We start from the raw sequence: 57,671 nt of genomic DNA, 5'->3' as shown, positions 1-57,671 counted from the left end.
ATATATTGTGAAGTTTGCATTTATTACGGCGCTTTGAAATTGAATTTCGTGTCTATACAGAATACTCTCCTCTCTGCATTAGGTACATATTTACATTTAAACGAGTGGTTATAGGTTTTTTATGTATCATAAGATAATGTGTATATTATCTATTTTAATGTAACGCTTTTTAGCGAACATGCGAGAGACACCTTTCCAGTATCACATGACAAAGGAGTAAGATTGTGCTCATTACTAATTGGCTAAACACACTTGTATCGCGTATTCAACCTCGTATCTGCAGTCACTCACGTTACCGACGATCTACTACAAAACGCTGGCAGGCCGTTCAACAAAGTTCTTTTTCAACTATCGAACAACTCGAAGTTCGGCAGATGCTGACAAGTACCTTGTTCCTCGATTTTGGTGCGGGTTTTACGAGTGGGGAACTCAATACAACAGTCTATGACTATGCAACAATTGATGGAGGTGGTTATTTCGATGGCTCCTATTACCAGGGGACGGGGCCTAATTTTAATGGATTCACATATAATTCGACTACACTTGGTACCTCAGATACTTTAACACTCAAATCATTGAATTATGACTATGATGGAAACAGTGTTGTCAATTCATCAGATTTGACTGCGTTAGCCAATGCGGTTGTTCCTCTGATTGAACGCGTTCTCGAACCATTCGATATTGATGTAGAGATTGCTTCTGCAAATGACTTCGATGATGTTCGAGATTACTTAAGCGATAATGATCCCGCTACGGATGGCAAATTTGATGCTTATGTTTTTGTGACAGACCTATTAGCCCCCGCTTATGGAAGTGGAGCAAGTGGCTCGATTGGGGAAATCTTTAGTTTGTATGGAATCGCAGCGAGTAGTGACTTTAGTGTCATCTCGTCAAGTGAATACCATCAGGGTAACCAATACGATGAAGCAGCCCACGTATTTGCTGAGACAATACTAGAGGGCATCTCAAAACCTTTTTAATAGTGTAAATAAACACCCAAGAATTACAAAGCTTTCGTAGAGGTAATCGTGATATTCCCAGCGCGTGACAATGCGACGATAGTTGTGGAGCCAGGCAATACTGCGTTCCACAATCCAACGTCGTTTGAAGCGTGGAAGCTTTCGACCATCTTGCGTCGGCGGTTTGACTCTCGATTTTCGATGCGGGCAGATCAGATCGATATTCTTTTCCATCAGCCGTTTGCGCAACGAGTCCGAATCGGCGGCTTTGTCATAAACAAGTCGCTCGGGTTGTCGATTTTGCAATGTGATTTTTTCAAGCAGCGGTTCGATCAGCTTGACTTCGCTACGACGGGCCGATTCTGTGTCGATCGCCACAGGTGTCCCGTGACGATCGACAAAAATCATGACCTTTGTGCCTTTGCCACGACGAGTCGGGCCAACTCTTCTACCCCTTTTTTTGCCGAGGCAAAAGTGCCATCAGCAAAGGTTTCCGAGAAATCAATCTGGCCAGCATCATCCATTCGTTCCAAGATGATTTGCCAGGCAGATAAGAGCCGCCCTTCGATCGTCCATTGCTGGAAACGTCGATGGCACGTCGCTTTTGAGGGATACTCTCTTGGTAAATCTTTCCATCGTGCTCCTGTCACCAAAATCCAGAGAATGCCTTCCAGGCAATCTCGTGGATGGGCTTTTGGACGTCCTCCCTTTTTGGAAGGGGGAGTCCAGGGAAACAGTTTTGCGACTAAAGACCATTGTTTATCGGTCAAAACGACCGGGCGTTCCGTCCTGGACGCTGTTTTTGTGGAAACCCGTTTTCGTTTGGGCCACCAGACCAGCGTCATATACATAAGAAATTCTCCTTTCAGGAGAACACTTCATGCAAAAGACGCGCCAAACCGTTCACTTTTTTTGACGTTATGAGACAACCTCTAGGAGATATCAGTGGAACTCCAGGGACTTCTTCATTCAATACTTACCTTGCGCAACGATTAGCCTATACGGCGACACACGAAGCATTTCATACATATAGTCTTCGTCATACGACCGGACAATTAGCGTATGGAGACGTCATTCTCAGGGGCCCTGAAAACTCTGTTCGAGATGAACCATTTATGGTGACCCGCTTTGATCTGGATCGTTATGGTAATCCTTCAGTATCTGAATACAATAATTATGAATTACTCGCCAATGATTCCGATCTCGGCCTGCGTGACGACAGTAATAACGGCATACCGGATCTGGCCTACGTTACGGGAACTGGGGCTCATGATCAAATCGCGCTGACAAATACCGGTACAGATACCGTTACGGTAACGATCAAAGCTTACAGTGACGAAGCTAGAACAACGCAGATTGGTTCTACTTTTTCTTATACCATCGATCTGACCTCAGACACTGATGGAGAAATCCTGATTGATGCGGGAATCGGTGTCGATGAAATCGTAATTGATGCAACCATTGACGCCTCATTCCGAATTCGAGGTGGTGGAGGTGCTGACACGTTTCGATTATCGGGTAGTCCAGACGTTTTAACCGGTGTCTTCAGTGACTCTGGCATCTTTTCGTACGAATTTACAAACAGTGCTTCTCAGAGAACCATTGAATTTGTAGAAATAGAAAACCTTTATGACGAAACAGTACTTGCAGACAAATCTTTCGACTCAGGCACTCTCAATGATTCCTGGCTCTTAACAAATTCGGCTGTTTCCGGCAGCAGTGCCCTCCAATTTTCTCTCTACCAGACAGTTCATTTTGTGAATCCCACCGGGACGCTTGATCTCGACTTGGGTACAGGAAATGATAGTTTGGAAATTTCAGGTCTCGACGCGGGTTTTGGTGGTGCGCTAATCGTATCAGGAAATACCGGCAGTGATCAGGTGACTGTTTCGAATTCATTTTCTGCTGGAGCGATCACCTTAACAGCAGAGTTGATCGAGTTAGATGCAGTGACCATTACAACGACTTCAGACCAGACTTATAACGGTGCAGTGACACTGACCGGAAATACAACAATTAGTGCAGAAGATGTCTATTTTCAGGACTCAATTGATAGTACTAGTTCCAGTAATCTGGTCGTTTATGCAAGTGGAGGCAGTGCGACTGCAGTCAGCAGTACTGGTAGTCTTGTTAAAGATGGTACGGGAACTCTGTCAATACAAGGCTCAACCAATTTTAATTCGACGAGCTTTAATAACGGAATTTTAATTCAGGGAGATGATTATAAACGAATCATTGACGACGATGATCCTGGGTTCTCGAAAAGCGTCGGCCATTGGACCTATCTATCTCAAAATATTTATCACGGTGATGACACCTATTATCTGTCTTCCGGAACCTATAGTGGAGTGATGGCCAGCTGGTCGTTCAGCGCGCTGCCTGCAGGCACTTATCGCATCTCGGGGCAGTGGTATGCCGAGACTGACCGTGCCACAAATACCAGTGTGACAGTATCGGGAATCGTGGGCGGTGATGACACTCAGACCATCGATCAACGTTATCTGTCTGCGGATGTGACAGACGGCGGCTTCGATTGGCAGGACCTGGGTTATTACATTGTCGACGGAAGTGGCACCATCACCGTGACGATGACTAATGATATGCCCGACGGTTATGTCATTGCGGACGCCATGCGAATTGAAAGAGTGAACAGCGCCGTTTCGGTCAGCGATGTGAGTGTAGATGAAGGTGCGGGAACAGTCACAGTCACGGTGACTTCCAGCCTGCCGGCGGGGGGCGCGTTTTCCGTGGACTACGCGACAGCGAATGGAACCGCCACTGCGGGTTCGGATTATACCAGTACCAGCGGGACATTAAATTTCGCAGGAACAACGGCCGGTGAAACGCAGACCTTTACCGTGAATATCACGGATGACGGGACACAGGAATCGTTAGAGACGTTTCTGGTAAACCTGAGCAACCTGGTAGCGAGCGGCAGTGTGACGCTGTCTGATGATCAGGCGACAGTATCGATCACCGATAACGATACTCCCAGCCTCTCGGTCAGCGACATCAGTGTGAATGAAAGCGCAGGGACGGTCACAGTGACAGTGACTGCCAGCCTGGCCGCTGGGGGCGCGTATTCGATCGATTATGCGACAGCGAATGGAACCGCCACTGCCGGTTCGGATTATACCAGCACGAGCGGCACATTGAATTTCACAGGGACAACGGCCAATGAAACGCAGACCTTCACTGTGACGATCAGCGATGATTCGACCGAAGAATCGAATGAAACGTTTCTGGTGAATCTGAGTAATCTGCAGGCCAGTGGTCTGACAGTCGTCGTGGGAGATGACCAGGGCGTGGTCACGATCTTGAACGATGATTACAAACGAATCATCGATGATGGTGATACTGGGTTTACCAAAAGTGCAAGTGGCTGGACTCAGGCTACTGACAGTGCTTTCTACGGTGGTGATATCGAGTATATGAATTCTGGTTCGAATCCGGGCGTATATGCCGCTTGGGCTTTCAGCGGACTTGTTGCAGGCACGTATCGGATTTCTGGTCACTGGTATGTAGATGCTTATCGCGCGACAGACAGTACGTTTACCGTTTCTGGTGTCGTGGGAGGTCCTGATACAGTCCCACTGGATCAGACAACGGCGTTAAGTGCCGACGTAACAGATGGTGGTTTTGACTGGCAGGATCTGGGTTATTATGTGGTAGACGGGAGCGGGACCATCACGGTAACGTTGACGAATGCAGATGCTGACGGTTACGTCGAAGCCGATGCCATGCGGCTTGAATTAGTTACTCTTGCCCCCCTGGTGGCTGTAGGTGGTCAGAGTAGTTCAACTGCATTAAGCATTACGCAGGATGATCTAGACTCGGTGCGTCATGCAGCATTGAGTTATTGGGAGTCTTCTGGATTGACCGAAGCTCAAATCGACCTTCTGCAATCGGTCAATTTTGTACTTTCAGATCTGCCTGACGCCATGTTAGGAGGAGCAACTGGTGCAACAGTCATCATCGACATCAACGCCGCAGGTTATGGCTGGTTTGTTGATGAGACCCCTTTCGATAATAGTGAATTCTCACTTGATACTAATGGGAATCTGGTTGCCGGTGAAGGTAGTGCTGCATTCGGGCGGATGGATTTGTTGACCGTAGTAATGCACGAGTTAGGCCACATACTAGGTCATGATCATGAAGAAGAGAGTAGCCTGATGGATGAGGCGTTAAATAATTCCCAACGGCGTCTTCCCGAGATAGATGAGTTCTTTTCATCAGTGGTAAACGGAGAGAATCCACTACTCGATTAATAGTTTCACTTCTTGATCGGAATAGAAAGCCCTATGGAACTCTCGTTTCAGAGGGCTTTCTGTATTAACTGGTTTCTGTTTCTGACAAACCAATCGAGACATCGTCGAGATGATAAGGACACCTGAATAATCATATTGAACTTAACTTTCGTGAATTTCGTAGTAGAAAAAATAAATCAGAATCCGCTTTCCATTCCCAGAAGATGATCCGGGTCACTTTTTAGCAGAGCATGCAAGGCGGAGGCTTCTGTTGCCTACAGAATCTCATACTTTGACTGAGATGTGGTTCCGGTTTTCTGGTGATTTCCCGTTTCTGTTCAGACTGAGGTTGACGACAGGTGTCGTTTGTGTATACTGACGACACCTGTCGTTTAACTGGTTTTGTAATGTGAGGTAGTTCGATGTCAAATGTTGAAGGGAAGCTGACGCCGGCGCAATATCAGATTCTGGAAGTGATCTGGAACGGGCCGGACGCTGGTGCGACCGTCACACAAATCTGGCAGGAGATCTGCGAACAGAGCGCGGTGACGCGGACGACGGTTTTGAATCAAGTCGACCGTTTGGAGAAACGAGGCTGGTTGCAGCGAAAGAAACACGACGATGGTTTTCGTTATGTCGCGACACAGAGTCGTGAACAGGCAGCGCGCGGAATCACGAAAGAGTTTGTCGACTCTTACTTCGCTGGGTCCGCCAGCGATCTTCTGATGAGCTTACTGGGAGCTAAGAAGATCAAGCCTGCTGAGATTACACGCTTACGTGAATTGCTCAATTCGAAGTCATCAAATTCAAAGTCTAAAAAGTAGGAGTAACCGAATGTCCTTTTTCGCGTTTTCCCCCCAGGTCGGTTTGTTGACTTTGAATATCGCTCTGGCTTCGATCTCGTTAGGACTCGTCGCCGTTTTGGTGGGGCGATTATCGAGTCGCTGTGCGCTGCCCACACGGCACGGGTTGTTCTGTGTGGCGCTCGTGTTGATGCTGGTCAGTCCGCTTCTGATCTGGGGCGCCTCCCATCAAGGGCTGGGCATTGTACCGATTTTGATGGGCGCATTGGACCGTGAGGATTCTCGCGGCTTAGATGGTTCGCTGCCAGCAGATCAGGGCGATGATGCACTGACGATGCCGATTCGGACACCGAAATTACTCACGACGCCTGTAGAGGAACCAGCCGTCGTTCAAAGTAGCACAGAAGCCGAACAGAACGGGCGAAAAAATGAAATCGTCGCTGATTCAGAAGCAGGCGATCTGCCAGTCGCCGCATCACCCGGAGTGGAACCGTCGGACAAGAAACGAACGCGTACGGGAATGGTTCAAAGTATCGGTGTCATGCTGGCTTTGGTTTGGGCAGTCGTTGCGGTCTGGTTTCTGATCAAGCTTGTGCGTGGATTGTTGGTCGTTCAACGACTGCGACGCTCATTACGGCCAGCAACCGATCCACGAATCACGAATGCAATGCTGCAGGTGAACCCGGATATGGGACAGAGTAAAATGGCACCTGTGTATGAATCAGAAATTGTGCCTGCTCCGTTGACTTTAGGACTCTGGCGATCGGTGATTGTCATACCTGAAGGATTAGCCGAGTCACTCAATGAGTCAGAACTTGCCTGCGTTTTGGCTCATGAGGTGGCACACGTCACTCGTCACGATACGCTGATCGCGATTCTGCAACAGTTGGCTGGGATCGGGTTCTGGTGGAATCCGCTATTGCGCATGATCAATCGTCAGATCAGCCAGTTGCGGGAACGCATCTGCGACGATTACGTCGTTCAGCGATTAGGCGAAGGGCTGCCCCTGGCGGAAGCGATTGTCAAAGTGGCCGAATGGTCTGTCACTCGCGGCGTTCCTGTTCCATTGACGACGACCCTGCTCGACGAAGCGGGCGACATGGAACAACGTATCACGCGGCTGATGAAACCGGATCGAAGGCTTTCGGTCAAATTGAATCTCAAGTCGGCAGCGTTCATTGGACTTGTGGGCATCATGCTTGCCGCTATCCCACTGGTGCCAGCCGTTCGTGCTCAAGTCGTCTCTCCGAATACGGTCACTCCTGAAAAAGTAACTGACAAAACGGTCGCCGCCGAATCAGCGAACGAAGAGTGGCGTGTTCAGATTCGTGTGATCGATGCGGACGGGAATCCCATCCCCAACCCAGAGATTGGTGTTCAGCCAGGTGGTGAAGAGAAACGTGTCTGGCAAACGGGCGATCAGGAGGGAAAACTCACGGTGTCTTTACCGACGCGGACGCCTCGGTACTGTTATTTATTAGCGCGGGCCAGCGGTTATGCTCCCATGCGGGCGTTTTGGGGTAGGAATCAGGACTACGCTGAAGATCCTCTGCCGGCGGAATTCACTTTTCAAATGACAAAAGCGATCACAGTCGGTGGAACTGTCGTCGATGAAGACAACCAGCCGATCGCCAATGCCAGTGTTCTGTTTTCTGCCAGCAGTGAAGACACGAACCCCGTGTATCGGGCGAAAAATGGTTTCTATGAAAAGACCTATCTGACGGATCAACAAGGTCAGTGGCGCTGTGACCTGGCACCAGCAACAATCAGTGATGCTTCAATGAAAGTGTCTCATCCTGATTACGTCAGCCCTGCTAATAGTTATGATCAAACGAAGCAAATTCCCGAGTTACGACAATTGAAGCATTCCTGGACTCTGAAGAAAGGGTTCGAGATCACAGGACGCGTGGTCGATACAGAGGGGACTCCTGTTCAAGGAGCAGTACTGGCATTGGGCGAATTGAATCTCTCTTCACGAAAAGGGCCCATTGCGCGGACGGATGCAGAGGGCATGTATCGTTTTGAAAAAGTTTCGCCACTATTCGAGCTTCGTAATAATAGCGATCGGATTCGGTTTACGATCACGATTATGAAACACGGCTTTATGCCGGTGTTCGAGTCGGTTCCCGGTTTTGGCGGACGTCCGCTTAATGATTCCACAGAACAGAAACGGATTGTGAACTTTACCCTCAAGCCAGGGGTGAAGTTAAAGCTGCATGTGGTCGATTCCCAGGATCAACCGATCGAGGGAGCATGGGTGATGCTGAAAAGCTGGCACGCTACCACAGCGATCAGTGTGCTCCAGGAGTACGCGATTCCGACTGAAACGGATGCGCAAGGGAACTGGCAATGGGAGAATGCACCACCGGGTGAGCCGATCTACTATGATATTGTAAAACCTGGTTTCGCCGACATCCGTGATCTCAAAATAACGGTAGAAGGGACTGAAACGGAGAAAACGATCACCCTGAAACAACCACAGTTGATTACAGGTAAAGTGTTTGATGCGAAGACCAGACAACCCATCGAGAAATTTATTGTAGAACGTGCGTTTGAAAATGTGGGCGTGCTCCCTGGCCATTTATCTTGGGCCAATGATCCGACCAGAGGCAAGAACGGAACATACAAAAAACGCGTGACCATGCCTCCCCATAACGGTAGTTACACTTATCGTGCTCGCGCTGAAGGCTATGAGACGGCGGTCAGCAAATCAACGCCGTTCAAGGAAGGCGAAACGGTGGTGAACTTTGAGCTGCAACCCAAGCCCAAAGCAAAACAGCCGGTTCCGGTCAAATCGACTGCCGTGCCAGACGCGAAAGAGATACTTGAGCAGTCGAATCGTAAAATGGAAAAAGCAAAATCAGCGGTTAAGATACCACAAAAAAATACGATTGCTGGGCGGATTGTGGATCAGAATCAACTGGGAATCGGCGGTGCCGAGGTGATTCTGATAGCTTACTCAGACATCAACAACATGCAAGAGCTCCGAGGCCGTGTCATCGCGTCAGCGATTGCCGATTCGGAGGGGTATTATGAGATCAAATTGCCCGCTGAGGGAGGGGAGACACGCAATTTTGGTGCTGTCTGGGCGAAGGCCAAAGGGTACGTGGCAGCGCGAAGCAACTGGTCAACTGTGATTGCTGCTTTGCGCAGAAGAAAACAATCGACGTTGTCTTTGGCTGCGACGACAGGCACCTGGGTTGATGTGAAGGACTCCGCAGGCGCACCAGTTTCAGGCGTACGTGTGATTCCTCGTAATATTGGGGTTCCGCGAGGAATTGGGTATCCGATGCCGAAAAAATGGGAAGATCAGTCGACGGGAGTCACGGGAGCAGACGGCAGGGCTCATTTGCCACATGTTGCTCCCCAGGCGATCAAGGGGATGGTATTGATTCCGCCCGGTAACACAGGCAGTATGCATTATAACCAGAATTTCTTTTTGAATGTGCGCCCCACGGAAACGGCGCCGCACTTCACGCTGCAACTTCCAGAAATGGGATCGGTGAAAGGGCAGTTGGTGGTTGCCGAAGGATCTACGTTACCGAAGAATTTACAGTTCTCGTTACAATCTGTGACGCGAAGACCAATCGGATTTAAAAATATTGTCAATGTACCCATCGGCGCGGACGGAACATTCTCGGTTGCGAAATTGGCAGTCGGTTCGATTTTTGTTCCGGCGTTTTTGCCTGAGAACCAACGTCTGCGGGCCGATGTGCCTGCCAGGATCGATGTAAAAGCAAATCAGGAAACGCAACTCAAAATCCGAGTCGATCCCGGTGTCAAAGTGTATGGACGAATTCAAAAGTCAGATACTAAGGAGAAAGTAAAAAACTACGAGATGAAGTTGATCTATGGACAGACGGTGAGTAACCGGGCCGGGAATTTTGAGTGGTTAAATTTTGATCTGGTGACCGACTCTGAGGGACGGTTCGAATGCTATGTTCCACCGGGGCCCATCAATCTGCGAATCTCTCGGTATGCGGATGGATACACGGCTGTGAACTCCTGGCTGCCCCGAAAGCAGCGTGGAGTTTTAGGCAGGAGATATGACATCCCGGATCAAGAGTCTTTCGATTTAGGCACAATCGATCTCGTGAAAAATATTCCCATCACTGGTCAGGTGGTCGACCTCAAAAATCAATCACTGATCGGTTGGAGTGTCTACGGCTTTCCAAAGATTCCGGGCTTTACGCAGTCGGAAACGATGAATTCGATGGCAGGAGTCCGTACCGATAAAAAGGGGACGTTCAAAGGCAGTTATCCCGAGACTTACCCGCCTGCCTACTGGAAAGTCTCGCATCGGGTCTGGAAAACGAAATATCGATTCCAGGATCTGCGATACGTGGCCAAAGTCATTTCTCACAAGCCGTTCATTCTGCAAGTGGATACTTCAAAAGAATGGCAATATGGAGAACCGATTCCATATGATCCCACGCCGCTTTCGGCCAGTATTTCCTCATCGGGAGAGTGAGAATCCTACTGGGAAACGCACGAAAGTTCAAAAGTCAATAAACATCATCCAAGTTGCCTGTTAGAGACTTGGATTACGGTTCTCGGAGCAGCAGCCAGAAGATCAGGCCGAAGAAGCCAATCGCAGCCAGAGTGATGTGCAGAGCGGGCACGCTGATGATTCCCGCGAGGACATTTCCCTCAGCCAGCGGCCAGAACGGCTGCATCTCTGCGTGCATCAAACTGTCAAGCAGAATGTGCGATGCGCCACCAATCACGCCGGCTAAGATTGATTGCCGGAGCATCTGACGTCGTGGTGTCTGCGCTAAGCGTTTTTCCCAGCGTGAATCGGCGGGTAACAGGCGACGAAGAACCTGAATGACGCCGAACATCAACAGCCCCGCCACCATCCCCGCAGCGAGTCCCCCTGCATACGTATGCAGGTAACGGTGAAGCGGCGGTTCATTTCTGCTGAGATAGTACAGCACTTCCAGGTCAATCAGTACATTGGCAGCCACGTACGAAGTGAACCAGAAAGATCGTGAGCCGAAGGCTTTCGCAAACAACCCGGGACAGAAATGAAATGGCGGAAGTGGAATGAGGTGTCCTCCCTGACTGGTTTCAACAAACCGTTCCCTTATTCAGCAGACAAACGCGGAGAAAGCAGTTACAATAAATGATCTTGTATTCTAACTCTGATCACTTTCAATGATAGCGCAAACGGAGATTCTTGTGAACAGGCAACTTTCTATCAGTCAATGGCAGCTTATTCGGTTCAGGACTGACGTCGTGCAAACTGTGTTACTTCTGATTTGCAGCTTGAGTACCGGTTTCATCTGGTTCTCAGAAACAGTATCGGCGGCTGAACCCACTGAGTGGAAGTATGCACCAGAACTGCTCAGACCATTCTGGCAGGGAGAGACTATTGAAGGAGAGTCGGTGCTGTTTATTCGAGATCCAGAGACCGGAATTGCGAAAGCATCGGTCCTGATTCCGATCGAGAAAGTACTCAGCGTTCGAAACTCCGCGGGTAACATCACTTACGAAGAGGGCCGGGACTACCTCTGGAAACCGGGAACCCGTGAGATAACGCTTCCCAAAGATTCGCGAATCGTTTCGAAGACATCTGCAGATCTGCGTCGTCCTGATAATTCACAACGGCACAAACTGACGCACCGTGATGGTAACGGTGAAATTTTCTTTGGTGGTCAGCTGGAATATCACAATATGCAGACCTGCATTACCTACCAACACAAACCGGTCGACTGGAAAGAAATTGTGCCGGTCTTTGATGAGAAAGCCCTGCCGCGCACGGTTCAAAAACTGCGCAAACACGATACCGTTTCGATCGTGCTGCTGGGCGACAGTATTTCCACCGGCTGTAATGCTTCAGGCTGGGCCGGTGGAGCACCGTTTCAACCCGCATTTTCCGATTTGTTAAAAGAACATCTGCAGAACCACTATCAGAACAGAGTTGAAATGGCAAACCCTTCCGTCGGCGGCAAAGATACACGCTGGGCGCTGACGCAAGTCGACAAAGTCGTGGAGTCCAAGCCCGATCTGGTGATCATCGCGTTTGGCATGAACGATTCCGCAGGCCGCTCTGTAAAAGAATATCAGGCCAATACGAATGCCCTGATGGAACAGATTCGCAAAAAACGGCCTCAGACCGAATTCATTCTTTTAGCGCCCATGCTCGGTAACAAAGACTGGATCCGCCTCAAACACGAGCTGTTTCCTCAATACCGCGATGCACTGGCGGAACTTTGTCGGCCGGGAGTCGCGTTGGCAGACATGACTTCCATCTGGACCGAGTTTCTCAAACAGAAACAAGACTGGGATCTGACCGGTAACGGCGTCAACCATCCGAACGATTTCGGGCATCGCGTTTACGCACAGGTGTTGTCGACGCTGCTCGTACCGCCGCAGAAGAAATCAGACACTGGTAATCAGACGAGCCTGCCGCCGAAAGTGGTCTCACTCTGGAACGGTAAAGCGCCGACGGGCGACGATCAGTTCGAGAAAGCAGACGTGAAAATCACCGTGCATGAAGCAATCAAAGGCAACGGTGCCGCGATCGTCATCTGCCCGGGCGGCGGCTACCGGGGACTGGTGACCGGCGGAGAAGGGCACCGCATTGCCCAATGGCTGAATCAACACGGCATTGCCGGGGTCGTATTGGAGTATCGGATGCCAGACGGACGTTCGTTTGTGCCGCTGATGGACGCGCAACAGGCCATTCGGACTGTCCGCGCAAATGCGAAGCAGTGGAACATTGATCCTCATAAAGTCGGCATCATGGGTTTCTCTGCAGGGGGGCATCTGGCATCAACGGCGGCAACACATTTTGACGCCGGCGATCCCCAATCAGACGATCCCGTCCGACGCCAGAGCAGTCGTCCCGACTTTGCAATCCTGGTTTACCCCGTGGTCACGATGGGAAATACAACGCACGGCGGTTCGAAAAAGAATCTGCTGGGGGCAGAACCCTCGCCGGAACTGATCGAACTCTTCTCCAACGAAAAACAGATCACCTCCGAGACGCCGCCCATTTTTCTGGCACACGCCATTGATGATAAGCCTGTACCTGTGGAAAACAGTCGCGCTCTCTATCAAGCGCTGCAGGCGAAACAGATTCCCTCAAAACTTCTAGAACTCCCTTCCGGAGGACACGGCTTAAATGGCTACAAAGGCCCGATGTGGGATGCCTGGCAGAAGCAGTCGATGGAGTGGCTGGCGAAACTGAAATTCATTCCGGAACAGGATATCAACGACTGATCCAGCTGCGCTGAAGAAGTGAGTGCAATCGAATTCGCTTAGAAAGAAACAGCATGACGACCCTTGTCGTGGGCGCCAGCGGTGCAACCGGACGGCTGCTTGTAGAACAATTATTACAGCGTGGCGAGCAGGTCAAAGCCATTGTCCGCACGCCTGGTACGTTTAATGAGTTCATCACGAACAACGAAGACTTTTCCGAAATCCAGGCCAGTGTGCATGATCTGACTCACAAAGAAATGCAGCAGTATATCACCGGCTGTGATGCGGTCGCTTCCTGTTTAGGACACCAGATGTCCTTTCGGGGTGTGTTTGGAAAGCCGCGCCTGCTGGTGACCGATACCGTGCGTCGTCTGTGTGCAGCAATTCAAGCCACGCATTCAGAGAAACCCGTCAAGTTCGTGCTCATGAATACCGCGGGGAACAGCAACCGCGATCTGGACGAGCCGATTTCGTTTGCACAGAAGTGTGTCATCGGATTACTACGACTGCTCGTGCCACCGCTTTCTGATAATGAGAAGGCCGCCGACTATTTACGTACTCAAATCGGCCAGAACAATCAGACAATGGAGTGGACCGCCGTACGACCGGATTCGTTACAGAACGAGAGTGAAGTGACCGAATACACGTTGCATCCCTCTCCAACAAGAAGCGCCATTTTCAACGCAGGCCAGACCAGTCGCATCAACGTCGCCCACTTCATGGCGGAACTGGTGACGAATGGAGAACTCTGGAACCAGTGGAAAGGGCAAATGCCTGTGATTTACAATAACAAGGAAGAATGAAAAACCATTTGGCAAAAGCGCTGTTCCACTTAGTTTATTAGGATAGTGGGTGGCACTTTTGGCTTGCCAACTGTGATTGAGAAAACGCCTTGCCATTAAGTGAATTCACCTGTTTTCTATTTTTACTACCACGAAATTCACGAAAGACACGAAAAAATCCCTGTTCGTGGTGTTATCATGAAGGTAGCATCAATGGAACCGACCATGAGGGAGTCGTGCTGCGCTTTCTTAAAATACACAATTTGTCTGCCATGTGCCCCTACAGAACTGGAGGGTGAAGATGCTGATCCAGAAATTGAAGATGATTCGACTCACAACTTCGATTTGTGTTGTCTCAATCCCGCTGGTAGTTGTGTTCATGCTGCTCTCAGCGCGAGGTGAACCTCAAAAAACAGTGCTGAGTGAAGAACTGCAGGATCTGATCCGGGAAATTGAGCAAAACGAAGCACTCTATAACACTCTCAAGCTCAATCTGACGACCAGCAACAGTGAGGAAGGGATTCTGTTCCACAAAGACGAGCCCGAGCCGAAACCCGTTCAAAGTGAGTCGGAGATTTCACTCGTCGCTCAGGGTTTGAAATTCCGACAGGAAATTCAGTCGAAAGGACGTTTTATTGTGCTGGTGTCTGGTTTCGGCTCGGGAGAAGCGAGGCGGAATATTGGCAATGCCAATTATACGGAGGTGGGAACAAAAGAGTTTATTTTTGTTTTTGATGGAACGACCAGTCGTCATTTTGGGGCGGGAGATGTCGTCGCTGAAAGGCAGGGTAACCAGCCACAGAAGTCAAGCATCGGCGGGATTTCGAACGCTCCATTGCGTCTTCCGAATTTTGCCCGTCCGCACATGTTTGTGCTTCGCTACGGAGGGGCGCATGTCCCGCTCTCGACTTATCTCAAAGGCATCAAGGCGATCGGCGAGTTTCGGGGGGCACCGCTACCCAATCTGCGTGAAGGCGCGGTATTGAAAGCACAGATTCTGGGCACGGAAGAGTGCCAGGGACTCAAGTGCACAAAGCTGATGATTGAGATCGTCAATCCCGGTGGAACTCCCCGAAGTCGCAGGGAACTCTGGTTGGCCCATGATCGAAACCTGATTCCAGTAAAGGATTTGTTCTATATCTACAGTTACTCGAAAGAGATCCCCGTCGCGGAGGCGATTATCGATGAATGGCAGGAAGTACGTCCCGGCGTCTGGTTTCCGCTCCAGGCTCACTCGAACAGGTTTAACTCATTCTTAGCCAAACACGAAGGCCGACAGAAACGGACACAGCACGTCAAATACGACTTCCACAGTATTCAACTCGACCCCAAAATTCCCCCGAATGAATTTTCCTCTCTGAAGTTCCCGCCGGGTACCAAAGTGAAGATTCGGGAAGACGGAAAGATCATCAAAACTATCGATGCAGAGGCGAACGAGTTATAATTGAGCGCTTGCCCATTGTTTCAACAGAGACTTGGTAGTGTTTATTTAATAGATCTGAGCCTGATTTTGAGGTCTACAGCGTTAACGATGTAAGAATTTACCGTGGCTGATGGTGTGCTGTTGCCCCTGTTTACTGGACTAAGACCGCAGAAAAGGCCCATTAGCCGCAGGGCGTTAGCCCCGGTTGTGTGTCATTGGTAAAGACCGTTCGAATTAAGAAACGCTACCTTGGCTCATTGATCTCGTTTCAGGTTATGCCAGCATGATTTACTTAAGCCTCATCATTGTCTTGATTCTTGTCGTAGCCGTGGTTCTCAGGTTGAATCGTCACGGCCTGTTGCCCCATGCGACCAACGACATCCTCGCACCCCAACCACTTGAGACACTCTTCGAAAAAATCGATACCACACCCGATTCCCCGATTGGCTTTGGTTATAAGATGTCCTGGCTGGCCATCAAATCCACCAATGCAAATGCAGTCCTGGAAGCGATCGACATCGAGAATCTCCAGCCTGCCAACTGGGAGACAGGGAACGTTGCAGCCTACCACGGCCACGCCTTCGTGTCGCCTCCCGTCAATGGCTGGGTGCTTGTCGCGTCGAATCACCTGCCAGGACTTGGCAGCGAGACTGAACCGGATCACCTGACGCAGCTGCTGTCCAGTCTTTCCCTCAAGTTCGGCGAGGTGCAGTATTTCAGCACGCACCGTGTCGTGGGGTATCACGCCTGGGGACGGTTTGCTAACGGAACTGAAACCCGCGCATTCGCGTATCTTGGCGAACGGGGTGAGATCCTGGCGGACCGGGGAGAATCGGACAGTGAAGCCGAACTGGGATACAAATACTTCGATCCCGACTCACCCGACGCCGATTCCGATTCGTATTGGGAACGAGAGGATTTATGTTACCCCGATGAAGAACACGTGATGGAAGTCGCCGGTCAGTGGAGCGTCAATCCCACGACCCTTGAAGATTTAGATCTCCCCCCCAGTGTGGGCTGGATCGGGAATCTGGTTGATAAGTCTGACGAAATGACATCACTCAAGACAGTCAGTTAACTCGTGAGTGATTCGTTTTATCTCGTGGAGATTCAAAAGAGCTGATTTTTTTCTAAGTGAATCTGACAAAGAATCTACTTCCCCGGTAAACATTTTTTAGATTTCATCGTTTCTATTCATTCCTGGCGCTACTATACTCCATCGAGTGTACGTCCGACCAAATTACCCGGTCGTTGAATAGAGTCTTGGGAGATCCTGATGTTAACTGTACTACCCCCCTTTAGAAACTGTTTCCTCTTGTCTACCAGACGTTCTCTGCTCACAGTGGCTGCCATGTTAAGCTGCCTGTTTGCACTCGGGATTCATGAGGTGCCAGCGCAAGAGAAACCATCTCGTGTGACGAAGCCGAAAACAGCGACGGTTAAACTGAAACCGTTTCGCATGGATTTCGCTCCTGAAGATGCGTTAGGGGTCCTGGCGGTCCGCCCTGCACAATTGCTGGGGGAAAAAGCAATGTCGCCTGTCCTACAACTGACATTACGGGAACAACAGAAAAATTCTGATTCTAATTTTCTGGGAGTAGATCCGACCAAACTCGAGACCGTCACTATCATATATCTTCTGTCAGAACTCGGGAAGGTCGAGCAGAAGCCGGTCGACTTTGTTTCCGTGTTGCAATCAACACAAAACTTAGATCAAGCACTGGTACAGAAAAAATTCAGTAAAACCAATCTCATTGAGTCCAATTACAAGGGGAAAACATTCCTGACAAACACGTCCCCCGATGGAGACTCGTTGTTGTTTCTGGATGATAAGTCCTTCATCATCTCAGATAAAGCCAGCGCCCTGAAAAAGGTGATTGACAGTATGCAGGATCAAAACAACCATACCTGGGAAGAGCGATTACAGCCGGTCGAAACGGCTTCTATTGCGGGCGCGATCAATATGCAAACAGCGCGAATACTTTTGGGGGGCATGGTTCAGTCACAGTCTGTGAAAATCCCGGTCTGGCCGCTGATCTCACCGGTCTGGGAACATTCCGAAATTGCCGCACTAGGTATCACATTACAGCAGAAACTCTCTCTGGAGCTGGCCTTTACCCAAGAGAAAAACAGTCCCGAAATCAGACAGGCACTGCAAAGTCTGCTGGGACTGGGACAAAACATGCTACGTCAGATGAACGCCAACAATAAACAGACAAAACGCCCCCTTCGGCCGGACCAGGAAGCACAAATCAAGCTTGTAGAACAGATACTGGGTTCCACCCGAGTCACCCAAAACGAGGATCTGGTAAAATTATCGACATCGTTAAACAGTGAAACCTGTACCAATATGGTTGCGGCCATTCTGCCTGGCATCTTACAGGCACGCGAAGCGGCACGCCGTTCGGCATCGAAGAATAATATCAGACGAATCATGCTGGCATTTCATAATTATCATTTGGATCATAAGCATTTTCCCCCGGCGGTCGTGGTGGGCCCTGATGGAAAAACGCCTCATAGCTGGCGGGTGGAACTGCTACCTTATCTCGACCAGCAGGCGTTGTACGATCAGTATCGTATGAACGAGCCGTGGGATAGCCCGCATAATCGCAAGATTGCAAAGACCGTCGTTCCTGTGTTCAACAATCCAAATTCTGAAAAGTCCACAAATGCGTCATACTTTGTGGTGACAGGTCCGGGAACTGTGTTTGGTAACAAAACGGGCATCAAACTCAGCGAAATTCTGGGTGGCACATCGAACACGATTGCCGTTTTCGAAGCAAAACGCGATATTCCCTGGACGAAGCCAGCAGACATTCCATTTGACGGAAAAAAAGTCCCCGAGTTTGGCGGTTTTCATCAAGGAGGCGCTCATGTTGGTTTGTGCGATGGTTCCGTTAGATTCCTTTCCGAATTAACCAACAAGGACTTTTTAAAGACGCTGCTTACCATCAGCGCGGATCAGAAAGAGCCGGCTCCCTAGTTGACTCTCTCTGAAGACGTTCAGAATCCCGATTCGCATAGGAGAGAAACGCATGTTAGCCCATGGAACAAGAGCGCTACTGAGTATCGCCGTTGTGTCTATACTGTGCATCACAACGGCGAGTGAAAGCTATGCCATGATGGGAATCAAACCCGTCTCACAGAAACTGGCGAAAGCACTAGGGATCGAAGTCCGGACAAAGGCGAACGGGCCTGGGCAAATCTGGGTGACACTGGAATTCAAACCCGAAGGCGAGTTTAAACAATTTGACTATGTCAGTCTGGAAATTGGAGAGGGCAAAGAGTTGCTGTTGGGGTATGCTCCCCTGCAAGCCCAGCGCACAAAATCGGGAAAGGTCGTCTGCACTTTTCTCGCGAATCGGACCTACCTCGAAAAAGTCACTTTGAGAATTGTCGCCGGTCCTCCTCTGAACAAAACCGGCTACGATCTGCAGCTGAACAAGTTTCTGGATCTCAAGAAAACCCCCTGACACACCTTGAAATTACCGTCAGTTTATTGCGATTCACACAGACTCTGCCAATCGTTCTGAGTCACTTTACTGCTTGTCCGGTTTCCGGTCGCGGCCTTTGATTTTGTTTAACTGCCGTGACAGTTTTCGGCTCTGGTCAGACCGCTCTTTGACCACATTCGTATTTTCGAGCGGATCGGAACGGTGGTCGTAGAGCATGCGCGAGGTGCGTTTGCCTTTGTTGTTTGAGTATTCGGTATAGCGAAGCGAATCAGTGCGGATCGTGTCGCCGTTACGGTAGCGGCTGACGGCAGCCTGTTTCCAATTCGCTTCGGGATCGTGCATTAAGTCGACGAAGCTCTGGCCTGCGAGGTGTTCCGGCTTTGGAATTCCGGCCAACGTGCAGAGAGAAGGGTAGAGGTCGATTGTCTCAATCAGAGCTGACCTGCGCCCGCCTCCTTGGATGCCCGGCGCCCGAACGATTAAGGGAATCTGCAGGGAACTTTCGTAACAGCTGTGTTTACACCAGAGGGTATGATCTCCCAGGTTCCAGCCGTGATCACCCCAGAGAACGACGATCGTATTGTCACTCAGTTTCAAACGATCCAGTTCTGCCAGTAACTTACCGATCTGGGCATCAGTGTAACTGACGCAGGCGTAGTAGCCGTGAATCAGATTGCGGGCGGTTTCCTCAGAGACCGGCCCTTTGGGAGGAATACCGGCGTAGGCTCGCAATTCGCCGGAATTGTGAATTGATTCTTTCGGTGCATCCTGAGGGACGTGATAATTCTCGGGTGGTTGAATTTTGTCGTGGTCGTACAGATCCCAGTATTTCTGCGGTGCGATAAACGGAAGATGAGGCTTGAAAAAGCCGACCGCCAGGAAGAAGGGCTGCTCTTGTTTCTTTAACTGTTGCAATGTTTCAATGGCCTTCTCAGCCAGGACGCCGTCCGCGTAGGCATTATCGGGCACGTCGGCTGATTCCCAGGCAGGCCCTCGTTTTCGTTTTCCCTGTTTCTGGCGTTGGGCGTGCAGTTTCTGATTTTCGGGGCGTTGGTACCAGGAAATACCTTTCGGCCGCCACGCCGGTTCTGACCAACCCTGTGCGTTGTCTTTCGGATGATGAAAGATCTTACCCAGTGAAACGGTTTCATAGCCGTTTTTTTTGAACTGCGTATTCATCGTGGTGATACCGGGCGCATCCTTCTCGGCCCAGGTCAGATAATTCACGAACCTCTTGCGGGCGGGACGAATGCCGGTCATCAGACTGGCTCGCGACGCTCCACAGGTCGGCACCATGCAGAACGCCCGCTCGAACAGGGTGCCGCTCTTGGCCAGCTTGTCGATGTGGGGCGAATGAATGTGCTGCTTGCCGTAACAGGCCAGTTCGGGCCGCAGGTCATCGATGGCGATGAATAACACATTCGGACGATTCGCGGCGAAACTTTGAGAAGTAAGGCAGAACGCAAAAAGAAGCAGAGCGAGGCGGTACATTATTTATGAGTTCCTGAATATTTATGTTTATCGACCAATGATGTTCGTATGAATGAGTGCTTGCCAGACGCCATAGGAGAGGGGGATCAACGACAACAGAATAAATGCATAAAAGATGACTCGATCCAGCTTATCGACGGATACACCTGAGAGCAGCCTCTTCGCCAACCTTAAAATGCCGTAGAGAGCGAACGTGATACCAAGAATCAAATAAGCATCTTTTCGGAACAGTGTTGCGAAGTAGATCAGAGTCATCGCGATGACGGTCAAGGCGATGGTGATGCCTCGAACGATGCGATTGTCAAAGCGATGGTTTTGAATCATGGCGTGCATCCTGAAAACAGCATCATTCGAATATTCTATTGGGTGGTTAACAGAAAAAGTAGGGGTAGACCCATGTGTCTACCCGCGGTATCGGCGTCTTTTTTGCAGCACCGTTTGAACGGGTTTAATGTTTCCTTTGAATACTTGAATCCATGTTGAATCTCGCCAGGCGGGCAGACACATAGGTCCGCACCCTACCACAACAATAATTGAACGTTTTTTTCTGGAATTGAACCAACACTGTTGGGCAAGCCAACAGTGCCACCCTTTTCACATCTTTTCGTGTCTTTCGTGGTAGTTAAATTCAGATTGGTTTCAATGTTCATCCTCGTGATCGCAGGAAACGGCGGCTATCGCCGTGCCGCTCATATTTGATAGGCTAAACTCAAAACCGATCCTTAACCTCTACTTCTTTTCAAACCGGAAAATGCCTTCGCCGTCTTTGACGGTTTGAACGGTGTAATACAGTTCGCCGTCTTCGTCGGTGCCGAAGGACATCACGGGGATGCCGCCTGTACTGATCTGCAGATTGCGAACAACCTTGCCGGATTCTTCATCGTATTCGAGGGCCCAGATTTTGCCCGAGACGAAATCGGCGTAGACGTACATGCCTTCGAGTTCAGGCAGCCCTTTACCTCGATAGACAACGCCGCCGGTGATGGAACGACCGACGCCATGATCGTATTCCCAGATCGGGTCGATGGGTGTGTCTTTCGCGGTCTCGGGACGATTCCCAAAGTTGCGTGTGCCTTCACGAACACTCCAGCCGTAGTTGCCGCCCTTTTTGATGATGTTGATTTCTTCCCAGAGATCCTGGCCGACTTCACCGGCGTACAAGGTGCCGGTTTTCGGATCGAAGCCCAGCCGCCAGACATTCCGCAGGCCGTAAGCATAGATTTCCGGCTGCGCCTTGGCCCGATTGACAAACGGGTTGTCTGCGGGAACCGCGTAGTTCTTGCCCCCCTCCTGGTGATCAACGTCGATACGTAAGATAGAACCGAGCAGGGTTTCCAGGTTCTGGCCGTTGCCCAGCGGATCGTTGCCGGAACCACCGTCGCCGAGACCGATATAGAGATAACCGTCGGGACCGAATTCAATCGAACCGCCGTTGTGGTTGCCGTAAGGCTGATCGATGGCCATTACAACGGTTTCACTTTTGGGGTCCGCTTTGTTGGGATCGTCGGCCGAAACCTGAAAACGGGAGACATGTGATTTCCGTGGGCTTCCCTCGGCAGAATAGTAAACGAAGAACTGGCCGTTCTTTTTAAAGTTGGGATGAAAGGCGAAACCTAACAGGCCTTCTTCGTTGTTCTTTTTCCAAGGAGCGACCTTGGAACTGATATCGAGAAACAGTTTTGTCTGCTTGGGAGAATTCTTATCAATGACGTGAATCATGCCGCGCTGTGTGGCGACAAAGATACGTCCGCTGCCGTCGTTGGCATGCGTGATGATCATCGGACGCAGGGGAACCACTTTCCCGGTATTTTCATCGACGGCTTCCCAGCCTTCCCATTTCAGACTGGGGAATGCGGGTACGGCTTTTAAAGCCAGTTTACCATCGCTCGGATCTTTAACCGAGTTGTCTGCGGGAATTTCTCTGATTTTGATATTCCGGAAAGAGACCAGGTCGTTGTGGTCCTGCAGGCAGATGTGTCCTTTGGTCGCTTTTCCGAATTTGGGAAACTTGGCAAACTTGCTGGCCGCCACGCGTTTGTCCCAGTCGGCACTCCCTTTATTGAAACGAAAATATTTGACACCATTCATGACGACTTCGGATCGATCGGGGCCGACTCTGAGAAACAGATGATTCCACTTGCCTGCGGGGCGTGTCGCATCGACGACAGCCGGGGTGACTTTCTTGCCGGCTTTTTCGGCTTCGATCATCCATTTGGGAGTCGCCGGTTTGTAAAGCTGGTATAGCCAACCTGCTTTCTGCGGGTCGTGGCCGTCCACGTTGTCCTGAATCTGGATTTCGGGTCCGGTGCGCCAGGGGGTTTTTTCTTCCTCGGTGACGTGGAACATCAGACCGCTGTTACCTTCTTTAGAGATGCGGTATTCGAGCGAGAGTTCGAAGAACCCGAACTGATCGTCGGTAATGATATCGCCGGCCCCTTTGGCGGTGCGGGAAAGGACGCCGTCTTTGATCGTCCAGCCATTACTGATATTGTCTTTTTGATAATTTCGCCAGCCGTCGGTGGTTTTGCCGTCGAACAGCAGTCTCCAGCCGCTTTTCTTTTCCGCGGTGGAAAGTTTGTTTAACGAGTCATCGGATTTTTCCGCAGCCGTGACCGTCAGAGTCAGACACGCGGACAGCAACAGCGTCATCAGGGTTTGGGAGTTTCGAATCACAGGTGCGCTTCCTTTATGAATCAGCAATCAAGTTGAATGGATAGAACTAGTTCCAGATAAACAAGAGAGTATTTTCTCAATCTACTGTTATCCATCATTTCCCGGCAGGAATCAACTATAAATGATTGGTGTCTCGCTAGAATTTGGATGGGAAAGGGGAGATTCTTTGTATGATTTCCCTGCAGAGAAGTGAGCCAGTGAGTACAAACACAAAGATTCGTGAATTATTTCGCGATTCTCAGTTCATTTTTGTAAGATATCTCGTGACGAGCGGGAAGTCGATTTTGGATTACCTGTTTGGCAGCGAATCCCCAAAGAGTATTTCCATCACGCTTACTGAAACAGTTACAGGTTGTCTTCTGGTTATGAAAAAAATATCTTGCCGTACGACATTCTATCAAAAAAAAATTTTCCCGTTTGTTTTCATCGGTTTTGGCATCTATGCCATGATTGTTGGTGGAACGGGAGAGCGCGGACATCCCGTTTTTATCCTGCTGTTCCTCTTGATAATCACTATGATAATCTTCACTCATATTCAATTTAAAGTGTTCTTTTTGATGGATGAAGTCTTTGACGACGGTGACTCATTGTTATTAAGGAATACCGGAAAGGAAGTCCGAATCCCACTTCAGGAGATCGAAAACATATGCTATCCCAAAAAAATCAATATCTATTCTAGATTAGAACAGGTAGAATTAACGCTGAAACACCCTACGGAATTCGGTACTGAGATTTATTTTCTATCAGCGGGAGACGACCTTTTTTCAAACGAAGCAAACACCGACATTCCAGATCTGATGGAACGGATCAGCCAGGCAAAAACAGAACAGAATCAACGAGAACAGGACAGAATCATTGATTGAATATCGATCTGGTCTTCCTGTTTCGATTCGCCTCTCACCAGTTCAAACACAATGAAGGGAGTCATAAAATGAAACATTTTCTCAGCCCCTCGTTTTTCAGTTTTCTTGCCGTATGTGGAATGTTGACAATTCTCTCTGCGGATACACCCTCTACCACTGAGAATCATTACACTCAAGGGAATTCCTTTCACATGTATACCAGCGCATTAGCTGTGTCTGATTCGGGCGTTGTCACGATCCCCTCGCGCTATCGCTGGAGTGTCGAGACTGGAATACGAGGCATTGATCTCAACGGCAGATCTCTCCCCGATGGTCGCGTGCAATTACGGCTGCATGATCCCGATCACAACTTCTCGGCCTTCATGGCACAGATGGACCTGGCAACTGCCGCCAGGCTGCATCACGAACTGGGAAACATCATTGTGAAGAAACTGCAGGACCCGAATTTTCAGCATCGGCCCCAACTCTACCGCCCCGACCAGATCCCGCGCAAACGCATCATCGGCATCGATGCCAACGGCACCGCGATCATTGAAGATGTGGAGAAAGCCAGATAACTGTCTGTCGAAGATCCGTTTCAGAATTATTTCTACAACGAAACTCACGAAAGCACACGAACTTATCGGTTCGATGTGTTTTGCCTGTCGATTTTATACGCTAAAAATTTAGCTTTTCGTGTTGACGCCTCTTTTTTGAAACGCTAAATTATTAGCGAATCGACATTGTTGACTTTCAGGGAACTAAAACATGTCACAACACGCCAATCTTAGCAGGCGAGAACGTCAAATCATGGATTCGATTTATTCGCGCAGTGAAGCCACGGTGCTGGATATTCAAAGCGATCTGCCGAAGGCGCCGACGCCGACCGCAATTCGGACCATGCTCCGCATTCTGATGGAAAAAGGGATGGTGCGGCGGCACAAGCAGGGACGTGAGTTTATTTATTCCCCCACTTCCCCACGACGGCCGGAAGGGACCAAGGCGTTGAAGCATGTGGTTCAGACATTTTTTGAAGGCTCGTTCAAACAGGCACTGGCGGCACAGCTTGCCAGTGGTGACGAAACGCTGACCGATGACGAATTGCGTGATATGGTCAAACTCATCAAAGCAGCTCGAGAAAAGGGAAATTAAGTAATGCATACTGGATTCGAACTCGTTCCGAACAGCGGACCATCGTTTTTCCTGTTGGATCTTGCGATCAAGTCGATTCTGATTCTCGCGGTTGCGTTTTTCATGACACGACTCTTGCGACGTGCCAGCGCAGCGGTTCGCTATTCCGTCTGGAGCGTCGCGATCTTCTCTGTAATTACGCTCCCCGTCATCAACTCGTGTGTCCCTAAATGGACGCTTGAAGCGGGCACGGTTAATCAGTCGGCAGCCATTGATCATAGGGAACCACAGTCTGCCGCCTTGCCGGTTTCGATAACTCAACAGTCTGCTCAGATGGGGGGACTCGAACGTACTCTGATACCAGAGTCTGCTTCCCCGGCTTCTGCTGTGACTACCGAGAAAATCACCGGCTCAAATTATTTGTCTGCTCTCCTCCCGGATGCAGTCATGTTCTTGAATGTGTTCTGGCTGGTGGGAAGCGGGGCGATGTTGATTCGACTGTTGATCATGCGAGTGCGACTTTGGTCTGCATCCCGAAGCTATGAAGCGGTCACTGCAGGTCGATTGTTCGAATTGCTTCAAATGTGTCGCGACGAGCTCGATTACTCCAAATCGGTGAGACTGTTTGTCACCGATCAACGGGTTATGCCGATGACCTGGGGAATCTTTCGCCCGTCGATTCTGCTTCCCCGCGAAGCGGAAAACTGGCCGGAGCAGGAAGTCCGCTGTGCATTCCTGCATGAACTGGCTCATGTTTCTCGTCTCGATTGTCTGTCTCAACTGTTTGTGCAACTGGCGTGTGTGCTGTACTGGTTGAATCCACTCGTCTGGGTAGCAGCCCGGTCGCTGCATATCGAACGCGAACTTGCCTGCGATGACATCGTGTTACAGAACGGGGAACGTGCGTCAGATTATGCGGCTCAACTGATGCAGGCGGTCTCGCATTTTCGGTCGAACAGAATGCTGGAATCGACGGCAGTCTCCATGGCGGGCCGCAATGGTTTTGCCCAGCGTCTGCAGGCGATTCTCCATGAAACACAGGACCGACGCCCGGTTCCCCGGGGAACGAAGACGACCTTTGCGATTTCATTCCTTGTGCTAACCGGACTACTGGGGGCCTTCCAGGTATCACTCACCGAAACAGCCAACGCACAACAGGTTATCCCAATCCAGACGGCACAACAAGAACCCAGGCCGGAACCCGGCGTGCAACAGTCCCTTGCCAAACCACCTGAGAAAAAAGAGGCAAAGTTAGTTCCAGAGGCACAGACTCAACAATTTTTCAGTGGAAGAAAACAGACAGCCCCGGTTCAAGGAATGGTCCAACCTGCTGTGCGATCTTTGAATATTGTGTTTGCACATGATCCGGGTATCGGGAACTATGACGGAATAGTAGGACGCCCCAACGACGTCTGGAATACTGTGGACATCGGCACGACCGCGGTGGACTACACACGTTATAGTGACGCGACTCCCAGCACGGCCCGACTGCGTATCTCACGTCACGACGGCGAATGGGGCATCAAGGGGCAATCGGGAATCTTCCAGGGTTATATCTACCACAATTGTCGCTGTGTCGATCTGGAAACAAAAGTCTTAGACCTTCCAGCTGGCAGTTACAAAATCTATGTCTTCGCACACGGGGATGCACCGAATCAGAATGCGGAGATCGAATTGAAAGTTGGCAATCGTGTGATCGGTAAAAAGGCAACGGCCAACGACGGCACCTGGAATTTCCGCACCAAACCGTACCGCGAAGGTCTGCAGTATGTGAGCTTTAACTTCACGATGAAAGCCGGACAAGCTCTGACCCTGATCAGCCATCGTGCCGGCAGCGATTACTCGATGTTTAACGCAATTCAGATCGTTCCGCAAACAGATCCTGTGATGCAACAATCGAGGCAGCCTGCCCCAAAATCTCGCTAAACCGGGGCGGAATTACTCACTCCAGAAAAGGTAGCCAGTTTTAAGATGCCACCTCAACTGACGGGGATTAGCCTGTTTGATGGCTGCTGCACCGAAGCAGAGCCTCCAGAGCCTATCGTGCGTAACGGCTCATAAGCCAGTTCGTCTCAATATCAGTTTAATATACAAAAATATGAAATTGGTATGGACTAATGGTCAGATAAAGTTCAAGATACCGGCGCGAATGCCGGCTGGCTTTGCTGATTACCTCGAAATCAAATCCCTTGAGTCGTTATGCATAGAGAAAGGATTTTCTAGTGTCCGGAACCTACATCAATACGCCGTTTGTGATCACGAATAATCAGAGCGATTTCCCGGAGGATCAGATCTGGGTTTCGTTTTCGGGGACCTTTACCAACACCGGTACTCCTCAGTACATTGGTTCTAAGCAGATCACAAATTTCACCTCGGCCTGGCAGTCGTTTAAACTTGCTGATTTATTAGCGTCCGTTCCCAATCTGCCTTATTTTGGAAACCAGGCACAATACACGTTCTCGCTCAATGGATTCTCGGGGCGCGTCTATATCAACTATGGTCCTTCTGCACTGACTGAGCCTCCCAACCCAGGCGCTCCGGGAACCAGCCCCTATATTGTTTTTGAACCGACCGTCGATGGGGAAACTCTGCAAGCACCGACTCCTAGCCAGAGTAACATGGACCTGTCCTACGTGGATGGTGTATCGGCTCCCGCAGCGACGATGGTCAGCAATGCCACCACTGGTCAACCACTGCAGGCCACTTCCGTTAACCCGGTGACCTCTCGCAGCAACATTTTATCCAACGTGGTCAACCAGGTTCCCAGCGGCGCTGTGGTTTCAAACGGGACGAAAAACGTGCGCGTGATGTCATCCGCCGCCGCACCTTCCGCTTATCATGACTGGACCAGTCTGATGACCACGTTACAGAAAAGTACGGCAACGAATCCGCTGAACGTCTGCAGTTACACCAGCCCGACGAATACGAAAATTCCTGCCAGCTATGCCTTGAGTGATGCCCTGTTCGGTTTTAGCGGCGCACCGGCCATTTCCGGACAGGCCCCGAATTTTGACACAGCGCAAAACTACAATACACAGGCCACGTTTACGACGAACCTGAATCCGGACAACAATTCCATTCTCGCGGGAGTCGGGATTACGAACGGCACTCCCGGTGTTGAGATCAGTGGTACCGGGAGCGTGACCGGCGCATTCAGTATCTACATCAAGGAGACCGACCTCAATGCGGGAACCGGGATCTATGGCAACAATCCACCCTACGTCGTCGCCTATAATGAAACGAAAGATGCCTATAATACAGACGGCATTGTAAACGATCTGGGGGGCAGGGTGGTGGGCGATTTAATGGCGGGCATGGTGTTTGGCTGGTCCGCCAGTTCTGTGAATATTGAAAAGCATGCCCTCAAGACTGAAACGAACCTTTACGGGACGCCGTTCAGTTCAACAACGGTCGGAGGATTAATGACCGGCGAGTTGTTCTTTCTGCTCTCTCTTGCGGGCGCTCAAGGAAAACTGACCGACTGGATTGGGTCGGAGCTGGATTCTGATTCAGACGATTATGATCCCTATCTGTATGCGATTGCTCAGAACAGCGATGCTTACGGCAGTGGGTTCACCGATCGACTGCAAGGTTATTCGAATCCCGATACCTATTGGTACACAGCAAATCCGCCCGTGATTCCGGGAGGAGGCGGCAATTATGAAACCGTGGGCTTTGTTAATTTGATTCTAGGCGAACCAACGACAATCCCACTGGCAATTCTGTTGACTAATAACAGCCAGAAGCAATTGACGCTTACTAACAAGCAATTAATCGGCTCCAGTACAACATCGTCGTTCGATCTTCCCCCCGAACTCGCAGGTGGCTCGACTGCAGGCGGCTATGGTGCCCCGGCATCAAAAACTCCCTACCAGGCGATCTGGACTTATTCACCAGACAACGGCCAAACCGAATTAAGTTTCCAATGCGCGCTCATTGGCCCCAATGGCATCACGATCATTCCTTCCAAAACCGGTCCCCAGGCGGACCAATGGGAACTCAGTGAAGAACCGACACTGGAAGGCGGCGTCTGGGTCGTTCGGTTTTATTATTCCGAGAGCACTTAAGAAACGTCCTGTGAACCCCTGATGGATTCACTAAGGGCCGTCGGGGAGTGAGCGACTTGCCCGATTGATATTCAAACAAGAAATGATTTAACGAACTGTACATCCTTCGCTCATTCAGGGGCCTGGCGTGATGATAAAAGTGAGATCGATTTCATTTGAGATACTTTTTTGAAGGAGGAGTTTACCTCCTTTTGTATCAAAACGGATCATCCACTCCAGAAATCCCATGTCGAATCGGTGAAAGACGTACTCCATTTAACTGGCTTGCTCGTCTCATGCATCCAAACTCGAAATTCTTGTGATATCGGTCAATTCCATCGCCGCACACCGCAAAATTATGTCCTATATTTTCTACATCTCTGTAATGTCATTTTTCTGACAATTTGAATTATTCAATTGCATTCATCCGGACGTCATTCAAATTGTTGCTCAGAGTAAAGGCGAGAGTTCTTTATGAAGAATACAGCATACAAAGTGGATGAAGGTTCACAGCTTGAATGTCGAGTACTTTTAGTAGAAGATTCCCCCGATACCCAAATATTGGTCTCACACTTCTTAAAAAAGGCAGGCGCTGAAGTCTTTCTTTCAGACAATGGGTTGTCCGCACTCGATCTCGCTTTGGAAGCACATCAGCAAGGCTTCCCTTTCGATATTATCCTGATGGATATTCAGCTACCCGGTCTGGATGGTTGTGAAGTCACGAAAAGACTGCGAGAAGCATCGTTCAAAGGCCCCATCATTGCTTTTACAGCCAGTGAAGAGACTCACAGTCGTCAGAAATGTCTCGAAGCAGGTTGTGATGATTACCTGACGAAGCCCGTCGATTCAAAAAAACTGATCGGTTTATTGTCGCTTTATTTGTCACAGTTAAAGCAAAAGCAACAGCTTGATCGCGCTGCGAAAGTCTATCTCAACTTAGATAGCTGCAACTGATTCACCGTCGGCTGACGATGTCAGACCGATTCTCAAAAATCGAGCAACGCATCAAACCGTCTCTCCACTCCAGAATGTTCAAACCTGACCTGCGCCTTCCTCACCATGCCGTTCTCAGCCTGTTAGGGCAGCCACAAATCAGGCCTCTCATGTTTCCTGTTTGACTCTGAAGTGCGATCAATTTACGATGGCAGGGTACAAACGTAAATGGTCAGGGCGTCATTTCATTAGCTTGCTCCTGACAGCTCTCACAGCGACAAACCTGTCAGTCATTGAAAGAGGCTTACATGAAACTTTTCCAGCGACAGATTGTTTTCATTCTCTTTCTGGTACTGGTAAACACTGTTTACGCAGAGAAACCGAAACAGTCACAGCAGGTTTCCCATGAAAAAAAAGTTGATTATTCTGCCGCCATCGATCGTTTGAAAGCGGCGATTCGACACGAGGTGGAACAGAAGCAGTTACCCGCGTTTTCCATTTCGCTCGTCGATGGCGATGAGATGGTCTGGGCAGAGGGCTTTGGCTTTCAGGACAAGGACCGGAAAATTCGCGCCACTGAAAAAACGGTCTACCGCGTCGGTTCGGTCTCGAAGCTGTTTACCGACATCGCCGTCATGCAACTGGTAGAGAGTGGGGAACTCAACCTGGACGACACTGTCCAGAGCCATCTCCCGGAATTCAAACCGACCAATCCCTTCGGCGGTGCGATTTCCCTGGGACAACTGATGACGCATCGATCGGGGCTGGTTCGCGAATCGCCGGTCGGCAACTACTTTGATCCCACCGAGCCTTCGCTGGTAGAAACCGTCGCCAGTCTCAATCAGACATCCCTCGTTTACAAACCAGGCACGAAAACGAAATACTCGAATGCTGCGGTCGCCGTTGTGGGGGCGGTGCTGGAGAAACAGCTGGATGTTTCTCACGCCGCACAGGTTCGCCAGAAAATACTCGACCCATTGAACATGGAATCCAGCGGCTTCACGGTGACTCCCGCCGTCAAAAAACAGCTTGCTACCGGCTGGATGAGAACCAACGACGGCCGCCGTTTTATCGCACCGACATTTCTTCTGGGGACGGGACCTGCCGGGAATCTGTATTCGAATGTGGTCGATCTGGCAAAGTTCCTGACCTGCCTGTTCAACCTGGGACAAGTTCAGGAAGGGCAGATCCTGAAACGAGACACCCTTCAATTAATGCTCACGCCACAAAAAGATGCGGATGGCAAACCGCAACGATTTGGTATCGGTTTTCATATTCAGGATTTTGACGGCTTCACCAAAGTCGGTCACGGCGGTGCCGTCTACGGTTTCTCGTCACAGCTGGAAGCGCTGCCGGAACGCAAGCTGGGCGTCGCTGCAGTCGCTTCCTTGGATGGCACAAACGGCGTCGTGGGGCGGCTGGCTGATTATGCATTGCGACTGATGCTGGCGGCACAGGACGGCAAATCGCTTCCCGGGTACCGTATGACCGGACCGGTCCCCTCAGAACGCGCGAAAGAACTGGTGGGCCTGTATCGCAATGACGAAAAACAGAAGTTGGCCCGCATTACCGAACTCAACGGCGATCTGTTTTTGCACCGTGGCACTTTTCGCTACGATCTCCGGTCCGCCGCCGGTGACGGCACGATTCTGACTGACGACTCGATCGGATCTGGCACCGAAGTGGCTTTGGAAGGCAAAGATGTTCTCCGGGTTGGTAAAACGAAATTCCAGCGTGCCGCTGATGCGCCACGGCCGCCGACTCCTGCCGACTGGAAAGGCCTGATCGGCGAATATGGTTGGGATCACAACACGTTGTATATTCTCGAGGAAGAAGGCCAATTATTCGCGTTGATCGAATGGTTCTATTATTACCCGTTGAAGCAGGTCGACCGGAACACGTTCGAGTTTCCCGACCACGGACTGTACCACGGCGAAGGCCTGAAATTCACCCGTGGTAAAGATGACGTCGCCACCGATGTCGTCGCCGCCGAGGTGAAGTTTGTTCGTCGCGAAGTCGGCACAAAAGATGGCGAGACATTTCAGATCACGCCCGTCAAACCGATTGACGAACTCCGCGCCGCAGCACTCGCCGCTTCACCGCCGCCCGAACCGGGTAAATATCGCCAGCCGGAACTGGTAGACCTGACCACGCTGGATCCGACGATCAAGCTCGATATCCGTTATGCTTCCGAGAATAATTTCACCGGAGCCGTCTTCTACAAACAGGCCCGCGCTTTCATGCAGCGACCCGCGGCTGAAGCGGTCGTCCGTGCGAACGCACGTCTCAAACAGCGCGGCCTGGGACTCCTGATCCACGATGCCTATCGCCCCTGGCACGTCACGAAAATGTTCTGGGATGCAACGCCCGGGGAATTCAAAGATTTCGTTGCGAATCCCGCCAACGGCTCGCGTCACAATCGCGGCTGCGCCGTCGACCTGACCCTGTATGATCTGAAGTCCGGCGAACCGATCCAGATGGTGGCCGGCTACGACGAATTTTCTCCTCGATCTTTTCCGCTTTACCCGGGGGGAACCGCCCGCCAACGCTGGTATCGCCAGCTACTGCGTCAAACGATGGAATCAGAAGGGTTCACCGTCTATGAGTATGAATGGTGGCACTTCGATTTTAAGGACTGGAAACAATACCGCATCGGCAATCAGACGTTTGAAGAGATCGATCAAGGACATTGAATCTGTTTTTTCTACCACGAAAGACACGAAAAGGCACGAATGTATTGCCGTATTGGGTGGCACTGTTGGCTTGCCAACAGTGATTGAGAAATCGTTCCTGTCGAGAAAAAAAGTAGGGGGAGACTCATGTGTCTCCCCGCTTTGAGACGTCATTTGTGTGGCATCGTTTGAGCGGTAAATCTGGTTCCCTCAAGCGAGTACTTCCAAAACAAAACTCGCCAGGCGGGCGGACATATAGATCCTCCCCAACGTTTCAAAAATGAGAGGTGAATTTGTTCTGGAATTGAGCGGGACTTTGAGACCTCATGTTACCAGCGATCCCAAATTGCCTTCGGGACCAGCCCTTTTTCGTGTGCTTTCGTGTTTTTCGTGGTAGAAATGAATCGATGGATCTAGAGAAATCGCTGAAATTACGAAACAGGTTCAAGTTGAGTAATCCCTACTATCGATAAACTGAAAGGGTGTACGTGTGTGTGCATGAAATCGAGAGGGGGATACGATGAAAATTGATTCGGTGGGTTCGAGTGGTCTGTTGACGCCGTCACAACAAAAGCGGCAGCAGGATCAGGATGTCCAGAATGTCTTCAGTGCGATGCTGGCTCAGTTTGGCCGTCAGGGATATGCTTCTGCCGAGGTTCCGGAGCAGTCGACCGAAGAGCCGCAAGCTTTAATCAAGGGACTGCAGCGCTCGTGGGACAGTTGGTTCACAGGAGAATTGAACGGTCGCTATTCCCAGGTTGAGAACCCTGAGGAATTGAAGCAGTCATTCGGCGAGCTCATTGTCCGTGCTCACGAAGAAGGAGGCTATGTCGATCCGAAAGGTTTCCTGCAGAAACTGTCTCAAGAAGAACTGGCTGTGGTGCAGAAGGTACAAAGCCTGGCCAGCCCGATCCGGGTGTCAGCGTTGACGGAAGAAGGGGCCTTGAATCTGCTCCTGCCGCCTGCGACACAAGTCGACTTGAATAACGACGGAATCACCCAAAGTGGCATCGCCAATGGACTGCGGTTTCCGAGCAGTAATACACCGGCTGCCGTCGCGAAAGCCTGGGAGGAAGCGACCGAGGGCATGAGCTTTGCCGAAAAAGCGATGGCTGAGTTACAAATAATGCTGCCGCTGATGACCGCCAATCTGGAAGTGGACGAAAACGGGAAATTCGTACGCCAATATGAACCCGGCGATCCCGAATACCGAAATCCCATGGCTGAAGTCGGTTATTCCTACGTCGCCGCCACCAAAGATCGACTGGATGCGCTGGAGTTCATGAAGCATGAAATTCCCGCTGACAGATACGAGCGTCAGAAATCGTTCTGGAACAAGTTTCAGCAGTCGTTGATTGATAATGGCGCGGAATAAACGCCGCACTTCTTTCTTCAGGTTCACGCTTGACTTTCTTCGTCCTCACTTTGTTCTGGGGAGTTCTGTGCATCGTAATATTTAAGCAGAAGTCGTTCGGAGCGGAATCCGGCTGAGAGGATCGCTAAGTAACTAAAGGCAACGCTGCCAAGAAAACCAACGGCAAAACCGATCAACATGCCGAGATTGCCCCAAAAGAGGGCCATCGATTCTACTTCCTGTTGATCCAACTTCAAGATCAGCCTGATCGAGAGCGACAGAACCCAGATCCAAGCGGCGACCAAACTGACCGACAAAAGAATTCTTCCATAACGCCATCGATCCCATGCTTCGATGTTTCGCCTGATTCCCGCGATGAATTCATCATCAGACTTGCGCTTTCTGAAAGGCAACAGTTTCCATATCATGATCGCCTCTTCCTTCTCTAGAAAAAGAGCCAGGAGTGAAATCAGTATTACCGTTTTGCTGGTGCCGCTCAATAGCAGGGATTAAACGTCGGCATCTCTGGTGGAAACGGCTGATGCCAGCAGAATGATCAAACAAATGCGGAGTGATGCCAATAGAAGGTTCCGATTACTTTCCGGTGAGGTATACTTTCTGTCTCTCAATCAAGGACGGATTGATTTAAACTAACCGCTATGCAACATGATCCGAAAATGGCACAATCAAACAACTTATCAGAACCACAGGCACTTCGCGACTTGAAATGGGCTATCACTAGCCCGTCGTTAATTTTAGAGTCACTCAAAGAAGAGCATCATTCCGAAGTTCCCGATTTCCAGGTGATCGACGTACCGCACCTGGAGAATTATCTCACCCCCTATTCCCGTTTTCGGATCGGAACCTATTTTGAAGGCCTGGTCCTGTATTGGCTGGAACATATTCGCCGACTGAAAATCATTGCCCGGCATCAACAGATTTTTGAAGAGAACCAGACGATCGGCGAGATCGATATTCTGTTCGAAGACGAAGCCGGCGTTGTGAATCACTGGGAAATCGCCGTCAAATTCTATCTGTTTGATCCCGGTGATAACGAGACTGGCAGTCATTTCGTGGGGCCGAATGTGAAGGATACATTCGAAAAGAAAATGCGGCGGCTGTTCGACTTTCAGCTTCCTTTAAGTCAGACACACTTCCCTGAAGTCGACCGACGTCAGGCGTTTGTCAAAGGCATGATCTTTTATCACCCCGATCACAGTTCCCCCAAACAACTCCCGGAGAAACTCTCTCCGAGACATGAACGAGGCAGCTGGCTACACCTCTCCGCGCTCTCCCGGCTTACCGCGCAGCATGGGGAACTGCGGTTTCTGATCCGCGAAAAACCGGACTGGTTATCCGCGGCTCTCTGCAGCAAATCCGATGACAGGCTGCTCAACTTCAAAGAGTTGCAACAACAGCTGGAAACACATTTTCAGCACAAACAGCGTCCGATTCTGATCAGCGCGCTCACCTGCCAACAGTCCGTTTACCGCGAAGTCGACCGCGTTTTCATCGTCTCCGAATCCTGGCCGTGGATTGGCTAAAAAATGCACACATGATCCCAAGGCATTTTCTGATTGCTATGAATTACAAAAAAATCCTCATTCCGGTTTCGGCAGGATTTCCAATAGCACCGCTTTGACTGATTCCAGTGGTGTCTCTCGGCTTGAGAAACCGGCGTCTCCCCAGATGGCGCTGGAACTTTGTGATCTGCTTCTGCCCGGCTTGACTGGAGGTGGGGCTACGATAAATTCCAGACGATGCTTCAAGTCAATCGTTGCATGGTAATACCAACTCACCGTCATTTTGGATTTCGGAAACTGGTCTTCGAGCGGACGTTCGTGGAATTCAAAACTGTTGTTGTAAGAACCCATGCCCGAATAGAGGTTCCCGCGATGGCTTTCGAAGTGGACCTGGAATGGGCTGAAAACGTCAGACGTATATTGTCTGGCCTTGCCGTCGACGGGAAATTCGATCAGGGGCAACTCTTGATCCAGTGGGGCAATGCGGGCAGGTAGCTGAATCTGTTCAAAATAAATTGTCTTTGGCACCACATAGGGCACCATTTCAAAATGCGCGATTTCATTGCGAGGCAGCATGATTCGAACTGGAGAGCTGCCTGTCTGGGAGGAAAACCAGCCGCCCTCATTCAGGTTCTGTCTGCGTCCCGTTTTTGAGACCACCCACAGCGAGAATTTCTGCTCTCTGTTTCCGGTGATCTGAAAGATGATCTCTGAGGTGTTCTCGGTACCCTGGGCTTCTCCGTAAAACCCGGTGCTGGAACTCCAGCTGTTATGATTGCCTGCGCCCAGATAGGTGATCTCAAAGGAACTGCCATCGTGCTGCACCGTAGATCCGACGGCGGCTGGAATCTGGTAGCGAAAATCGTCACTGTCGTAGTTAAACACTTTCAGGACCAGGTCTACCGTATCGGGTAACTTCTCCCACAATGAGAACAGATGAAATCGGCTTTGTTCAGTCCACGTGAAGCCGGCGCCATACTGGAAGGACTGTAGCGGAATTTTCGTCTGCGAGTCCAGTACATCCACCTGCGATAACGCAAAACGAGATGAGACCGGGCTCGTGAGCTCAATCAACGCATGGTCCATAAACGTGCCGTTTGTGATCTTGAGCGAAGATCCTTTGACGGCAATCTTCATTCCCTTGCCGTCTTCCGTTGTCACTCTACCGTCGGCCTGACCACGGGCGACACGTCCGATACTGTATGCATTGGAACCTGAGATCAGTTCCAGCGTGTCGGTGCCTGTCGCGTTTTTGAGCCGGGTTGTCTGGGCGGCGGTCCGTGTGAAGTCCCGTGGCCGTGACCAGGGTTTCCAGACCATGACATCGGGTAAGATGCCATTTCGCGCGTTCGATTCGATCCAACCCAGGTTTTGAAACTCTGCAAAATAACCTTCGGGATAAGATTGTGAGCTCGTACGATACACGGTGTCATAGACGGGCAGATGAACCTGGCCTTGGGAATCTGTGATGAGCGCCACAAATTTCAATCTCAGACTTGGATCCAGCGAACCCTTTTGCACTCGATTGCATTCAATTTCCAGTTGGTCAATTGCGACATCCTGAATGGGATCACCATTGCCCTGTTTGTAGGTTTGTGTGAGCACAACTGGGGCATTGGCCAGGGATTCATTCAAGAGTCGCGAAGCCTCTTCCAAATTTCCATTCATACGATGCCACGTGCCCAGCAGATTTTGCGCGTAAAACAGCTTTGGATGCTGTTCCAGTATTGCTTCCAGTTTGTCTCGGGTTTCTGGGAGTGAAAAATCTCGGATATCATTTCGGGTAAAGAAGTACGTCTGTGCCAGTTCCTTGCATTCCTTAATGGCGGCCTCTTCACCAGCATCAATCCGGAAGGGAAGATTCCGCCAGCCCAAATCTCCTTCCAGTGTGGTTTTCGTGACAGGCTGTTGGTCCGGACGCATGCCAGGCAACATGACGAGCGCTACCAGCAGCGCGAAGATCAACGCAGGATACCGCAGGCGGTCTGCCCGAAACAGAGCACCGTCCATCAGGCGGCGAATTCGTCGGGCGGCAGGGTGTTCCTGATGCACAAATCCGAGCACCAGTGGTTCCGCCAGTCGGGTCGACTGCCGGCTCGCGGCTTCAATCAGCGTTTCACAATACCGTTCCGGCAGAGCAAGTTGTTTTGAGAGCAACAGATCATCACAGCAATCTTCGCGGGTCTGTCTGAGTGATCGTCGCAACCACCACAGGGCCGGGTGAAACCACCAGATGAGGCTTACCAGCGTTTCGAACCAGCCGATCAGCAAATCGCGACGGCGGATATGTGCCAACTCGTGGGCGATCACAATCGTCAGTTGATCGGATTGTAACTCTTCGGCGATCACACGCGGCATCACAATCACCGGGTGGAATGCACCGATGGCAAACGGGGCGTCCGTTTCGTCTGAAATGCGTAGAGCAGGGGGTGACTTCATTTGCAGCAGTTCAGAAATCCGTGCGACTTCCGAAAACAAAAAACCGTCTTGCTGAAGTGTACTCGCGCGTACAATTCGTCGCACACAGCGATAACGGTGAATCAGCAAGCCGACAAAGAACGCCGTGCCGAGTAAATACAGAGGCAGTAACAGATAGGACCAGTGGAATTCCGGTTCCGATACGACGGGAATAGACGCACGCAGTGATTCTGGTTGAGGCGTTGATTCGGTTTTCGATTTCGTCGCAGCCGGGGAGGGAATGCGGGAGCGACTGGCGTCTGATGCGAATTGGCTTGTTGTGGCGGGGGCTTCATCAAGCACGATAACCGGAGCGGTACTGCCAATATGATTTGGAGTGGTCGAGTACTTCGTAAACAGTCCCGTTTGCAGGTCCAGATTCGGCGGTATTGCGAATTTGATGAGTACCACCAGCAGAATCGCATAACGCAACGGAGCGCTGATAAAACGCCGTGTCAGAAAAAGAAACGCGAATGCCAGGATTGCGACAAATGCAGCCTGAATGCCGGCGCTCAGTATGAATTCGCCCCATTGTTCTGCAGTATGCTGGAAGAAGTTGATCATGATTTCTTTCCCTTCTTCTTTGATTTCTGTGTACGCAGGTCGTCCAGTAGTTGCTGCAACTGGGTAATCTCTTCTTCCGTCGGTTTACGCGTTTCAAAGAACGAGGACATAAAGGAGAGCGTATCGCCGCCAAAGACTCCCTGGAACAGGTCATTCATCAAATGATGATAGGCCCGCGTCGATTCGCGCGTCGCACGAAATACAAACGCCTTCCCCTGATCTGCCTTGCGTTTGGTGACCAGTTTCCGGGCTTCCAGCCGTTTGAGCAGCGTCATCACAGACGAGGGCTCCATCTTGCGCACAGGCTGCAAAGCCTCACAGATCTCTTTGACTGTGGCCTCTTCCAGTTGATTCAAACAGACCAGAACATCACGTTCCGCATCCGGTATTTTTGCTTTTGAATGATTCATGCCTTTATTAAAAACGACAAATGTCAAAATGTCAAGAAGAAAAAAGACAAATGTCGTAATATATGCAAGGTGCTTCAATCGGGCATCGTAAATCGTTCAGTTACTTAAATTTAATTTGCTGCAGTCACTCTTTTTTTAGTATCATAAGAGCCAGATAACCAACGAGGGCAGGGGTACTCGCTGAGGAGAAGCTGCTAAATGAAGTTATCAAAAGAAAAACTGATCACATTACTGGTGGTGATAGCCAACGGCATTCTGGGAGCAACGATCGGCAACTTTTCAGAGAGTCGACTCTGGGAGGCGACTTTCGCAGTGCTGATGTCGCTACCCGGCATGGTCATCATCTGGAAGAAAGAGGCCTTGTCTGTGACCGGCTTAACCCGGGGCCTGCGTCGCGATTCGCCGCCGTCACTGCTGGACCTGATTGGCTGGTTTTTCCTGCTGGTCATGCCGGTTCTGTATGTGTATAAACTCAGTCAATTGTGAGTGAAACTCCTGACCAAAAGTGCGTGAAAGTTATTTCTCTTTTGTGTTATGATCCAGCCAGAGCTCGACGAACCGGGCCAGCAGTTTGGTGTATTCTTTTTTCTCATCAAAACTACGGCCAGATTGCTCAGCTGCTCTTACCACGGCACAGGCCGCTTGCCAGCCGTCAGGCTTGTTTTCGCTTACTGGAGATTGTTCTGGGTTCTGCTTTGTGAAGACGTCGATTTGGCTCTGGCATTCCTCGATAAACTGCGCGCGAACTTCCTCAGGCAATTCATAATCTTTGAATGCATCCTGTAAAGTCTGTTGAGGACCATCAAACCATTCCAATGAGGGGGTCAACGTTCGTCGGAGCGGGGCGGAAGCTCCGGGAAGAATTGCTGCAATCGCTTTGACCGCCGCCTGCTTGATTGTGAAGTCGCCTTCAAAGCGTCGTCTGATCAAAGTCGGCAAGGCAGAGATGGCTTGAGGACCGAACTGTGCGAGTGCATTGGTTGCCGCCAGGCGCACCTTGCGGTGCGAGTCGTTGAGTGCTTCTGTTAAATCTGGAATAATAAAGCAGGCGGCGGTACGAAAGTAAGTCAGACCGACGGCGGCCCGACAGCGAACCGGAGGTTTGGGATGTTTAAGAGCAGCCAGTAAGGCATCGAGTGTCTGACGATGTTTGTCCAGCGTTCCCGAGAGCCCACGCAGCGCCGCTTCACGAACAAGGGGGCTTTTATCAAACAACGCGCGGTCCAGCAGGGCCTGGTGAACTTGATCGTCACTGACATGCGGGGCTAATGCCAGAGCTGAGGCCTCGCGGATTGTCCAGAGCCGGTCCTTGACTGTTGTCAGCAAATGTGGCACGACGTTGCTTCCGTCCAATGCCAGTTGAACGCAGATATTGATTGCCCGCCATCGTTTTTCGGGCTCATCAGCGCGCATTGACTGGAGCAGCAGCTTTGTTTCCTCTTCGCCACATACCTGAAGTTCCAATTGCTCTGTTGCCCATTGACTCCGCAGCAAGTCGGGATCTGTCAGCGCGCAATAGAGAAGTTGAAGCTGAGATTCGGTGTGTGTTGAATCATTCTCGGGAAAGGGGTTAGACATAAATCAGGCTGCAATCAATTTTGGGCGAATCGAAAAACTTGGCACCAGAGGGGCCTATTTTATTACTTGATTGTAAAGAGAGCGAACCTCAGGAAAAAGTTCGTTGTCTTTTTTTGTAATAAGCAGAGTAGCATGTGTTGGTTTACCGGGAAATCAGAATGAGATAAAGTATCAACGCTCCGGTCTTCTAAGATTTAAGATTCGCTTTGCTAAAGCGGGATGCGGGTGAAAATCCCGCCCGGGGCATTCTTCTCTTATCAGCCATAACAACTCTGGAATCTTGCCTGCTTTATAGTTTTTGGAGGATGCGGTAGAGTCAGTCTGCTCCGGTGGTCTATCAGTCTGCTCCGGTGGTCTAAGAGAATAAGATACGCAGCTGCCAACTGCGGGATGCGGGTGTAATTCCTGCCCGGAGCATCTTTCTAATCAGTTTCTGATCAGAAATCACCGGTCCTCGATGAGATGTTTCTAACAGCGAGATCTGACGGATGGATGAATTGAAACCGAATGCCTGTGCGACAGACAACGATTCCCTTCCCGTCACTGACGAGGAACTCGCAGCCTGTCAGCGGGTATTGCAGATGCTGGCAGAGCGGCCTGAACTCTGCCTGAAACCGGATGGCCTTTTTTCTGAAGTGTTGCACCAGGCATCGCTGTTGGGACGCAGAGTCAAGGCGTTGCATAAAAAGGAGAGCCGTAATCGCGACAGAGCAATCTTCGAAAACGCCGGTATCCGCGAGAAACGCAAGTCGAAAAACGACGGGCGTTATCTTCTCACCGACGATTCTGCACCTTCTCAATTTGAACCGCAGACACTGTGTCACTCGCGCCGCTGTTATATCTGTAAACAACCTTATCAGCAGCTGCATCCGTTTTATGATCTGATGTGTATGGACTGTGGCGATGAGAACTTTCGCAAGCGGTCCCAGACGGCAGATCTGTCGGGACGAACCGCCATCGTCACCGGCGGACGTGTGAAGATTGGATTTCAGACTGCCTTGAAACTGTTGCGCGGTGGCGCACGCGTGCTGGTCACCAGCCGTTTTCCCTGTGATGCAGTCCGGCGTTACGCTGCCGAAAATGATTTCGCGGACTGGAGTGACCGTTTACAGATTTCTGGCTGCGATTTTCGCAGTCTGAAAAGTGTGACTCAGTTTCTGGACGAGGTACAGGCACGTTTTTCTCAACTGGACATCCTGATTAATAACGCGTCGCAGACGATTCGACGTCCTGCTGCCTTCTACCGGCATCTGCTGGAAGGGGAGCGGCAGTTCGATACGTTACCGCCTGAAATCCAGTCCGTTCTAGTCCGGGAGAACAAGTTCAGCGGCAATCTTGAACAGCGCGCTTCATCTGCAGTTCCGAAGCAGGAGCAATCCCAGATGTCCTTTTCCGCTGCGCTGTCGCAGACAATCGTGCATGAGGAAGATGCCGGTCATGATCTGCTGGCATTTCCGCCGGGATTGCTGGATGGAGACAGTCAGCAGATTGATCTGCGTCACAAAAACAGCTGGATTCAAGAATTGGGGGATGTCTCGTTTCCTGAATTGCTCGAAGTCCACGCGGTCAACTCTCTGGTGCCGTTTCTTCTGATTCAAAAACTTGAACCACTGCTGTTGAACAGTCCGAATCCGCAGCGCTTTATCGTCAATGTCTCCGCGATGGAGGGGCAGCTCAATACACACTCTAAAACGGGATTTCATCCGCACACCAATATGGCCAAAGCAGGCATGAATATGGTCACACGCACGAGTGCCGAACGATTTGCAAAACGGGGAATCTATATGACAAGCGTCGATACCGGCTGGATCACGAACGAATTTCCACATCAGAAAACCGAGCAAATGCAGCAAGACGGCTTTCAGCCACCCCTCGATGAGATTGATGGGGCGGCGCGTGTTTGTGATCCGGTCTTCGTCGGCATCAATCAGGGGCAATTACTGTATGGAAAATTTCTCAAGGACTATCGGGAAACTAACTGGTGATGGAAAGAGTGCTCCATGAAAGAACGTGTGGTTTATTGTCCGGTTGGAAATGAGTTTTCTCCCTGTGATCCATCCGAGGTACAGCCGATTGTCGCGCACCTGCGTCAGAATCAGCCGGTGCCCGAGCAATTGATCTTTACGCGCGGCAGTCATCTTCCCGACGGCCGGGTTGATCTTTGTAAACAGTGTGTCGGACCGGAGGGAACAAAACTGGTCGCCGCCGCCGTGGAAGCGAACGAGCATACCCGTCACCTGTTGATGGGGGCAAACGGGATGGGCAATATCGGAGCACAGGCGATCTCGGAAGCGATTCGCAAAAGCAAAACGTTGCAGACGGTGTATCTTGGCTGTAACCGGATCGAAGCAGAAGGGGCGACTGAATTGGCACAGGCAATTTCAGACAGTCCTTCAGTTCGGGCGCTCTGGCTAAAACGAAATCCGATCGGCTTCGAAGGGGCGCGGCAGATTGCAGACATGCTGAAACGGAACTCACAGATTCGGACGCTGGATCTGGTGCATACGAAAATCGGCAGCCAGGGCGTACGGCTCATCGCCCGAACGCTGGCGACTGAAAAAACAGCCGTCGAACTTTTGTATCTGGGAGGGAATGAAATCGAGACAGACGATGCCGACGTGCTGGTGGAACTGTTACAAAACAATCAGACGATTCGTGGCCTGTATCTGAGTGTGAATCGCTTAAAGGATGAGGGAGTCAACAAACTCGCCGAAGGCCTGCGATTGAATCAGGGATTGCAAACCTTGAGCCTGGCCAGTAATCGAATCGGTCCCGCGGGTGCTGTGGCGCTCGCGTCTGCTTTGGAAACTCACCCCAATTTAATCAATCTCGATTTGGGTTATGATCGCTCTACCAATGTGCTCGGCGAGCATCCTAACTCTCTGGGAGATGAGGGCGCTGCTGCCATTGCCGACCTGATCCGGGCCAATCCACGGTTGCGTTCCCTTAATCTGCTAAGAAATGGGATTACCGACCGTGGCGTCCGCAGGCTGATTGATGCGTTGCAGAATCATCCGTCTCTGGTCCAATTGAAAATCGGTAAGGGAATTCGCCATTATTACAAACGTCGGCTTCGTCAACTTTTGGAACGCAACCAGCAGAATCTGTCCAATTCACCTGTGTCAGACGATGATATTCTTGCAATTCGCAGCATTTATCGTACTTTAAAGAAATAAACGAAGCTGGTTCCAAGTTGCTTTACTTAACTGTTAGAGATCCAGCTGATACTCGATTTTCCACCGGTCTGGTTCCTGATGACTGCGATCACTGGGAAATACCAGAATAAAAAGTTATGCTGGAACGGCTTGATCTGGCAAGTTTCAATTTCAAATCTCATTGGTCTGTTTTCTGAAAGTGCTCATGATGTCAATTCACCGCTGCTTCTTCTCACTCGTCTGTCTTGCATTTGCTCTCCCGGTTTTCGCGGGGGCTCCGGAAGCGATTCCCGCTGATGACTATCGAAATCAATTGTTTTTCGAGGACTTCGCGGAGCTGAAACCAGGGAAACAGTGGAACTATTACAAGAGTTCGTCGGTGATCAAAGATGGCGTTTTACAGGGCGTGGAACTCAAAGATGGCGGGCACGCGGCCGTGCATCAACTACGGACCGAACCTTACAGTGATGTCGAGCTGACCGTCAATCTCAAGTTCGCCGGATCGCCTTACACCAACCTGACATTCAACCAGCACAAGTTCAAAGGCTCACATGCGGGGCATCTCTGCCGCGTGGTGGTCTCGCCCACAAAGGTCACACTCCGCGACGGCAAGACCGGCGTCTTCAACAACGAGATCTTCAAAAAACGTCGTGCTAAGGAAAAACTGACCGCCGAAGAACAGGCACTCCTGAAACGAACCCAGGCCGTCTTTCCAGTAAAGCTCGAAAAGGACAAATGGTATACCGTCACCGTGCGCATCAAAGGGGACCTGATGCAGGCCTTCATCGACGGCAAACTGATCGGCTCACTCCGCTCTCCCGGTATCGCCCACGCCACCAAAGACAAAATCGGCCTGGTCACGCCAAAGCAATCGATTCATTACGACAACGTGAGTGTACGAGTGCCTTAAGTAGTTCTCATTCAGGAACACCGCCATGTCGAATGATTTTGTCACCGTTGCCACATTAAACACGCCGACAGAAGCCAGTCTGGTTCGTAATCAGTTGGAAGCGGAAGACATTCGCGTTTTTCTCTCGGACGAAGAAGCGGTCGGCATGGCCTGGTATCTGGGGACTGCGATCGGCGGCATCAAGGTGCAGGTCGCAGAGGAAGACGCCGAGCGGGCCTTCGCCATTCTGGACGAACACGATCCGGTCCCCATCAGCGAAGAAGACTGGAAAACCGTCGAAGGGTTCGAGAACGGCTGGGACGAGGACGAGGACGAAGATGAGTCTCCGGCAGACGCATCTCTGGAAGAGCAAGCAGACGAGGATGCCCCCGCAAGCAACCTGGATCAGGAACTGAACCGGGCGTATCGCGCCGCCTTTCTGGGCATCCTGTTTCTGCCGTTACAGGTTTATTCGATCGGAGTGCTGCTTACGATTGTCTTAGGCGACCACGAGCTCACACCAGCCCAACAGAAAAAAATCAACATCGGCTTCATTGTGGATTCCTTCCTGTTGGTTGTGATTCTTTATTTTTTCTTGCCTCTGCGGTAGATGCTGTAATTTCTAACTGCTTCGTGCAGCAGCATTTTCTGAATTATTTCCCAATACAATCAGGTTTGAACTCATCGTCCCATTCCTTGACCGCCTGTTCTGCTTCGACGAGCGCTTTCTTTTTTTCCTCTCGTTCTGATTTGATTAAGAACCAGAAAAACGGGGCAGCCCAGATTAGCATTCCTGTCGGAGCAATGAATCCACGATACTCTCTGGGTAGATCTAATAAGATCAACAGGAATAAGATCATGGTTGCAGCACCGGTCCACCAAAGCAGATAAATGAGCTCTTTGTCTGCACTGGTCGATCTCACGTAGATTCCCTCTTTCGGAACGGTATAACGAAAGCCCCACATACAAAGAGGGAGCAGGGGCAAGAACAGATACCCCGGTTTTTGCAGGCCCCAGGCTGTGAAGATGCCGATCAGTGCAGTGATGCCGGTCATAATGAAAGTCAATCGATCCCAGTTCCTGCGGGTATGCAGCACATCATCCGGCCCCGGCTCGCGAGGTTTGTCTGGTTTTGGCTTCAATAGCGGCAGAGCAATCTTCAGGCAGAACAGGGGCCAGTTCTGCTGTTGGTCTTCTGGAAAATGGTTGCGAAAGTATTGAATCAACCAGAGCTGTTCTGCTTTCGTATAGTAATAAAAATTAATCGTGCCCCTTTCATCTGCCGTTTGGACTTTGATCTGCCCATGCGAGGACAGGCTCCAGTGAACAATTTTGATGTCAGACAGTTTGATTTCTCTACAGCCAAACACGCCTTTTAGAAAGAGTTTTCCATTCTGCAATATGATTGAGACATACTTCCAAACCAGTATGCTCCAAGTGAAGAGCGGCGCGATGAAGAGCCAGCAGCCTGCTGCGAACGGGATCGAATAGACTCTTCGATCGACCGGCGCACTCAGCCACATTGCCCATTCACCACCGAAACAAATCAAACCGAAAAAAATCAGGCATGTAACCCCGTCAGTTAGAAAATGTTTCTGCGGGCGAAATGTTCTGTTAATTGGTTCCCGCTCCATCAATTCCGCATTTTTTGGATTTGTAACATCCACTGTAACCTGTTCCCTGTTTTCTCTATCTCCAGATTCGTAATCTGTTGATAGTGAAAACGAGTTTTGGCTCACTTTGGATTAAAAAAACTTTCAGAAATATCAAGTAGCATGTTTCTCCTCAAACAGCCTGAGTCAGAGCAGATCGCTGACTTCATCGCGGCACAAGCCCGGCTGGAGTTTACGTATCCCGATGCGGGAGCAACCACATTGCCCACACCACCCGCTGGATATCAGATCGATCATAACCGGATTTGTCTGGGACAGGGGAAAGCATTATACGAACAGGCGAAGCAGGCCCTTGTTGACTGGCAGCACTATCGCTTCGACTGGCTGACGCTGCATCGCCCGGATGCTGCACCTGAGCCAGGTCAGACGGTGGCGGCTCTGGCGCATGTTCTTGGGATCTGGGTATTGAATGCCTGTCGGGTGGTGTATGTGGTGGAAGAGACGGAGCCGCTGAGTCGTTTCGCGTTTGCGTATGGCACGCTGCCCGATCATGCAGAGACAGGCGAAGAACGTTTTCAGGTCGAATGGCATGCGGACGATGATCGCGTCTGGTATGATCTCTATGCGTTCTCGCGACCGGGTCAACTGCTCTCCAAAATGGCGTATCCCTATGTCCGCAGCAAACAGAAACAGTTCGCGCGGGAATCTCTGCTGGCGATGCAGGCTGCCGTTCTCCCGGATGATGGTTAAAACTGTCAATTCCCGGTTGAGCTGATACACTGTTCTTAGTAATACAAGATGACAGAAAGCAAACAGACTCTTCTCATTCTCCAGAAGGTGTGATCAGAAGAATGGAAATTATATTGTGAGTCAAAGTCAAACTTTACCTGAAGCGACTCCGGTTTTGATTGTGGGAGCCGGGCCGACCGGACTGACGCTGGCGGTTGAGCTGGCGCGACGTAACATCGACTGTCTGCTCGTCGATCGCAATCCCGAGCCGCTCCCCTTTGATCGGGCGACCGTCATTCACAGTCGTTCGCTGGAATGTTTCGAGACCATGGACGTGATCGATGCCTTTCTCGAACGTGGCCTGGTCATGCGCGGCTTCAATATATTCGCGAATGGAGAGAAGGTGGCTCAGACCAGTTTTGAGAGTCTGGAGTGTCGACATCCGTACGATTTGAATCTTTCCGAAAACGAAACGGAAGACATTCTCACCGAACGGTTGGAACAACTCGGCGGTCAGGTTTCACGCGGCTGGTCACTGGAAGGGCTGGAGCAGACCGATTCCGGCGTGACCGCGTTTCTGAAATCAGCCGACGGAATCGAACAGAGTGTCTCCGCGGACTGGCTCGTTGGCACGGACGGCATTCGCAGTCGGGTGCGGGAAGCGATCGGTGTCGAAGTTTCCGGTCATCAGTACCCGGCGCTCTGGGGTGTGATCGATGGGCAGATTCTTAACTGGAAGCATGAGTCCGATCGGGCGGCAATTCAGATTGAAGCTCCCGCTTTGAATCCGGTGCCACTTCCCGGGGATCGCTGGAGGATTTATTTTCGCGCTGTTGAAGATGCGGATCCTTCTACACTGTTAGACTGCATTAATGCGGGTCTCGATGCAATCTCTCCTGGTTCTTCGCTGCAGGAACCGGATGAGCCGATCCTCTATCATACGTTTCGTCAGTTGAGCGCCCATTATCGCTCGGGGCGTGTTTTACTGGCGGGAGATGCAGCACATGCCTGCAGTCCCATCCAGGGACACGGCATGAATACCGGCATTCAGGATTCCTTTAATCTGGGCTGGAAGCTGGCACACGTTCTTTCCGGGAAGGGGGGCTTCGGTCTGCTTGACAGTTACGAACAGGAACGCCGCCCGATCGCGGCGGCCGTGGGGGCATCAGGCGATGTCGTCGAAGAATTACGCACAATTCCCGATGACCCGGCTGCGGTCGCACGGGTCAAACGCGCCCTTTGCGCCATGCTGCTTACAGCCAGTGGCCAACAACAGGCCGCGCGGGATGAAACAGGAATTGACTTTCATTATCGGAACAGCCCCCTGGTAAAAGGCTATCACGCTGACGGGGAAACAGCGCAACAGTCGTGGATGGGACCGCTGCCCGGCGATTGTCTGCCAGATGCGGGACCTTTGATGCCGTCGACAACAGAAGAGACTCTGACCTTATTTCAATTGATGCAGACCACCGGGCATGTGTTACTCTGGATGGCCGCCGATTCGACAGCGGTTCCAGATCGAATGGAAATCGAATCACTGCTGCAGCCGGGCGATGTGTTTTACGTCATTTCAACGGACACGCAACAAGCTGCTCTCGCGTACTGGCTTTCTGATACCACGGGGCAAGTTCACGCACGCCTGGGAGTGATTGATCCCTGTCTGTTTCTGATTCGTCCCGACGGACATGTCGCTATGCGCTGCGAACCGCCCGAGTTATCGCAGGTTGCCGCATATTATGAGCGATTAAAATGTTAACAGGTATGAGTAACCATCAAGGACTAACAGCTTGATTCACAATAGGGGACACCGATGTCACTCACGAGAAAACAGCTCAAAACACTGAATAATATCCGAAGCTTTAAAGAGAATCCGCCTGATTCCATTTTCGTATTAAAGAAGAATCTGGCCTACGGTCTGAAGGTCAGCGTACCGTTGGGACTTGCCATTTATCTGATGTCTCTCCGGAACTGGATGATGCCTGTTGCTTTTGTCGCAGGTATCATTTGCGGAATCTGGTACATTATTTTTATACATGTTTTGAGTGCGAAGCGGTTGCGGTTTTGGGTATTTATGGTTCGGGTGATCGACTGGCAGAAATGTGATGAATTGCAGGGGCAGAAACCGGTTCAGTCGGAGTGATGCGAAAAGTTTCCTTAAACCGCAAATGAGATAGATGTTTTGATCGTTTTTCTTTCTCAGGACAGACAGATGCCACTTTCTAAATTTGAGCAACGTTTCTTCAAGTCGGTACGTCATTACGAAACGCATCCCCCCACGTTTCAGAAATTATTTTTCGGATGTATTCCGATTGGTGTGTTACTGCCGATCGGATTAGCTATCATCGCTTTTTTGTCGTATCAGGACGGCCAACCATTGATAGCGATGTTATGCTTCGGTGTTTTCTGTGGGACATGGATGACACAACTCCGCGCTGTCATTGCTTCCCTGCGAGTGTGGAAAATTCTGATTCGCGTGATTGACTGGCAGAAATATGATCAATTATTAGAGCAAGAGTCTGCAGACAGCAATTGAAGTCGACCCGGATACAGGAAAGACGATGCTTTGTTTTTGCTGCAGAGGTGACTTTACTTCAGGGAACGGGTATTTTAAAACCTGTTTTCTTTTGTTAATTCACTCCTGAGGATCATCATCAATGCGATTCAAGACGTCACCGCTGGGGCTACTGCTGATACTGTTTACCGTTTCAACGGCAGTCGGGCAAAACCAGCCCGAGCCCGATGTGCAGACCAAGCCGGGAGTCACGTTCTATGTGATGGGCGATGTCCCCTATAAGCCGGTGGAAGACGCACGACTACCAAAACAAATGAAAGCGATCCCCGACGATGCCGAGTTTGTGGTTCACCTCGGCGATATCAAAGGAGGCGCGGCACCCTGTGATGAAGCCATCTACCGCAAGGTGTTTGGCATGCTGCGCAAGTCGAAGAAACCGGTGTTTATTATTCCGGGCGATAACGAATGGAACGACTGCCCCGATCCCGATCAGGCTTGGCGACTCTGGGAACAGTACTTCATGCGGTTCGATCGTCGCTGGCAGCATACCCTCCCGGTGATTCGGCAGTGGGAACGTGAAGAGAACTTTTCCTTTGTGAAGGGGGGCGTGCTGTTTGTGGGACTCAACATTGTCGGAGGTCGCGTTCACGATGCGGCGGAGTGGAAACAGCGCCACGCTGCTGATCTCGACTGGGTCCGTCGCAACTTGCGTCGTTATGGTAAGGATGTCACCAGTCTGGTACTTCTGGGACACGCCAAGCCGGTTCCGAACCACAATGATTTTTTTGATCCCTTCAGTAAAGAGGCGATGCAATTCGAAAAACCGATTCTCTACATTCACGGCGATGGTCATGTCTGGATCTATGATCGCCCGTTTGCTGCCAAAAATATCTTACGCGTCGAAGTGGATCAGGGCGGCATCGCCCCGCCGCTGAAGGTGACTGTGACGGGTGACAAAACCAATCCGTTTCAGTTTGATCGTCGGAATGGAAAGCCAGCGAAATAACTGATAGATCGTCGTCAAACGATTCAATTTCAATAACTCAATTAAGCGATGCTCCAATGAAAACCGCGCTCAGTTTGTTTGTCTTCACACTTAGCACTGTTTCGGTCCTTTTTTCAGCGGATCCCATTTCAAAGAAACAGGCCGAGATTAAACGCATGGAACAGATCGCCGATCTGGCGCTGATTCCTCCCATTTTGAATACGTCGCCTCTTCCCGAGTACGATTACGATCGGCTCGATTATGGTATGACGATCGGCATTGAGCGGACGCCGGGCGGGCGTCTGTGGGCCTGCTGGGTTGCCGGCGGTGACAGTCCCAAAGCGTTCTTTGTGTTAGCGTCCAGTGATGATGACGGCGAACATTGGTCCCATCCGCGTCTTGTGCTCGATTCACATTCCCCAGAACTTCCCATGGATCGCAGCATTCTGGTGGGAAATCTGTGGACCGATCCCACGGGCCGCCTCTGGTTGATTTTTGATCAATCGATGCATATGTTCGACGGCCGTGCCGGGGTCTGGGCGACCATTTGTGAGAATCCGGATGCGGAGACGCCGGTCTGGTCAAAGCCGCATCGTATCTGGCATGGCGTGACCTTGAACAAACCGACGGTGCTCTCGAATGGTGAGTGGATGCTGCCGATCTCGCTGGATCAACGTACCGGTTTCGGACCGTTTAAAGGCTGCTTCAAAGAACTTGATCCTGTCCGTGGTGCGAATGTTTTTGTTTCGAAGGATCAGGGCGCGACATGGGAACGTCGCGGTGCGGCGCGGTTTCCTAACCCCGACTGGCATGAGCACATGATCGTGGAACGCAAAGATGGCTCGCTCTGGATGCTGGCCCGCACAGCGAAGGGCATCATGCAGACCACGTCGACGGATGGCGGGCGAACCTGGGCGACTCCCACAGCACCAGAAAATATCAAACAGCCCAATGCTCGGTTTCACATCCGACGTCTCGCTTCAGGCCGGATTCTTTTGATCAAACACGGCGATCGGATTGATGCCCATCACGGACGTGTGCAGCTCAGTGCCTGGCTTTCGGAAGATGAAGGGATAACCTGGAAAGGGGGATTAATTCTCGATGAACGCAAAGGGATTTCGTATCCCGATGGATTTCAGGCTCCGGACGGGACCCTCTATATTTCCTATGACCGAAACCGATCCACCGATGGCGAGATCCTGCTGGCCCGCTTTACCGAGGAGGATATCCTGGCGAAGAAGCTGGTCGGTTCGAAGTCAAAGTTGAAAATGCTGATCAGCCGCCCCTTGGCTCCTTGAAGTGTCTTATTCTGTGTATTCTTCTTAGATACCGGTTTTGATAGACATCGCTCTCGGTTCAGGCACAATTTCCTGAAGAATTTGGGAATCTGAACAAAAATCTGAATAGAACCTGTGACGAGATTTGTCTTAGTAGTCCAGAGAGAGTGTTTTCGGATTGTTTGCTGAAATTCACACTCGTTAAATAAGTCTTTGTTTGAAACGTGTTACTGCTCAGCAAGAAACTTGATTTGGTTCGATTTCTGAAAATGAGCAAAGATTGTTTGACTATCTGAGAAAACGTCATATTATACGCCTGTGTAGTTTATGCTCATCTGGCGAATCAAAGAGGGAGTCCTCTTTGGTGATGTTCCAATCTGGACAATTCTGAGTCCTTAAAATTTAAAGATCGAGCCGTTGTGTGCGAATGACTTCGTGTTGCAGCGATTTGTATTCAATAACGAACCGGGAGTTCTTCGAAGGGAATTCGAAGAGAGGCCCTGACACAATTCACTTTCCCATTGGGAGAACAGCGATGCGCGATTCTCATGTGACTCACTGGATGCGGCAGGCAATTTTTCTCGGATGTTGTTTCAGTCTGGCAGCGATCAGCGCGGGTGAAGCGGCAGAACCCAAAACCAAGGTTTCTGATTCAAAGCAGAAACCGGTTCAGGTACGGGTTCAAGTCCAAAATGGACAAGTCGTCCCGCTGATTTCTGGGGGGACAACTCTTAAGAAAACAGAGCCGGCCAAAGTGCCTGAAGGAACCCATGAGCAGATTGCCGTGATTGAAGTCGGCAGTAAACTCATTCTCGGCATGCGGATCAATACGTTTTGTATGGACAAGGCCGGTAATCTCCTGGCCGCCTGTGGTTCCGGCCCCGGTCAAATTCGGGTTTTTAATCCAGACGGTCAATTGCTGGATACCTGGAATGTTCGGATCGCTCCGGATGCCATCAATGTGGATCAGGACGGCACTATCTACGTCGCTGGTAGCGGAAAGTTGTTGAAGCTCGACAACAAAGGAAAGATTCTGATGACCAAAGAGGCCCCGCATGCCAAGGCGGTCAAAGAGAACAACGTCAAACTGCGCGAACAGGTGGTGCAGCAGATGAAAGCCCGGACCTCCACAGTGGTGAATATGGTTCCGCGGCTCGAAAAAATGATTCAGCAGATTAAGGATAAAAACAAGACGCCAACAGAGCAGGACAAAAAACGCATCCTGTCTTATGAGCGGATTCTGGAACAATATAAGAAAATGGAACAGACGGCCAAGAAGGTGAAGGAACCGACCGATCAGGAGATCGATGCTCAGGTAGCCGCAATGTCAAAACGGAAACTGCGGGTTTCCTCCATTTCTGCGAATGAGAAAGAGATTTTCATTGCCTGTTCCGCGATTAAAGGTTACGGCTATGAAGTCTGGCGAACTGATAAAAACTTTGATAATCCGACTGTGATTGTCAAAGGCCTTCGCGGCTGTTGCGGTCAGATGGATGTGCAATGTAATAAGGACGGAATCTTCGTCGCTGAAAACTCGCGGCACCGTGTGAACCATTATGATCGGAATGGAAAATTGATCAAGTACTGGGGAAAACGGGACCGCAACGGAGTCGAAGGATTCGGAAGCTGCTGTAACCCGATGAATGTCGCCGTTGGAAGAGCCGGTGAAGTGTATACGGCGGAATCAAATCTGGGCTATATCAAACGCTACTCGGCCGATGGTAAGTATCTCGATTTTGTCGGGAAAGTGAAATTGGTTCCCGGCTGCAAGAACGTTTCGATCATGGTGTCTCCTGATGGGGACCGGGTTTATATGATGGACCTCACCCGCAATCACATCATCGTGATGGCGCGCAAACCAACGGCGACCGCAAGCACATCTAAGTAAAAACACTGGTGGGACAATGCCGTTCCGCATGTTGCAGTTCCGTTTCCAACTGGGATCACTCGCCTGGATGAGGAGAGAAAAGTGACGTTCAAACAGATTTCATTTCACCTCATGTCTCTGGTGGCATTTCTGGCATTCAGTGGACCCACCGCGTTCGCAGGCGAAACGGCACCGGCAAAGCAGGGCAGTCCACAGTCGTTGACGTTGATTGTAATGGACCCGCTGGCAGCGCCGCTCTCCTGTCCCTGTGTGAAAGGTTACGCCCAGCGCGACTATGAGAAACTGGGTGCCTATCTGGAAAAGGAACTGGGGCGAAAGGTCGAGGTGAAGTTTTCGGAGTCACTGGCAAAAGTCGTTCCGGATAAAGCGAATCAACGTGCCTACCTGATTATCGGCAAACAATCGGTAGTGCTCGCGGATGCAGGCGTTTTAAAGCTGAAGGTACAGGGGATTGCCCGTCTATCCGATCTCAAGGGATCAACTACCCAAACCGGCTTGATTGTCGTTCCGACGAAGGACCCGGCGCAAACCGCGAAGGATTTACAGGGCTATCGCATCTTCTTCGGACCTTCTGAATGCGATGAAAAGCATCTGGCAGCGATGAACATTCTGAAAAAGGCCCATGTCTCGATACCGGAAAAGCTGGAAATCAGCGAAGCCTGTAGTGATGGTGCCTGTAAAATTCTGGAGTTTGACAAAGACGTTCGTGCCGCCGCCGTGATTTCCAGTTACGCCAAACCGCTTCTGCAAGGTTGTGGCACGATCAAAAAAGGAGATCTGCGCGTCGTGGCGGAAACCAAACCGGTTCCCTTTGTCACGGCTTTTGTGGGTGGGGATGTAAATACCGCCGAACAAAAAGAGATCAGTACGGCACTGATGAACGTGGTCACGCAGCCGGAGCTCTGCAAGTCGTTAGAATCTCTGTTGGGATTTGTGACCCTCGATAATCCGGCGGGTTCGTCTCAACCAAATACAGCGGCCTTAAAAAAAAAGTAGCTGACCCGCGGGGTGAACCATCCACGGCGGTCTGGCCCGGTTGGCTTGGGCCAGAGCGGAATGGGTCGGTTCCCCATCTGCCTGAATCTCTGCCTGCGACCGCCAATAGGATCTGGGATTATACGCTGGCGTTCCCCGGACTGGGGGGGATTGCTGCGACCGAGGACAAGGTTGTCTTTGGAGATCGCGGTTTGGATAACCAGACCGATCTTTTCCGCTGTCTGTCCGCTCGTGAGGGAAAAGTGTTGTGGGAGCTGGAATATCTGGCGCCGGGGGAACTCGATTATGGGAATTCCCCTCGTGCGACACCGCTGATTTACGGCAAGCTGGTTTTTCTGTTCGGCGCGTTTGGCGACTTGCATTGCGTGGAGTTGGCGACCGGGAAAGTCGTCTGGAAAAAGAACCTGTACCGGGAGTATGGACAGTTCGAAAAGCCGACCTGGGGTAGTTGTTCGTCACCCCTGATTATAGAGAACCGACTGATTGTAAATCCGGGTGCAAAGGAAGCCTCACTAGTGGCCCTCGATCCGCAGACTGGGAAAACCTTATGGCAGACGCCTGGTAACGCAGCCGCCTATGGTTCACTCATCGTGGGAAAATTTGGCGGGCGACTTCAAATTGTCGGCCATGACGCGGTTTCGCTGGGAGGCTGGGACGTCAAAACCGGAGCGAGACTCTGGACCGTGGTCCCGGAATTTACGGGAGACTTTAATGTTCCCACGCCATTGGCTCTAAACGGCAAGCTGCTGGTCACGACCGAAAATAACGGGACTCGTCTGTATGATTTTGAGCAAAACGGAATCATCAAACCGAAGCCAATTACGGTGAACGAAGATCTGAATCCTGATATGAGTACTCCGATTCGAATCGGCGATCAGATCTATTGTGTCTGGAATGAGATGTACTGTCTCAACTTGAAAAACGGACTGAAAACCGCCTGGTACGGAGATGACCAAGCATTTGGAGATTATGCCGCTCTGATCACCGATTCGAAACGAATCCTCGTGATCGGCAAGGGAGGGACGTTAGTGCTGGTTGACGGCAAAGCAAAGCAGTTCAAAGTCATCTCCCGGCTGGCTCTCTTTCCCAATCCGGGTACTGAGAATATTTTTTCGCACTGTGCCCTGGTAGGCAGCCGTCTTTATCTGCGTGGTGAAAGCGAGCTGATCTGTGTTGATCTGGCGAAGTAAAATTACCTGTGGGAATTGATCTCTTTCATTGGACAAAAAAACGCCTGAAAATCCGAGTGGATTATTCAGGCGATTTTGTTTCTCGTTTTTAGTGTTATGGTTTCAACTGGTGCTTGCCGTTATCGAATTGTTTGTGGCAGGCATTGCAGTTTTTCAGCATTAATGCAAATTTTGCTTTGCTGGCCTGGTAGTCTTTTACCTTCGCTGCCTTGTAGAGCTGACCACCGAACTGGCGCACCTGAATGCTATGCTGATCCCAGTCCGTGCGGTCGTTTTCAGGTTTGTGCAGCAAAAGAAGATTTCCGCCTTCTGCCAGAATCAGTGAGTCGGATTTGATGGCTTTCCAAATCTGATTATTATCCGGCTCGGTCGCGAGGGATTTCTTCAGCCGTCTGTAAGTCGGCTGGAACACATATTCCATAAATTCGTGCATGTCTGGTTCAACTGGAACTCCTGTCTGTGTTTTTTCCGCCGCAGCGGCTTGGGTTGATGAAGTCTGAGACCAGGTCACAAAAACGCCTGTTCCCAGAATCAGTCCTGCGGTCAGCAGATAGCGCACATTCAGATTCATTTTAGTTTTTCCTAAGAAATCAGTGTTAAAAATCAGGTGTGATGGGAGCGACAGCATCCATTCCAGGTGGAATCAAATTCAGATGATCTATTCACTCACGAGAAAATCAGTGAACTGTAGCGGTGGTGATCAGTTTAAATCAGTATCACATTCAGAAAAAGATAGGTTTGCTGACGGCACTTCGTCTCTAAGAGTGAAACGGTTCGATCCCATTGTTTGCCAGGACTCGATACACAATTGCGACCAGATGACAGATCCAAAGAACCGATGTCAGACAATATTCGGCTGTCTGCCTGGATTGGAATGGCAGTAGTACCATCTTCGGTCAAAGCGAACGGCCAATCTGAATGGCAGTGCCAACCTTGTGGAATCTGGGATGCGGGAGTCGCTGGGTGGTACAGTTGCAGATGTCTGACTAACTGTTGCCCGCTCAATCCCTGATGCGTGTGCTCCCAATGTAGTGGCAAGTGGCTGACGGTGAGCATCAGCAATAGGGCGAATAGTCTGTTGCAGTGGTTAGTCATGAGCCGCATCGTAAAAATTCTTCACGCAAATTGTGATGGGACAAAAACAGGCCCGTGCTCAGGCAGGCAATATCCGGATTGTAATCAGTAAAAGATCTGTCGACAACAGTCTGGGGAAAATCATCAATCAGAGCCGCCGGAATCTACTTCCCATTTCTGTAGTGAAAGTTTTACATCAGTCTGATCTTGTTTGTTTTTTAAACAATCCACCCGATGCGCTTTCCAAAGGAGTCCCAAAAACCAGGCACCCGCTAATGAGTAGCCGGCGACCAGATTCCAGGGAGCAGGCAGAACAATCAACTGGAAGAGACCATACCCGATCAGTCCCACACTGAGCCACCATGCTTCAAAGATCAGCATCGACTTGAGATACGTTTGGGAGCTGATTCGTTTTGAGACCATTCCCCGTTTGGGAGTGGAATACCGCAGCATGAGCCAGAGTACCAGCGGTATAACGGGACCAACTAACAGGTTCGGGAGTTGAAATTTCCAGGTTGCCAAGGTTGCTCCCACTGTGAAGATCAGAATTGTGGGAATGAGATACCAGTCCCACCGCTTTCGCGTCAGTAAAACTTCATCCGGAGCGGGAGTCTGGACTACATCTGGATTGTATTCCTGGAGTGGCACGGCAATTCGATGACAGAACAGTTCCCAGCCTTCTTGGACTGATTCTGACAGGCGGTGTTGGAAATAGTGAATCAGCCAGAGGCGCTCCTCGCGTTCAAAGTTGTCCAGATAGATTTTCATTTTGTCGGTCAGACTCAAGAGTGTGATGCCGCCGCCCTGAATCAGT

The 57,671-nt window shown here is 50.6% G+C and carries 47 protein-coding genes (1 of these 47 running past the window's edge); 33 read left to right on the top strand and 14 right to left on the bottom strand.

Annotation, left to right across the window (positions count from 1 at the left end):
- Positions 1–224 precede the first annotated feature (224 nt).
- A complete protein-coding gene (locus Pan241w_RS18405) occupies positions 225–980 on the top strand; it encodes a hypothetical protein (protein WP_145218661.1) in 756 nt (251 codons plus the stop codon).
- On the opposite strand, the gene Pan241w_RS18400 is transcribed toward Pan241w_RS18405, so the two are convergent.
- Together Pan241w_RS18400 and Pan241w_RS18395 are read right to left on the bottom strand one after the other, a co-directional pair.
- The gene (locus Pan241w_RS18400) at positions 966–1,367 is read right to left on the bottom strand and encodes a transposase (RefSeq protein WP_145209663.1); all 402 of its coding nucleotides are present in this window, start codon (positions 1,365–1,367) and stop codon (positions 966–968) included. The two genes, Pan241w_RS18405 and Pan241w_RS18400, sit on opposite strands and share 15 nt — an antisense overlap.
- Positions 1,364–1,810, bottom strand: a complete 447-nt coding sequence (locus Pan241w_RS18395; RefSeq protein WP_145209666.1) for a transposase — start codon at positions 1,808–1,810, stop codon at positions 1,364–1,366. The genes Pan241w_RS18400 and Pan241w_RS18395 overlap by 4 nt, the downstream gene beginning before the upstream one ends.
- Positions 1,811–2,074: 264 nt before the next feature.
- Here Pan241w_RS18395 and Pan241w_RS18390 point away from each other — a divergent pair, with 264 nt between their 5' ends.
- From Pan241w_RS18390 to Pan241w_RS18380, 3 genes are all read left to right on the top strand, one after another.
- Entirely contained in the window at positions 2,075–5,227 is a 3,153-nt protein-coding gene (locus Pan241w_RS18390) for a Calx-beta domain-containing protein (RefSeq protein WP_198000009.1), read from the top strand.
- 401 nt (positions 5,228–5,628) lie between these two features.
- Complete coding sequence (locus Pan241w_RS18385) at positions 5,629–6,030, top strand: BlaI/MecI/CopY family transcriptional regulator (protein WP_145218657.1); 402 nt, start codon at positions 5,629–5,631, stop codon at positions 6,028–6,030.
- A 10-nt stretch (positions 6,031–6,040) separates the two neighbouring features.
- Positions 6,041–10,480 carry a M56 family metallopeptidase gene (locus tag Pan241w_RS18380; protein WP_145218655.1) on the top strand — a complete coding sequence of 1,480 codons (4,440 nt, stop codon included), beginning with the start codon at positions 6,041–6,043 and terminating at the stop codon, positions 10,478–10,480.
- 73 nt (positions 10,481–10,553) lie between these two features.
- Here the strand turns inward: Pan241w_RS18380 and Pan241w_RS18375 are convergent, their stop codons facing one another.
- Positions 10,554–11,024 (bottom strand): DUF4184 family protein, encoded by a 471-nt coding sequence (locus Pan241w_RS18375; RefSeq protein ID WP_198000008.1) that lies wholly within the window; start codon positions 11,022–11,024, stop codon positions 10,554–10,556.
- A gap of 223 nt (positions 11,025–11,247) precedes the next feature.
- Here Pan241w_RS18375 and Pan241w_RS29755 point away from each other — a divergent pair, with 223 nt between their 5' ends.
- From Pan241w_RS29755 to Pan241w_RS18345, 6 genes are all read left to right on the top strand, one after another.
- The gene (locus Pan241w_RS29755) at positions 11,248–13,236 is read left to right on the top strand and encodes a GDSL-type esterase/lipase family protein (RefSeq protein ID WP_232107188.1); all 1,989 of its coding nucleotides are present in this window, start codon (positions 11,248–11,250) and stop codon (positions 13,234–13,236) included.
- A gap of 53 nt (positions 13,237–13,289) precedes the next feature.
- A complete protein-coding gene (locus Pan241w_RS18365) occupies positions 13,290–14,018 on the top strand; it encodes an NAD(P)-dependent oxidoreductase (protein ID WP_145218651.1) in 729 nt (242 codons plus the stop codon).
- Positions 14,019–14,298: 280 nt separating this feature from the next.
- On the top strand, positions 14,299–15,441 hold the full coding sequence (locus Pan241w_RS18360; RefSeq protein WP_145218649.1) for a hypothetical protein: 1,143 nt from the start codon (positions 14,299–14,301) through the stop codon (positions 15,439–15,441).
- Positions 15,442–15,703: 262 nt separating this feature from the next.
- Complete coding sequence (locus Pan241w_RS18355) at positions 15,704–16,498, top strand: hypothetical protein (RefSeq protein WP_145218647.1); 795 nt, start codon at positions 15,704–15,706, stop codon at positions 16,496–16,498.
- Positions 16,499–16,735: 237 nt separating this feature from the next.
- Positions 16,736–18,403, top strand: a complete 1,668-nt coding sequence (locus Pan241w_RS18350; protein ID WP_232107187.1) for a DUF1559 domain-containing protein — start codon at positions 16,736–16,738, stop codon at positions 18,401–18,403.
- Positions 18,404–18,455: 52 nt separating this feature from the next.
- The gene (locus Pan241w_RS18345) at positions 18,456–18,893 is read left to right on the top strand and encodes a hypothetical protein (RefSeq protein ID WP_145218643.1); all 438 of its coding nucleotides are present in this window, start codon (positions 18,456–18,458) and stop codon (positions 18,891–18,893) included.
- Positions 18,894–18,959: 66 nt separating this feature from the next.
- On the opposite strand, the gene Pan241w_RS18340 is transcribed toward Pan241w_RS18345, so the two are convergent.
- The 3 genes from Pan241w_RS18340 to Pan241w_RS18330 form a co-directional block, all read right to left on the bottom strand.
- Positions 18,960–20,366 (bottom strand): sulfatase, encoded by a 1,407-nt coding sequence (locus Pan241w_RS18340; RefSeq protein ID WP_145218641.1) that lies wholly within the window; start codon positions 20,364–20,366, stop codon positions 18,960–18,962.
- Positions 20,367–20,393: 27 nt separating this feature from the next.
- Complete coding sequence (locus tag Pan241w_RS18335) at positions 20,394–20,690, bottom strand: hypothetical protein (protein WP_145218639.1); 297 nt, start codon at positions 20,688–20,690, stop codon at positions 20,394–20,396.
- Positions 20,691–21,095: 405 nt separating this feature from the next.
- Positions 21,096–23,039: a PQQ-dependent sugar dehydrogenase gene (locus Pan241w_RS18330; RefSeq protein ID WP_232107186.1), complete on the bottom strand. Its 1,944-nt coding sequence runs from the start codon at positions 23,037–23,039 to the stop codon at positions 21,096–21,098.
- A 170-nt stretch (positions 23,040–23,209) separates the two neighbouring features.
- On the opposite strand from Pan241w_RS18330, the gene Pan241w_RS18325 reads away from it, so the two are divergent.
- The 8 genes from Pan241w_RS18325 to Pan241w_RS18290 all read left to right on the top strand — a co-directional run bounded on the left by Pan241w_RS18325 (position 23,210) and on the right by Pan241w_RS18290 (position 34,038).
- Positions 23,210–23,902: a hypothetical protein gene (locus tag Pan241w_RS18325; RefSeq protein WP_145218638.1), complete on the top strand. Its 693-nt coding sequence runs from the start codon at positions 23,210–23,212 to the stop codon at positions 23,900–23,902.
- Positions 23,903–23,970: 68 nt separating this feature from the next.
- On the top strand, positions 23,971–24,459 hold the full coding sequence (locus tag Pan241w_RS18320; protein WP_145218636.1) for a hypothetical protein: 489 nt from the start codon (positions 23,971–23,973) through the stop codon (positions 24,457–24,459).
- A gap of 190 nt (positions 24,460–24,649) precedes the next feature.
- Entirely contained in the window at positions 24,650–25,033 is a 384-nt protein-coding gene (locus Pan241w_RS18315) for a BlaI/MecI/CopY family transcriptional regulator (protein WP_145218635.1), read from the top strand.
- Positions 25,034–25,036: 3 nt separating this feature from the next.
- Positions 25,037–26,938 (top strand): M56 family metallopeptidase, encoded by a 1,902-nt coding sequence (locus tag Pan241w_RS18310; protein WP_145218634.1) that lies wholly within the window; start codon positions 25,037–25,039, stop codon positions 26,936–26,938.
- Between the two features lie 296 nt (positions 26,939–27,234).
- Positions 27,235–29,079: a hypothetical protein gene (locus Pan241w_RS18305; RefSeq protein WP_145218633.1), complete on the top strand. Its 1,845-nt coding sequence runs from the start codon at positions 27,235–27,237 to the stop codon at positions 29,077–29,079.
- 453 nt (positions 29,080–29,532) lie between these two features.
- A complete protein-coding gene (locus Pan241w_RS18300) occupies positions 29,533–30,012 on the top strand; it encodes a response regulator (protein ID WP_145218632.1) in 480 nt (159 codons plus the stop codon).
- A gap of 287 nt (positions 30,013–30,299) precedes the next feature.
- The gene (locus tag Pan241w_RS18295) at positions 30,300–32,684 is read left to right on the top strand and encodes a serine hydrolase (protein ID WP_145218631.1); all 2,385 of its coding nucleotides are present in this window, start codon (positions 30,300–30,302) and stop codon (positions 32,682–32,684) included.
- A gap of 499 nt (positions 32,685–33,183) precedes the next feature.
- Entirely contained in the window at positions 33,184–34,038 is an 855-nt protein-coding gene (locus tag Pan241w_RS18290) for a hypothetical protein (RefSeq protein WP_145218630.1), read from the top strand.
- Between the two features lie 23 nt (positions 34,039–34,061).
- Here the strand turns inward: Pan241w_RS18290 and Pan241w_RS18285 are convergent, their stop codons facing one another.
- Complete coding sequence (locus tag Pan241w_RS18285; protein ID WP_145218629.1) at positions 34,062–34,517, bottom strand: hypothetical protein; 456 nt, start codon at positions 34,515–34,517, stop codon at positions 34,062–34,064.
- Positions 34,518–34,694: 177 nt separating this feature from the next.
- Between Pan241w_RS18285 and Pan241w_RS18280 the strand changes: the two genes are divergently transcribed.
- Entirely contained in the window at positions 34,695–35,561 is an 867-nt protein-coding gene (locus tag Pan241w_RS18280; protein WP_198000007.1) for a DUF1853 family protein, read from the top strand.
- 57 nt (positions 35,562–35,618) lie between these two features.
- Here the strand turns inward: Pan241w_RS18280 and Pan241w_RS18275 are convergent, their stop codons facing one another.
- Complete coding sequence (locus tag Pan241w_RS18275) at positions 35,619–38,561, bottom strand: M56 family metallopeptidase (RefSeq protein ID WP_145218627.1); 2,943 nt, start codon at positions 38,559–38,561, stop codon at positions 35,619–35,621.
- Positions 38,558–38,971: a BlaI/MecI/CopY family transcriptional regulator gene (locus Pan241w_RS18270; protein WP_145218626.1), complete on the bottom strand. Its 414-nt coding sequence runs from the start codon at positions 38,969–38,971 to the stop codon at positions 38,558–38,560. The genes Pan241w_RS18275 and Pan241w_RS18270 overlap by 4 nt, the downstream gene beginning before the upstream one ends.
- A gap of 198 nt (positions 38,972–39,169) precedes the next feature.
- Here Pan241w_RS18270 and Pan241w_RS18265 point away from each other — a divergent pair, with 198 nt between their 5' ends.
- Positions 39,170–39,457 (top strand): hypothetical protein, encoded by a 288-nt coding sequence (locus tag Pan241w_RS18265; RefSeq protein ID WP_145218625.1) that lies wholly within the window; start codon positions 39,170–39,172, stop codon positions 39,455–39,457.
- Positions 39,458–39,487: 30 nt separating this feature from the next.
- Here Pan241w_RS18265 and Pan241w_RS18260 read toward each other — a convergent pair whose 3' ends face one another.
- Positions 39,488–40,549, bottom strand: coding sequence for a HEAT repeat domain-containing protein (locus Pan241w_RS18260; RefSeq protein WP_145218624.1), 1,062 nt, complete (start codon positions 40,547–40,549; stop codon positions 39,488–39,490).
- Positions 40,550–41,037: 488 nt separating this feature from the next.
- Here Pan241w_RS18260 and Pan241w_RS18255 point away from each other — a divergent pair, with 488 nt between their 5' ends.
- The 4 genes from Pan241w_RS18255 to Pan241w_RS18240 all read left to right on the top strand — a co-directional run bounded on the left by Pan241w_RS18255 (position 41,038) and on the right by Pan241w_RS18240 (position 45,203).
- Positions 41,038–42,534, top strand: coding sequence for an SDR family NAD(P)-dependent oxidoreductase (locus Pan241w_RS18255; protein ID WP_145218623.1), 1,497 nt, complete (start codon positions 41,038–41,040; stop codon positions 42,532–42,534).
- Positions 42,535–42,549: 15 nt separating this feature from the next.
- Complete coding sequence (locus tag Pan241w_RS18250; protein WP_145218622.1) at positions 42,550–43,725, top strand: leucine-rich repeat domain-containing protein; 1,176 nt, start codon at positions 42,550–42,552, stop codon at positions 43,723–43,725.
- A gap of 184 nt (positions 43,726–43,909) precedes the next feature.
- The gene (locus Pan241w_RS18245) at positions 43,910–44,614 is read left to right on the top strand and encodes a family 16 glycoside hydrolase (protein ID WP_145218620.1); all 705 of its coding nucleotides are present in this window, start codon (positions 43,910–43,912) and stop codon (positions 44,612–44,614) included.
- A gap of 25 nt (positions 44,615–44,639) precedes the next feature.
- Positions 44,640–45,203: a putative signal transducing protein gene (locus Pan241w_RS18240; protein WP_145218618.1), complete on the top strand. Its 564-nt coding sequence runs from the start codon at positions 44,640–44,642 to the stop codon at positions 45,201–45,203.
- A 43-nt stretch (positions 45,204–45,246) separates the two neighbouring features.
- Here the strand turns inward: Pan241w_RS18240 and Pan241w_RS18235 are convergent, their stop codons facing one another.
- Positions 45,247–46,116 (bottom strand): hypothetical protein, encoded by an 870-nt coding sequence (locus tag Pan241w_RS18235; RefSeq protein WP_145218615.1) that lies wholly within the window; start codon positions 46,114–46,116, stop codon positions 45,247–45,249.
- Between the two features lie 252 nt (positions 46,117–46,368).
- On the opposite strand from Pan241w_RS18235, the gene Pan241w_RS18230 reads away from it, so the two are divergent.
- From Pan241w_RS18230 to Pan241w_RS18190, 9 genes are all read left to right on the top strand, one after another.
- Entirely contained in the window at positions 46,369–46,956 is a 588-nt protein-coding gene (locus Pan241w_RS18230; RefSeq protein WP_145218613.1) for a DUF1990 family protein, read from the top strand.
- Positions 46,957–47,071: 115 nt separating this feature from the next.
- Positions 47,072–48,691 carry an FAD-dependent monooxygenase gene (locus Pan241w_RS18225; RefSeq protein ID WP_198000006.1) on the top strand — a complete coding sequence of 540 codons (1,620 nt, stop codon included), beginning with the start codon at positions 47,072–47,074 and terminating at the stop codon, positions 48,689–48,691.
- 54 nt (positions 48,692–48,745) lie between these two features.
- Entirely contained in the window at positions 48,746–49,075 is a 330-nt protein-coding gene (locus tag Pan241w_RS18220; RefSeq protein ID WP_145218609.1) for a hypothetical protein, read from the top strand.
- A gap of 69 nt (positions 49,076–49,144) precedes the next feature.
- A complete protein-coding gene (locus Pan241w_RS18215; RefSeq protein ID WP_145218607.1) occupies positions 49,145–49,468 on the top strand; it encodes a hypothetical protein in 324 nt (107 codons plus the stop codon).
- 121 nt (positions 49,469–49,589) lie between these two features.
- Positions 49,590–50,453, top strand: a complete 864-nt coding sequence (locus Pan241w_RS18210; protein WP_145218605.1) for a metallophosphoesterase — start codon at positions 49,590–49,592, stop codon at positions 50,451–50,453.
- Between the two features lie 155 nt (positions 50,454–50,608).
- Positions 50,609–51,730 (top strand): sialidase family protein, encoded by a 1,122-nt coding sequence (locus Pan241w_RS18205; protein ID WP_232107185.1) that lies wholly within the window; start codon positions 50,609–50,611, stop codon positions 51,728–51,730.
- A 514-nt stretch (positions 51,731–52,244) separates the two neighbouring features.
- Complete coding sequence (locus Pan241w_RS18200) at positions 52,245–53,597, top strand: NHL repeat-containing protein (RefSeq protein ID WP_145218601.1); 1,353 nt, start codon at positions 52,245–52,247, stop codon at positions 53,595–53,597.
- Positions 53,598–53,678: 81 nt separating this feature from the next.
- The gene (locus Pan241w_RS18195; protein ID WP_145218599.1) at positions 53,679–54,593 is read left to right on the top strand and encodes a PhnD/SsuA/transferrin family substrate-binding protein; all 915 of its coding nucleotides are present in this window, start codon (positions 53,679–53,681) and stop codon (positions 54,591–54,593) included.
- Positions 54,594–54,784: 191 nt separating this feature from the next.
- Positions 54,785–55,783 (top strand): PQQ-binding-like beta-propeller repeat protein, encoded by a 999-nt coding sequence (locus Pan241w_RS18190; RefSeq protein ID WP_198000005.1) that lies wholly within the window; start codon positions 54,785–54,787, stop codon positions 55,781–55,783.
- A gap of 94 nt (positions 55,784–55,877) precedes the next feature.
- Here Pan241w_RS18190 and Pan241w_RS18185 read toward each other — a convergent pair whose 3' ends face one another.
- The 3 genes from Pan241w_RS18185 to Pan241w_RS18175 all read right to left on the bottom strand — a co-directional run.
- On the bottom strand, positions 55,878–56,354 hold the full coding sequence (locus tag Pan241w_RS18185; protein WP_145218595.1) for a cytochrome c: 477 nt from the start codon (positions 56,352–56,354) through the stop codon (positions 55,878–55,880).
- Positions 56,355–56,488: 134 nt separating this feature from the next.
- Complete coding sequence (locus tag Pan241w_RS18180; protein ID WP_145218592.1) at positions 56,489–56,887, bottom strand: hypothetical protein; 399 nt, start codon at positions 56,885–56,887, stop codon at positions 56,489–56,491.
- Between the two features lie 114 nt (positions 56,888–57,001).
- Positions 57,002–57,671 carry the 3' portion of a hypothetical protein gene (locus tag Pan241w_RS18175; protein WP_145218591.1) on the bottom strand. Its footprint extends 350 nt past the window's final position, so the window shows 670 of its 1,020 coding nt (coding positions 351–1,020); its start codon lies beyond the right edge, outside the window; its stop codon occupies positions 57,002–57,004.

Origin of the sequence: Gimesia alba (genome assembly GCF_007744675.1) — a bacterium.
In the GTDB taxonomy this organism is placed as follows: Bacteria; Planctomycetota; Planctomycetia; order Planctomycetales; family Planctomycetaceae; genus Gimesia; species Gimesia alba.
The sequence above is the reverse complement of the archived record's forward strand: the minus strand, read 5'-3'. Positions and strand labels throughout refer to the sequence as shown.

Coding starts and splice junctions, on each gene's coding strand:
- Pan241w_RS18400 (WP_145209663.1), bottom strand. CDS start 1,367: ATGATTTTTGTCGATCGTCACGGGACACCTGTGGCGATCGACACAGAA.
- Pan241w_RS18395 (WP_145209666.1), bottom strand. CDS start 1,810: ATGTATATGACGCTGGTCTGGTGGCCCAAACGAAAACGGGTTTCCACA.
- Pan241w_RS18390 (WP_198000009.1), top strand. CDS start 2,075: ATGGTGACCCGCTTTGATCTGGATCGTTATGGTAATCCTTCAGTATCT.
- Pan241w_RS18385 (WP_145218657.1), top strand. CDS start 5,629: ATGTCAAATGTTGAAGGGAAGCTGACGCCGGCGCAATATCAGATTCTG.
- Pan241w_RS18380 (WP_145218655.1), top strand. CDS start 6,041: ATGTCCTTTTTCGCGTTTTCCCCCCAGGTCGGTTTGTTGACTTTGAAT.
- Pan241w_RS18365 (WP_145218651.1), top strand. CDS start 13,290: ATGACGACCCTTGTCGTGGGCGCCAGCGGTGCAACCGGACGGCTGCTT.
- Pan241w_RS18360 (WP_145218649.1), top strand. CDS start 14,299: ATGCTGATCCAGAAATTGAAGATGATTCGACTCACAACTTCGATTTGT.
- Pan241w_RS18355 (WP_145218647.1), top strand. CDS start 15,704: ATGATTTACTTAAGCCTCATCATTGTCTTGATTCTTGTCGTAGCCGTG.
- Pan241w_RS18345 (WP_145218643.1), top strand. CDS start 18,456: ATGTTAGCCCATGGAACAAGAGCGCTACTGAGTATCGCCGTTGTGTCT.
- Pan241w_RS18340 (WP_145218641.1), bottom strand. CDS start 20,366: ATGTACCGCCTCGCTCTGCTTCTTTTTGCGTTCTGCCTTACTTCTCAA.
- Pan241w_RS18335 (WP_145218639.1), bottom strand. CDS start 20,690: ATGATTCAAAACCATCGCTTTGACAATCGCATCGTTCGAGGCATCACC.
- Pan241w_RS18325 (WP_145218638.1), top strand. CDS start 23,210: ATGATTTCCCTGCAGAGAAGTGAGCCAGTGAGTACAAACACAAAGATT.
- Pan241w_RS18320 (WP_145218636.1), top strand. CDS start 23,971: ATGAAACATTTTCTCAGCCCCTCGTTTTTCAGTTTTCTTGCCGTATGT.
- Pan241w_RS18315 (WP_145218635.1), top strand. CDS start 24,650: ATGTCACAACACGCCAATCTTAGCAGGCGAGAACGTCAAATCATGGAT.
- Pan241w_RS18310 (WP_145218634.1), top strand. CDS start 25,037: ATGCATACTGGATTCGAACTCGTTCCGAACAGCGGACCATCGTTTTTC.
- Pan241w_RS18300 (WP_145218632.1), top strand. CDS start 29,533: ATGAAGAATACAGCATACAAAGTGGATGAAGGTTCACAGCTTGAATGT.
- Pan241w_RS18295 (WP_145218631.1), top strand. CDS start 30,300: ATGAAACTTTTCCAGCGACAGATTGTTTTCATTCTCTTTCTGGTACTG.
- Pan241w_RS18290 (WP_145218630.1), top strand. CDS start 33,184: ATGAAAATTGATTCGGTGGGTTCGAGTGGTCTGTTGACGCCGTCACAA.
- Pan241w_RS18280 (WP_198000007.1), top strand. CDS start 34,695: ATGGCACAATCAAACAACTTATCAGAACCACAGGCACTTCGCGACTTG.
- Pan241w_RS18275 (WP_145218627.1), bottom strand. CDS start 38,561: ATGATCAACTTCTTCCAGCATACTGCAGAACAATGGGGCGAATTCATA.
- Pan241w_RS18270 (WP_145218626.1), bottom strand. CDS start 38,971: ATGAATCATTCAAAAGCAAAAATACCGGATGCGGAACGTGATGTTCTG.
- Pan241w_RS18265 (WP_145218625.1), top strand. CDS start 39,170: ATGAAGTTATCAAAAGAAAAACTGATCACATTACTGGTGGTGATAGCC.
- Pan241w_RS18260 (WP_145218624.1), bottom strand. CDS start 40,549: ATGTCTAACCCCTTTCCCGAGAATGATTCAACACACACCGAATCTCAG.
- Pan241w_RS18255 (WP_145218623.1), top strand. CDS start 41,038: ATGGATGAATTGAAACCGAATGCCTGTGCGACAGACAACGATTCCCTT.
- Pan241w_RS18250 (WP_145218622.1), top strand. CDS start 42,550: ATGAAAGAACGTGTGGTTTATTGTCCGGTTGGAAATGAGTTTTCTCCC.
- Pan241w_RS18245 (WP_145218620.1), top strand. CDS start 43,910: ATGATGTCAATTCACCGCTGCTTCTTCTCACTCGTCTGTCTTGCATTT.
- Pan241w_RS18240 (WP_145218618.1), top strand. CDS start 44,640: ATGTCGAATGATTTTGTCACCGTTGCCACATTAAACACGCCGACAGAA.
- Pan241w_RS18235 (WP_145218615.1), bottom strand. CDS start 46,116: ATGTGGCTGAGTGCGCCGGTCGATCGAAGAGTCTATTCGATCCCGTTC.
- Pan241w_RS18230 (WP_145218613.1), top strand. CDS start 46,369: ATGTTTCTCCTCAAACAGCCTGAGTCAGAGCAGATCGCTGACTTCATC.
- Pan241w_RS18220 (WP_145218609.1), top strand. CDS start 48,746: ATGTCACTCACGAGAAAACAGCTCAAAACACTGAATAATATCCGAAGC.
- Pan241w_RS18215 (WP_145218607.1), top strand. CDS start 49,145: ATGCCACTTTCTAAATTTGAGCAACGTTTCTTCAAGTCGGTACGTCAT.
- Pan241w_RS18210 (WP_145218605.1), top strand. CDS start 49,590: ATGCGATTCAAGACGTCACCGCTGGGGCTACTGCTGATACTGTTTACC.
- Pan241w_RS18205 (WP_232107185.1), top strand. CDS start 50,609: ATGGAACAGATCGCCGATCTGGCGCTGATTCCTCCCATTTTGAATACG.
- Pan241w_RS18200 (WP_145218601.1), top strand. CDS start 52,245: ATGCGCGATTCTCATGTGACTCACTGGATGCGGCAGGCAATTTTTCTC.
- Pan241w_RS18185 (WP_145218595.1), bottom strand. CDS start 56,354: ATGAATCTGAATGTGCGCTATCTGCTGACCGCAGGACTGATTCTGGGA.
- Pan241w_RS18180 (WP_145218592.1), bottom strand. CDS start 56,887: ATGCGGCTCATGACTAACCACTGCAACAGACTATTCGCCCTATTGCTG.